The sequence below is a fragment of the Rhizobium sp. BK289 genome, from assembly GCF_014193575.1.
In the GTDB taxonomy this organism is placed as follows: domain Bacteria; phylum Pseudomonadota; class Alphaproteobacteria; order Rhizobiales; family Rhizobiaceae; genus Rhizobium; species Rhizobium tropici_C.
Window position 1 is genome coordinate 1 of record NZ_JACHZO010000007.1, and the last position, 56,383, is coordinate 56,383.

59 protein-coding genes and 1 tRNA gene (1 of these 60 cut by a window edge) are annotated in these 56,383 nt (G+C 59.6%); 25 read left to right on the top strand and 35 right to left on the bottom strand.

The features are described from left to right. Nucleotides 1–167: 167 nt before the first annotated feature. The 4 genes from hupB to clpP form a co-directional block, all read right to left on the bottom strand. Complete coding sequence (hupB, locus tag FHT84_RS14660; RefSeq protein ID WP_015339480.1) at nt 168–443, bottom strand: DNA-binding protein HupB; 276 nt, start codon at nt 441–443, stop codon at nt 168–170. A 202-nt stretch (nt 444–645) separates the two neighbouring features. Next, nucleotides 646–3,066, bottom strand: coding sequence for an endopeptidase La (gene lon, locus FHT84_RS14665; protein ID WP_112344191.1), 2,421 nt, complete (start codon nt 3,064–3,066; stop codon nt 646–648). A 420-nt stretch (nt 3,067–3,486) separates the two neighbouring features. Next, nucleotides 3,487–4,764 (bottom strand): ATP-dependent Clp protease ATP-binding subunit ClpX, encoded by a 1,278-nt coding sequence (gene clpX / locus FHT84_RS14670; protein ID WP_047627083.1) that lies wholly within the window; start codon nt 4,762–4,764, stop codon nt 3,487–3,489. Between the two features lie 295 nt (nt 4,765–5,059). Beyond that, a complete protein-coding gene (clpP, locus tag FHT84_RS14675) occupies nt 5,060–5,692 on the bottom strand; it encodes an ATP-dependent Clp endopeptidase proteolytic subunit ClpP (RefSeq protein WP_004122396.1) in 633 nt (210 codons plus the stop codon). Between the two features lie 412 nt (nt 5,693–6,104). On the opposite strand from clpP, the gene FHT84_RS14680 reads away from it, so the two are divergent. Further along, nucleotides 6,105–7,352 carry a GGDEF domain-containing protein gene (locus FHT84_RS14680; protein ID WP_210278870.1) on the top strand — a complete coding sequence of 416 codons (1,248 nt, stop codon included), beginning with the start codon at nt 6,105–6,107 and terminating at the stop codon, nt 7,350–7,352. Nucleotides 7,353–7,491: 139 nt separating this feature from the next. Here the strand turns inward: FHT84_RS14680 and pstB are convergent, their stop codons facing one another. The 7 genes from pstB to FHT84_RS14715 all read right to left on the bottom strand — a co-directional run bounded on the left by pstB (nt 7,492) and on the right by FHT84_RS14715 (nt 13,913). After that, the gene (gene pstB / locus FHT84_RS14685; RefSeq protein ID WP_113250623.1) at nt 7,492–8,328 is read right to left on the bottom strand and encodes a phosphate ABC transporter ATP-binding protein PstB; all 837 of its coding nucleotides are present in this window, start codon (nt 8,326–8,328) and stop codon (nt 7,492–7,494) included. A gap of 29 nt (nt 8,329–8,357) precedes the next feature. Continuing rightward, nucleotides 8,358–9,209, bottom strand: coding sequence for a phosphate ABC transporter permease PstA (gene pstA, locus FHT84_RS14690; RefSeq protein ID WP_095434489.1), 852 nt, complete (start codon nt 9,207–9,209; stop codon nt 8,358–8,360). A gap of 10 nt (nt 9,210–9,219) precedes the next feature. Then, a complete protein-coding gene (gene pstC, locus FHT84_RS14695) occupies nt 9,220–10,191 on the bottom strand; it encodes a phosphate ABC transporter permease subunit PstC (RefSeq protein WP_095434488.1) in 972 nt (323 codons plus the stop codon). 76 nt (nt 10,192–10,267) lie between these two features. Beyond that, complete coding sequence (gene pstS, locus FHT84_RS14700; protein WP_246698549.1) at nt 10,268–11,239, bottom strand: phosphate ABC transporter substrate-binding protein PstS; 972 nt, start codon at nt 11,237–11,239, stop codon at nt 10,268–10,270. Nucleotides 11,240–11,554: 315 nt separating this feature from the next. Continuing rightward, entirely contained in the window at nt 11,555–11,899 is a 345-nt protein-coding gene (locus FHT84_RS14705) for a cupin domain-containing protein (protein WP_113250625.1), read from the bottom strand. Between the two features lie 138 nt (nt 11,900–12,037). After that, complete coding sequence (locus FHT84_RS14710) at nt 12,038–13,321, bottom strand: O-acetylhomoserine aminocarboxypropyltransferase (RefSeq protein WP_113250626.1); 1,284 nt, start codon at nt 13,319–13,321, stop codon at nt 12,038–12,040. 163 nt (nt 13,322–13,484) lie between these two features. After that, nucleotides 13,485–13,913: a CoA-binding protein gene (locus tag FHT84_RS14715; RefSeq protein WP_112344184.1), complete on the bottom strand. Its 429-nt coding sequence runs from the start codon at nt 13,911–13,913 to the stop codon at nt 13,485–13,487. Nucleotides 13,914–14,024: 111 nt separating this feature from the next. Between FHT84_RS14715 and FHT84_RS14720 the strand changes: the two genes are divergently transcribed. From FHT84_RS14720 to FHT84_RS14760, 9 genes are all read left to right on the top strand, one after another. Next, complete coding sequence (locus FHT84_RS14720; protein WP_113250627.1) at nt 14,025–14,351, top strand: hypothetical protein; 327 nt, start codon at nt 14,025–14,027, stop codon at nt 14,349–14,351. 848 nt (nt 14,352–15,199) lie between these two features. Then, nucleotides 15,200–16,036 (top strand): EamA family transporter, encoded by an 837-nt coding sequence (locus tag FHT84_RS14725; protein WP_113250628.1) that lies wholly within the window; start codon nt 15,200–15,202, stop codon nt 16,034–16,036. Between the two features lie 237 nt (nt 16,037–16,273). Beyond that, nucleotides 16,274–16,738 (top strand): 50S ribosomal protein L13, encoded by a 465-nt coding sequence (rplM, locus tag FHT84_RS14730; protein ID WP_004122374.1) that lies wholly within the window; start codon nt 16,274–16,276, stop codon nt 16,736–16,738. Nucleotides 16,739–16,740: 2 nt separating this feature from the next. Further along, a complete protein-coding gene (rpsI, locus tag FHT84_RS14735; RefSeq protein ID WP_112344181.1) occupies nt 16,741–17,208 on the top strand; it encodes a 30S ribosomal protein S9 in 468 nt (155 codons plus the stop codon). A 67-nt stretch (nt 17,209–17,275) separates the two neighbouring features. Beyond that, nucleotides 17,276–17,611: a hypothetical protein gene (locus tag FHT84_RS14740; RefSeq protein ID WP_162737024.1), complete on the top strand. Its 336-nt coding sequence runs from the start codon at nt 17,276–17,278 to the stop codon at nt 17,609–17,611. Nucleotides 17,612–17,653: 42 nt separating this feature from the next. Further along, complete coding sequence (locus FHT84_RS14745) at nt 17,654–18,031, top strand: antibiotic biosynthesis monooxygenase (protein ID WP_113250630.1); 378 nt, start codon at nt 17,654–17,656, stop codon at nt 18,029–18,031. Then, the gene (gene speB, locus FHT84_RS14750; protein ID WP_113250631.1) at nt 18,012–18,965 is read left to right on the top strand and encodes an agmatinase; all 954 of its coding nucleotides are present in this window, start codon (nt 18,012–18,014) and stop codon (nt 18,963–18,965) included. Before FHT84_RS14745 ends, speB begins: the two co-directional genes overlap by 20 nt. Nucleotides 18,966–19,101: 136 nt before the next feature. Next, entirely contained in the window at nt 19,102–20,034 is a 933-nt protein-coding gene (gene argC, locus FHT84_RS14755) for an N-acetyl-gamma-glutamyl-phosphate reductase (RefSeq protein ID WP_183763200.1), read from the top strand. Nucleotides 20,035–20,463: 429 nt separating this feature from the next. Further along, complete coding sequence (locus FHT84_RS14760; RefSeq protein ID WP_183763196.1) at nt 20,464–21,771, top strand: DUF2778 domain-containing protein; 1,308 nt, start codon at nt 20,464–20,466, stop codon at nt 21,769–21,771. A 22-nt stretch (nt 21,772–21,793) separates the two neighbouring features. On the opposite strand, the gene FHT84_RS14765 is transcribed toward FHT84_RS14760, so the two are convergent. After that, nucleotides 21,794–22,897, bottom strand: coding sequence for a COX15/CtaA family protein (locus FHT84_RS14765; protein WP_183763193.1), 1,104 nt, complete (start codon nt 22,895–22,897; stop codon nt 21,794–21,796). Nucleotides 22,898–23,009: 112 nt separating this feature from the next. Between FHT84_RS14765 and FHT84_RS14770 the strand changes: the two genes are divergently transcribed. Both FHT84_RS14770 and FHT84_RS14775 read left to right on the top strand, forming a co-directional pair. Next, complete coding sequence (locus tag FHT84_RS14770) at nt 23,010–23,219, top strand: DUF2842 domain-containing protein (protein ID WP_047627098.1); 210 nt, start codon at nt 23,010–23,012, stop codon at nt 23,217–23,219. Between the two features lie 135 nt (nt 23,220–23,354). Beyond that, entirely contained in the window at nt 23,355–24,611 is a 1,257-nt protein-coding gene (locus tag FHT84_RS14775; protein WP_183763190.1) for a GNAT family N-acetyltransferase, read from the top strand. Here FHT84_RS14775 and FHT84_RS14780 read toward each other — a convergent pair whose 3' ends face one another. Next, nucleotides 24,612–26,855, bottom strand: coding sequence for a Wzz/FepE/Etk N-terminal domain-containing protein (locus tag FHT84_RS14780; protein WP_113250635.1), 2,244 nt, complete (start codon nt 26,853–26,855; stop codon nt 24,612–24,614). It lies immediately after the preceding gene. 191 nt (nt 26,856–27,046) lie between these two features. Here FHT84_RS14780 and FHT84_RS14785 point away from each other — a divergent pair, with 191 nt between their 5' ends. From FHT84_RS14785 to FHT84_RS14810, 6 genes are all read left to right on the top strand, one after another. Further along, nucleotides 27,047–27,622 (top strand): polysaccharide biosynthesis/export family protein, encoded by a 576-nt coding sequence (locus tag FHT84_RS14785; protein WP_112344270.1) that lies wholly within the window; start codon nt 27,047–27,049, stop codon nt 27,620–27,622. An 11-nt stretch (nt 27,623–27,633) separates the two neighbouring features. After that, nucleotides 27,634–28,779 (top strand): glycosyltransferase family 4 protein, encoded by a 1,146-nt coding sequence (locus FHT84_RS14790; RefSeq protein ID WP_113250636.1) that lies wholly within the window; start codon nt 27,634–27,636, stop codon nt 28,777–28,779. A gap of 76 nt (nt 28,780–28,855) precedes the next feature. After that, nucleotides 28,856–30,415, top strand: coding sequence for an undecaprenyl-phosphate glucose phosphotransferase (locus tag FHT84_RS14795; protein WP_183763187.1), 1,560 nt, complete (start codon nt 28,856–28,858; stop codon nt 30,413–30,415). Further along, complete coding sequence (locus FHT84_RS14800; protein ID WP_113250638.1) at nt 30,412–31,674, top strand: O-antigen ligase family protein; 1,263 nt, start codon at nt 30,412–30,414, stop codon at nt 31,672–31,674. Before FHT84_RS14795 ends, FHT84_RS14800 begins: the two co-directional genes overlap by 4 nt. Further along, the gene (locus tag FHT84_RS14805; RefSeq protein WP_113250639.1) at nt 31,671–32,906 is read left to right on the top strand and encodes a glycosyltransferase family 4 protein; all 1,236 of its coding nucleotides are present in this window, start codon (nt 31,671–31,673) and stop codon (nt 32,904–32,906) included. The genes FHT84_RS14800 and FHT84_RS14805 overlap by 4 nt, the downstream gene beginning before the upstream one ends. 64 nt (nt 32,907–32,970) lie before the next feature. Beyond that, nucleotides 32,971–33,261, top strand: coding sequence for a helix-turn-helix domain-containing protein (locus tag FHT84_RS14810; protein WP_113250640.1), 291 nt, complete (start codon nt 32,971–32,973; stop codon nt 33,259–33,261). Nucleotides 33,262–33,336: 75 nt separating this feature from the next. Here the strand turns inward: FHT84_RS14810 and FHT84_RS14815 are convergent, their stop codons facing one another. Beyond that, a complete protein-coding gene (locus FHT84_RS14815; protein WP_246698542.1) occupies nt 33,337–34,359 on the bottom strand; it encodes a PHB depolymerase family esterase in 1,023 nt (340 codons plus the stop codon). Nucleotides 34,360–34,580: 221 nt separating this feature from the next. Beyond that, on the bottom strand, nt 34,581–34,793 hold the full coding sequence (locus FHT84_RS14820; protein ID WP_112344167.1) for a hypothetical protein: 213 nt from the start codon (nt 34,791–34,793) through the stop codon (nt 34,581–34,583). A gap of 242 nt (nt 34,794–35,035) precedes the next feature. Here FHT84_RS14820 and FHT84_RS14825 point away from each other — a divergent pair, with 242 nt between their 5' ends. Further along, nucleotides 35,036–35,428, top strand: a complete 393-nt coding sequence (locus FHT84_RS14825) for a hypothetical protein (RefSeq protein ID WP_113250641.1) — start codon at nt 35,036–35,038, stop codon at nt 35,426–35,428. A gap of 91 nt (nt 35,429–35,519) precedes the next feature. Continuing rightward, nucleotides 35,520–36,218: a thermonuclease family protein gene (locus FHT84_RS14830; protein ID WP_113250642.1), complete on the top strand. Its 699-nt coding sequence runs from the start codon at nt 35,520–35,522 to the stop codon at nt 36,216–36,218. Between the two features lie 38 nt (nt 36,219–36,256). Here FHT84_RS14830 and FHT84_RS14835 read toward each other — a convergent pair. Continuing rightward, nucleotides 36,257–36,333 (bottom strand) — tRNA-Pro (locus FHT84_RS14835). Nucleotides 36,334–36,420: 87 nt separating this feature from the next. Continuing rightward, nucleotides 36,421–36,825: a BA14K family protein gene (locus FHT84_RS14840; protein WP_113250643.1), complete on the bottom strand. Its 405-nt coding sequence runs from the start codon at nt 36,823–36,825 to the stop codon at nt 36,421–36,423. Nucleotides 36,826–37,000: 175 nt separating this feature from the next. Between FHT84_RS14840 and FHT84_RS14845 the strand changes: the two genes are divergently transcribed. Continuing rightward, nucleotides 37,001–37,258 (top strand): hypothetical protein, encoded by a 258-nt coding sequence (locus tag FHT84_RS14845; protein WP_183763172.1) that lies wholly within the window; start codon nt 37,001–37,003, stop codon nt 37,256–37,258. Between the two features lie 146 nt (nt 37,259–37,404). On the opposite strand, the gene FHT84_RS14850 is transcribed toward FHT84_RS14845, so the two are convergent. The 8 genes from FHT84_RS14850 to FHT84_RS14885 form a co-directional block, all read right to left on the bottom strand. Beyond that, the gene (locus FHT84_RS14850) at nt 37,405–37,731 is read right to left on the bottom strand and encodes a hypothetical protein (RefSeq protein ID WP_112344163.1); all 327 of its coding nucleotides are present in this window, start codon (nt 37,729–37,731) and stop codon (nt 37,405–37,407) included. A 251-nt stretch (nt 37,732–37,982) separates the two neighbouring features. Beyond that, complete coding sequence (locus tag FHT84_RS14855) at nt 37,983–39,089, bottom strand: porin (protein ID WP_113250644.1); 1,107 nt, start codon at nt 39,087–39,089, stop codon at nt 37,983–37,985. 347 nt (nt 39,090–39,436) lie between these two features. After that, on the bottom strand, nt 39,437–39,976 hold the full coding sequence (locus tag FHT84_RS14860) for a MerR family transcriptional regulator (protein ID WP_112344161.1): 540 nt from the start codon (nt 39,974–39,976) through the stop codon (nt 39,437–39,439). Nucleotides 39,977–40,211: 235 nt separating this feature from the next. Continuing rightward, nucleotides 40,212–40,550 (bottom strand): integration host factor subunit alpha, encoded by a 339-nt coding sequence (locus FHT84_RS14865; RefSeq protein ID WP_112344160.1) that lies wholly within the window; start codon nt 40,548–40,550, stop codon nt 40,212–40,214. A 107-nt stretch (nt 40,551–40,657) separates the two neighbouring features. Next, a complete protein-coding gene (locus FHT84_RS14870; protein ID WP_113250645.1) occupies nt 40,658–41,629 on the bottom strand; it encodes a beta-ketoacyl-ACP synthase III in 972 nt (323 codons plus the stop codon). 19 nt (nt 41,630–41,648) lie between these two features. Next, entirely contained in the window at nt 41,649–42,695 is a 1,047-nt protein-coding gene (plsX, locus tag FHT84_RS14875; RefSeq protein WP_112344158.1) for a phosphate acyltransferase PlsX, read from the bottom strand. 101 nt (nt 42,696–42,796) lie between these two features. Then, nucleotides 42,797–43,354 (bottom strand): DUF177 domain-containing protein, encoded by a 558-nt coding sequence (locus FHT84_RS14880; RefSeq protein WP_112344157.1) that lies wholly within the window; start codon nt 43,352–43,354, stop codon nt 42,797–42,799. 10 nt (nt 43,355–43,364) lie between these two features. Then, nucleotides 43,365–43,979 carry a ubiquinol-cytochrome C chaperone family protein gene (locus tag FHT84_RS14885; protein WP_181592412.1) on the bottom strand — a complete coding sequence of 205 codons (615 nt, stop codon included), beginning with the start codon at nt 43,977–43,979 and terminating at the stop codon, nt 43,365–43,367. Between the two features lie 222 nt (nt 43,980–44,201). Here FHT84_RS14885 and FHT84_RS14890 point away from each other — a divergent pair, with 222 nt between their 5' ends. Then, complete coding sequence (locus tag FHT84_RS14890; RefSeq protein WP_112344155.1) at nt 44,202–44,711, top strand: outer membrane protein assembly factor BamE; 510 nt, start codon at nt 44,202–44,204, stop codon at nt 44,709–44,711. Between the two features lie 93 nt (nt 44,712–44,804). Here FHT84_RS14890 and FHT84_RS14895 read toward each other — a convergent pair whose 3' ends face one another. The 3 genes from FHT84_RS14895 to ribH form a co-directional block, all read right to left on the bottom strand. Further along, entirely contained in the window at nt 44,805–46,943 is a 2,139-nt protein-coding gene (locus FHT84_RS14895) for a sodium-translocating pyrophosphatase (protein WP_112344154.1), read from the bottom strand. Nucleotides 46,944–47,190: 247 nt separating this feature from the next. After that, the gene (gene nusB / locus FHT84_RS14900) at nt 47,191–47,673 is read right to left on the bottom strand and encodes a transcription antitermination factor NusB (protein ID WP_112344153.1); all 483 of its coding nucleotides are present in this window, start codon (nt 47,671–47,673) and stop codon (nt 47,191–47,193) included. Between the two features lie 3 nt (nt 47,674–47,676). Then, a complete protein-coding gene (gene ribH, locus FHT84_RS14905) occupies nt 47,677–48,132 on the bottom strand; it encodes a 6,7-dimethyl-8-ribityllumazine synthase (protein WP_112344152.1) in 456 nt (151 codons plus the stop codon). 196 nt (nt 48,133–48,328) lie between these two features. Between ribH and FHT84_RS14910 the strand changes: the two genes are divergently transcribed. The 3 genes from FHT84_RS14910 to FHT84_RS14920 are packed head-to-tail and all read left to right on the top strand — an operon-like array spanning nt 48,329 to nt 49,902. Then, entirely contained in the window at nt 48,329–48,838 is a 510-nt protein-coding gene (locus FHT84_RS14910; RefSeq protein ID WP_183763169.1) for a cupin domain-containing protein, read from the top strand. 41 nt (nt 48,839–48,879) lie between these two features. After that, entirely contained in the window at nt 48,880–49,398 is a 519-nt protein-coding gene (locus FHT84_RS14915; RefSeq protein ID WP_112344150.1) for a GNAT family N-acetyltransferase, read from the top strand. Between the two features lie 21 nt (nt 49,399–49,419). Next, nucleotides 49,420–49,902, top strand: coding sequence for a GNAT family N-acetyltransferase (locus FHT84_RS14920; protein ID WP_113250647.1), 483 nt, complete (start codon nt 49,420–49,422; stop codon nt 49,900–49,902). A 47-nt stretch (nt 49,903–49,949) separates the two neighbouring features. Here FHT84_RS14920 and FHT84_RS14925 read toward each other — a convergent pair whose 3' ends face one another. The 7 genes from FHT84_RS14925 to FHT84_RS14955 form a co-directional block, all read right to left on the bottom strand. Beyond that, nucleotides 49,950–50,570: a riboflavin synthase gene (locus tag FHT84_RS14925; protein WP_113250648.1), complete on the bottom strand. Its 621-nt coding sequence runs from the start codon at nt 50,568–50,570 to the stop codon at nt 49,950–49,952. Further along, a complete protein-coding gene (gene ribD / locus FHT84_RS14930) occupies nt 50,570–51,679 on the bottom strand; it encodes a bifunctional diaminohydroxyphosphoribosylaminopyrimidine deaminase/5-amino-6-(5-phosphoribosylamino)uracil reductase RibD (RefSeq protein ID WP_113250649.1) in 1,110 nt (369 codons plus the stop codon). Before ribD ends, FHT84_RS14925 begins: the two co-directional genes overlap by 1 nt. 2 nt (nt 51,680–51,681) lie before the next feature. Next, nucleotides 51,682–52,158 carry a transcriptional regulator NrdR gene (gene nrdR, locus FHT84_RS14935; protein ID WP_112344147.1) on the bottom strand — a complete coding sequence of 159 codons (477 nt, stop codon included), beginning with the start codon at nt 52,156–52,158 and terminating at the stop codon, nt 51,682–51,684. Between the two features lie 9 nt (nt 52,159–52,167). Further along, nucleotides 52,168–53,466 (bottom strand): serine hydroxymethyltransferase, encoded by a 1,299-nt coding sequence (gene glyA, locus FHT84_RS14940; RefSeq protein ID WP_069616242.1) that lies wholly within the window; start codon nt 53,464–53,466, stop codon nt 52,168–52,170. Nucleotides 53,467–53,643: 177 nt separating this feature from the next. After that, nucleotides 53,644–54,957, bottom strand: coding sequence for a L,D-transpeptidase family protein (locus FHT84_RS14945; RefSeq protein WP_183763166.1), 1,314 nt, complete (start codon nt 54,955–54,957; stop codon nt 53,644–53,646). Nucleotides 54,958–55,500: 543 nt separating this feature from the next. After that, nucleotides 55,501–56,016, bottom strand: a complete 516-nt coding sequence (locus FHT84_RS14950) for a MarR family winged helix-turn-helix transcriptional regulator (protein WP_112344267.1) — start codon at nt 56,014–56,016, stop codon at nt 55,501–55,503. 133 nt (nt 56,017–56,149) lie between these two features. Continuing rightward, nucleotides 56,150–56,383 carry the 3' portion of a DUF6163 family protein gene (locus FHT84_RS14955; protein ID WP_113250650.1) on the bottom strand. Its footprint extends 207 nt past the window's final position, so 234 of the gene's 441 nt are visible here — the last part of the coding sequence; its start codon lies off the right edge, out of view; it ends in the stop codon at nt 56,150–56,152.

The window sequence follows — 56,383 nt, forward strand, 5'->3', positions numbered from 1 at the left end:
GGGCCACCCCAGCGGTTCAAGCAGGAGGTCTCTCAACTACCGTGTAGAACTCGTCCAGTCCTCCACCGTAGGTGGAGGTTTATTTATCGATATAAAAAAGGGCCCGCAAACGCGGGCCCCGATGTTGTCCACCCGCAAGGCAAAGCCTCGCGGCGGGTGAAAACGAATTAGCTGTTGACCGAGTCCTTCAGGCCCTTGCCGGGCGTGAACTTCGGTACGTTGCGAGCAGGAATATCGACCTCAGCGCCGGTGGACGGGTTACGGCCCTTCGTGGCTGCACGGTGGGAAACGGTGAAGCTGCCGAAACCAGCGAGGCGAATGTCGCCGCCCTTCTTCAGTTCAGCCTGGACAGTATCGAAAACAGCGTCAACAGCGGAAGCAGCGTCAGCCTTCGTGATACCGGCCTTCTCGGCCACTGCGGACACGAGCTCATTCTTGTTCATGTTTCCACCCCTTTCTTTGGTATGAAACGACTTATCAGTAAGCGGGGCGCAAAATAGGAATGCTCTTACCCGCCGCAACCCCAAAAGCCCTGCAAATCAAGGAAAAGCAAGCACCGCCGTGCGCTTTTCACAAAAAAAGACCGGCAAAATTGCCGGTCTTTTCGCCTTTTGGATCAATTCGACAGAATTGAGGCGAAGAGCCTCAATGAGCGATGGTCGAACCGACTTCGTCAACGCCTTCAACGGTAGCAATTACAGGCGTTTCCACGGTGCCGTCCCATTCGATCGGCTCGGGCCGGCGAACAAGCGCGTGCTTGATCACCTCACCCATACGCGACACGGGGATGATTTCCATGCTGTTCTTCACGTTGTCCGGAATCTCCGCCAGATCCTTGGCGTTTTCTTCCGGGATCAGCACCTTCTTGATGCCGCCGCGCAGTGCCGCCAGCAGCTTTTCCTTCAGGCCGCCGATCGGCAGCACGCGGCCGCGCAGCGTGATTTCACCCGTCATGGCCACATCCTTGGAAACCGGGATGCCGGTCATGATCGAGACGATCGCGGTTGCCATGGCAACACCGGCCGACGGACCATCCTTCGGCGTCGCACCTTCCGGCAGATGCACGTGGATGTCGCTCTTGTCGAAGCGCGGCGGTTCGATGCCGAAATCGACGGCGCGCGAACGGACGTAAGACGCGGCCGCCGAAATCGATTCCTTCATGACTTCCTTCAGGTTGCCGGTGACCGTCATGCGGCCCTTCCCCGGCATCATCACGCCTTCGATCGTCAGCAGCTCGCCACCGACCTCCGTCCAGGCGAGACCGGTCACGACACCGACCTGATCCTCGCGCTCGGCTTCGCCATGGCGGAAGCGCGGAACGCCCAGATATTCGTCGATATTCGCAGCGGTGATCGCAACGGACTTGGTCTTGCCCTTGATGATCTCGGTGACCGCCTTGCGGGCGAGCTTCATCAATTCGCGCTCGAAGTTACGCACACCGGCTTCGCGGGTGTACTGCTGGCTGATCGCCATCAGGGCATCGTCGCTGACCGAGAATTCATTCGGCTGCAGCGCATGTTCCTTGATGGCCTTCGGCAGCAGGTGCCGCTTGGCGATTTCGCGCTTCTCGTCTTCGGTATAGCCGGCGATACGGATGATCTCCATGCGGTCCATCAGGGGTGCAGGGATATTCAAGGTATTCGCCGTCGTGATGAACATCACGTCCGACAGGTCATATTCGACTTCCAGGTAGTGATCCATGAAGGTCGAGTTCTGCGCCGGGTCCAGCACCTCCAGCAGGGCCGAAGACGGATCGCCGCGATAGTCCTGGCCGAGCTTGTCGATTTCGTCCAGCAGGAAGAGCGGGTTGGACTTCTTGGCCTTCTTCATCGACTGGATGACCTTGCCGGGCATCGAGCCGATATAAGTGCGGCGGTGACCGCGGATCTCGGCTTCGTCGCGAACGCCGCCAAGCGCCATGCGGACATACTCACGGCCGGTCGCCTTGGCGATCGACTGGGCAAGCGAGGTCTTGCCGACGCCCGGAGGGCCGACGAGGCACAGGATCGGTCCCTTGATCTTGGTCGCGCGCGCCTGGACGGCCAGATATTCGACGATGCGTTCCTTGACCTTTTCCAGGCCGAAATGATCCGCTTCGAGAATCTTCTCGGCATTGTTCAGATCGGCCTTGATCTTCGACTTCTTGTGCCAGGGGATACCCAGCAGCCAGTCGAGATAATTGCGCACCACGGTGGCTTCCGCCGACATCGGGCTCATCTGACGCAGCTTCTTCAGCTCCGCATCGGCCTTTTCCTTGGCTTCCTTGGAAAGCTTGGTCTTGGAGATGCGCTCTTCCAGTTCGGCCATCTCGTCGCGGCCTTCCTCGCCGTCGCCGAGCTCCTTCTGGATCGCCTTCATCTGCTCGTTCAGGTAATATTCGCGCTGCGTCTTCTCCATCTGGCGCTTGACGCGCGAGCGGATGCGCTTCTCGACCTGCAGAACCGAAATCTCGCCTTCCATGAAGCCGAGCGCCTTTTCAAGGCGAGCCTTAACGCTGGTGGTTTCCAGCATTTCCTGCTTCTCGGTGATCTTGATCGACAGATGCGAGGCGACAGTATCGGCCAGCTTCGAATAATCGTCGATCTGGCTGGCAGCGCCAACCACTTCCGGCGAGATCTTCTTGTTGAGCTTCACGTAGCTTTCGAATTCCGAAACGACGGAGCGGCTCAGCGCTTCCAGCTCGACCTGGTCTTCCTCCGGCTCGTGCAGAACGTGGCCGAGGGCTTCATAGAAATCCTCGCGGCCGGTATATTCGTCTATCTCTGCGCGCGCACGGCCTTCGACCAGCACCTTCACGGTGCCGTCGGGCAGTTTCAGCAGCTGCAGAACATTGGCAACGGTACCGACCTTGTGGATGGCGTCCGGCGCGGGATCATCATCGCTGGCATTGATCTGGGTGACCAGCATGATCTGCTTGTCCGAACCCATGACCTCTTCCAGCGCCCGAATGGATTTCTCCCGTCCGACGAACAAAGGCACGATCATGTGGGGGAAAACCACGATGTCGCGCAACGGCAAAACCGGATAGGCAATGCTCTCGTGTGCCGCAGACGTTTTCTTACTCATCTTATTTCCTTTCCGTCGTCCCGTTCCCGGGCTCTCTGCCGGCTGGGAGGGATTAGCCGGCTCTCTCACTTGGTAAACAAGTGGAGCTTCACACTACCTATTTCAAGTCATGCGAGACATGCCGCCGTCACACGGCAGCCCCGCTCGTTTACGAGGAGGAACGCAACAACAAACACGAAGCCCGGCCACTCAAAACAATCACCGGCGAAGCGGAATCCGAGGAAGAACACCGGGCTCATGCCCAACTCGCCAGATGCTCCAGAATCATTCCATGATGGCTGCAGCAGAGGCTCTTCACAACCGGTTTCGACCGCGTTCCTATAAGCTTATCCAAGACTTTATCAGCAAACTGCACGATTTTTCAAACAGAAAGGGGCCCGTCGACGACGAGCCCCCGATTCGTGATCGCAGATGCGGGCGTCAGGCCGTTGCGTTGGCCTTTTCTTCCTGCCGATCGGCATAGATGTAGAGCGGGCGGGCAGAGCCGCGGACCACTTCCTCGGAAATGACCACTTCGCGCACGCCTTCCAGTGCCGGCAGCTCGAACATGGTGTCGAGCAGGATCTTCTCCATGATGGAACGCAGACCGCGGGCGCCCGTCTTGCGGACGATCGCCTTGCGGGCGATTTCGCGCAGCGCATCCTCGTGGAAGGTCAGCTCGACATCTTCCATCTCGAACAGACGCTGATACTGCTTGACGAGCGCGTTCTTCGGCTCGGACAGGATCTGGATCAGCGCATCCTCGTCGAGGTCCTCCAGCGTCGCCAGAACCGGCAGACGGCCGATGAATTCCGGGATGAGGCCGAACTTCACCAGATCTTCCGGCTCCAGCTCGCGCAGCACTTCGCCGACGCGGCGGTCATCCGGTGCCTTGACGGTCGCCCCGAAGCCGATCGAAGTCTTCTCGCCACGGGCGGAGATGATCTTGTCGAGGCCGGCGAAAGCGCCGCCGCAGATGAAGAGGATGTTGGTCGTATCCACCTGCAGGAATTCCTGCTGCGGATGCTTGCGGCCGCCCTGCGGGGGAACCGAAGCCACCGTGCCTTCCATGATCTTCAGGAGCGCCTGCTGCACGCCCTCGCCCGAGACGTCACGCGTGATGGACGGATTGTCCGACTTGCGGGAAATCTTGTCGACTTCGTCGATGTAGACGATACCACGCTGTGCGCGCTCGACATTGTAATCGGCGGCCTGCAGCAGCTTGAGGATGATGTTTTCGACGTCTTCGCCGACATAGCCCGCTTCGGTCAGCGTCGTCGCATCGGCCATGGTGAAAGGCACGTCGATGATGCGCGCGAGCGTCTGAGCCAGATAGGTCTTGCCGCAACCGGTCGGACCGACGAGCATGATGTTCGACTTCGCCAGCTCGACGTCACCATTCTTCGATGCGTGTGCGAGACGCTTGTAATGGTTATGAACGGCAACGGAGAGGATCTTCTTCGCCTGCCGCTGGCCGATGACGTATTCGTCGAGAACCTTGATGATGTCCTGCGGGGTCGGAACGCCGTCACGGGACTTCACCATCGAGGATTTGTTTTCCTCGCGGATGATGTCCATGCATAGCTCGACGCACTCGTCGCAGATGAAGACGGTCGGTCCGGCAATCAGCTTCCGGACTTCATGCTGGCTCTTACCGCAGAACGAACAATAAAGCGTGTTCTTCGAGTCGCCGCCGTTGCTGCCGCTGACTTTGCTCATATCACTTTCCTTCCAGCACGCCGCCAATTTCCAGATCGAAATCGCGGTCCACTCAATGCGCCCGCCGGACCTGCCCCTCGTTTGCAGATCGCGGCGCCCTTCAGGGTACTGAACGCAGATCGGTCAAAGACCAGAACTGCGTGGCAACGATCCCCCTTCGAATGCCGAATGCCATGTCACAAAAACGCTACATAGCATGAATCTTACTATTACCGCGTTCCGTTCCACATTAAACCCCTATTCGATCACAAATGGGATAGAACTGTGGCGTAGAAGTCACCGCCTCGTGGATAAATCACGAGGCGCTTTCACCTTCTATTTCGGTACGCGACGTCAGCACCTTGTCGATAAGACCCCATTCCTTGGCCTCGTCGGAGGACATGAAATGGTCACGATCGAGCGTCTGTTCAACTTCCTCGTAGGTCCGACCGCAATGCTTGACATAAACTTCGTTCAGGCGGCGCTTCATCTTGATGATGTCGCGCGCATGGCGCTCGATATCAGAAGCCTGGCCCTGGAAACCGCCCGAGGGCTGGTGAACCATGATGCGCGAATTCGGCGTGGCGAAACGCATGTCCTTGTCGCCTGCGGCAAGCAGCAGCGAGCCCATGGACGCAGCCTGGCCGATGCAGAGCGTCGAAACGGCCGGCTTGATGAATTGCATCGTGTCGTAGATCGCCATGCCGGCGGTCACGACACCACCCGGCGAATTGATGTAAAGCGCAATTTCCTTCTTCGGGTTTTCGGCCTCGAGGAAGAGAAGCTGGGCGCACACCAACGTCGCCATATGGTCCTCAACCGGCCCGGTCAGGAAAATGATGCGTTCCTTCAGCAGTCGGGAATAGATGTCGTAAGACCGTTCCCCACGATTGGTCTGCTCAACAACCATCGGCACCAGAGCCATAGCTGTATCGACTGGATTTCTCATGTGCGTCCTTTATCAAACTTGCCCCGGCGACGGAAACGCCGGGAATCGGAGTAAAAATCCTTTACTCCTACATAGAGTGTCCCTGCCCTTCACTTCAAGACGCGCAAAAGCATATCGTCAAAAAGCAGTAATGCCTGCGGGGGCGTCGGCAAAGCATTTCTAAACACCGCGCCTCGAATGCCAAGATGCCATGGCGCCGCGCCACCGGCTGCCCACTGCATTTCCCGGCCGCAAGGTGAAGGAAGCATGAAAGTTACCCCGATCCGACGAGAATTCGAAGACACAAGTAAAATTTACCAACTCATTTAATGAACTTACCATCTTATTCGGCAAGGATGGGCCAATCGCGAGAATCGTTGCGCGTTTGTGCCAACGATCCGAAGGGAGTGGAGAAACACCCATCGTGCTGAATATGACCACGGGTCTGACCATCTGGTGCTCGGAAGCCATCACCCTGGCGACCGTACTGCTCTTCGCCTGGAGGCACGATCGCAAATCCCCCACCTATCTGATCTGGGCCATCGGATTTACGGTCAGCGCGGTTGGATTCGCGCTGGTGGCGGCTCGCGGCGTCGTTCCCGACATCTGGTCGATCCAGATCGGCAATGCGGTGGCGCTGCTCGGCGAAAGCGCATGGATTGCCGGGTTCCGCTTGATGGACAAGCGCAAGCTGGAATGGTCGGCACTCCTGCCGCCTGTCATCTGGGTGGTCGGCGTCAGTCTGCCTTGGGTCAGCGGCAATTTCGCCAATCGCGTCATTGTCTACGATCTTGCCGGTGCCGTCGGCGCGACCTTGCTCGCCTTTGCCGTCCACCCGGCCGATGGCCGCCGCGAGCCGGCGCGCGGGCAGCTCGGCATCGTCTTCATGGGCCTCGCCTGCTTCTGTTTCGGCTCGGCTCTCTGGATGGTGCTTGTAGCCCCCTCGCTGGAAGAGGCCATGATCTATCGCGGTTATATGGCGCTCGGCTACGGGCTGCTCATCATCGTTGCCATCGTTCTGAACGGCAAGCTGCTGATGGAGCGCGCCGAGCGTCGCTGGCGGGCGATCTCCATCACCGATGCGCTGACGGGGGTTCTGAACCGGCGCGGGCTTCAGGAAAGCTATGAGATTCTCGCCGGAGAAGGACAGCAACAGCGGCCACAGAAGCTCGCCGCGCTGCTGTTCGACCTCGATCACTTCAAGAAGATCAACGATCGCCACGGCCATCAGACGGGCGATGCCGTTCTGACAGAATTTGCCCGTATTGCCCGGCAGTTCGTGCCGCGCAGCGGTGCGTTCGGCCGAATGGGTGGAGAAGAATTCGTCGCCTTCGTTCCCATAGAAGATCAGTCCCAGGCCGAAGCCTTGGCCGAAACCATCCGCGCCGATTTCTGCCGTGTGCCGCTGCTTGCTGGGCGCACGCTGGTGCCGGCAACCGTCAGCATCGGCGTTTCGATCATGCCGCGCGACACCGTCAGCTGGGACCGCCTGGTCTCATTCGCGGATCGCGCGCTTTATGCCGCCAAGCGCGCCGGCCGCAACTGCACCATCGTCTTCAATGAAATGGAAACTGCGAAGGAGGCGGAGGCAGCGCCGGGCGCCGACGACGGCGAGCTTGTGCCGACCCTTGACGATCAGATTCATGCTCTGAGGCGCATGGGCACGCTCGCCAGGATGTGACCGGCTCGTTCGGCACATCCATCGCATGGGCTTTGGTTTGATCAAATCGCACGACTGCCCCGCAAAGGGGCCATCCTGAACACAAAAGGCGCGCTTCGGCAGCGCGCCTTCACAGATTACGCGGCAATCTCCGTCCGTATCAACCGTAACGACCGGTGATGTAGTCTTCCGTGCGCTTGACCTTCGGCGCCTGGAATATCTGCTCGGTCGCGCCATATTCGATGAGTTCGCCCAGATACATGAAGGCGGTGCTGTCGGAGATGCGGCTTGCCTGCTGCATGTTGTGCGTGACGATGACGATCGTGAAATCACCCTTCAGCTGCGATACCAATTCCTCGACCTTGGCGGTCGAGATCGGGTCGAGAGCCGAGGTCGGCTCGTCGAGCAGCAGGACTTCGGGGCGAATAGCGATGGCGCGAGCAATGCAGAGGCGCTGCTGCTGGCCGCCGGAAAGGCCAAGTCCGCTCTGGTGCAACTTGTCCTTGACCTCGCTCCACAGCGCGGTCTCCGTCAGCGCCGCCTCGACGCGGACGTCCATTTCCGCCTTGGAGATCTTCTCATAGAGGCGGATACCGAAAGCGACGTTTTCGTAGATGGACATCGGGAACGGCGTCGGCTTCTGGAACACCATGCCGACCTTGGCGCGCAGATCGTTCAGATCGACGTCCTTGGTCAGGATATTGCGGCCATCAAGCAGGATCTCGCCGGCAACCGTCTGGCCCGGATAAAGATCATACATGCGGTTGAAGGTGCGCAGCAGCGTGGACTTGCCGCAACCCGAAGGGCCGATGAAAGCGGTGACCGCATTCTTGCGGATATTCATGTTCACGCTCTTCAGAACGCGATGGCCGTTCTGATAGGTGAAATCGAGGTTCTTCACCTCGAGCTTCGCGAGCGCACCGAGATCCGACTGGGAAGCAGCGTCCTTCCCCTGTTGTGCGTTGACGCTCTGGAATTTGCTGTCGCTCATGTTCATGGTCTCATTCCTATCGTTCGACGGCTGCGTCATTGGCGGCGCCCACTCAGGACACGGGCAAGGATGTTCAGCGCAAGGATGGCAACGGTGATGATCAGCGCGCCGGCCCAGGCCAGTTGTTTGAGATCCTCGCCGGCATCGGCGGCAAGCGTGTTGATGGCAACCGGCAGCGTGGCGATCGGACCGGTCAGGCCCGTATTCATGAATTTGCTGTAGCCGGCAGTGAAGAGAAGCGGTGCGGTTTCGCCGCTGATGCGGGCGATGGCCAGCAGAATGCCGGTGAGAATGCCGGTCCAGGCGGAACGGTAGATCACCATCATCATGGACTTCCAACGCGGCGCACCGAGCGCGGCGGTCGCTTCACGAAGCGCATTCGGCACCAGCAACAGCATGTCCTGCGTCGTACGGTTGACGACCGGGAGCGCGATCAGCGCCAATGCGAGGATACCCGCGATGGCGGAGTTGCCGTGCATGGGCACGACCACGGCGCCGTAGACGAACACGCCGACGATGATCGAGGGTGCGGACAGCAGAATGTCGTTGATGAACTTGGCAGCCTCGGCAAGTTTGGTGCCGTTGGCATATTCCACCAGGTAGGTGCCGGCGAGAATGCCGATCGGCGCGGCGATCAGGATGGCGCAGCCGGTGACCAGCACCGTGCCGTAGATTGCGTTTATCAGACCGCCGCGCGAGCCCTGAGCCGGGATCGACATGGTGAACACGTCGAGGCTAAGCGCCGACACACCGCGATAAACCAGGCTGACAAGGATCACGCTGAGAAAGAATATACCGAGAATGGCCGCGAGGAAGGACAGGGCCATCATCACTTTGTTCTTCGTATAACGCCTCGACACGAGATTCTGACGAACTGCATTTTCCATGGTTTTTCCCTCAGAGCGAGTCGCCGCGGCCGATCATCCACCTCGCTGCGGCAAGCACGCAGAAGGAAAGGACGAACAGAAGCAGGCCGAGCGCAATCAGGCTCGACAATTGCAGACCGTCGGCATCGCCGAAGTTGTTCGCGATCTGGGCGGAAATGGTGGTGGACGGCGAAATGATCGACGATTGCAGACGGCTTACCGAGCCGACGACGAAGGTAACGGCCATGGTTTCGCCAAGAGCGCGGCCGAGGCCGAGCATGATGCCGCCGACGAGGCCGCGGCGTGTGTAGGGGATCAGGATGTGGCGGGCCACTTCCCATGTGGTCATGCCCATGCCGTAGGCGGATTCGCGCAGCATCGGCGGCACGGTGCTGAATACGTCGCGGGAGATTGCGGTGATGAAGGGCAGGATCATGACGGCGAGCACGAGGCTTGCCGTCAGCAGGCCGACGCCCGGGGCCGGCGGCTGGAACAGCAGGCCAATCACCGGCACCTGGCCGACCGTCGCGATCAGGAAGGGCAGGATATAGTTCTGCATCAGCGGCACCAGAATGAACAGGCCGACGATGCCGTAGATAATGGAGGGAACGCCCGCCAGAAGCTCGATGGCGGTGCTGATCGGACGGCGCAGGCTGCCGGGGCAAAGTTCCGTCAGGAATATGGCGATGCCGATGCCGAGGGGAACAGCAATCAGCATGGCGATGAACGAACTTACAAGCGTACCGACGACGGCAGGCACGGCGCCATAAATATCGGCCGGCGCGCTCCACTTGGTGCCCCAAAGGAACGACAAGCCAAAGGTCTGAAATGTGGGCAAGGCATCGATGACAAGAACCACGAGGATTGCCAGCAGCAGAAGCACGACAAGAACAGCCGAGCCAAGCGTCATCAAATAGAAAATCCGATCCTGGATTCGGAATTTTCTGGTCGCGGCGGAGGTATTCACAGCCTGAAAGCCCGCCATCTGAGTCGCGTCAGCCATCGATTTCCCCTTGTCCTGTCACGAAAGGCGGACAGGGAAAAACCCTGCCCGCCGCAATTTTCTCGCCTAGCACAAATTACTTCGTGCCGAAGTCCGTCTTCCAAGACTTCTCGACGATCTCGACAACATTGTCCGGGACCGCGAGATAAGACAGGGCGGCCGCGTCCTTCTGGCCATGCTCATAGGACCACTTGAAGAACTTCAGCGCTTCTTCGTTCTTAGCAGCGTCGGCCGGCTTCTTGTAGAGCAGAACCCAGGTCGAGGCGGCAATCGGCCAGCTCTTTTCGCCCGGCTGATTGGTGATGATCAGGTTGAAGTTCTTGGCCTTGGCCCAATCGGCGTTGGAAGCGGCAGCCTTGAACGTTTCCAGGCTTGGCTCGATAACCTTGCCGGCAGCGTTCTTCATCTTCGCAAAACCGATGTGGTTGGCGACGACGTAGGAATATTCAACGTAGGAGATCGAACCAGCCGTCTGGTTGACGGTGGTGGAAACGCCTTCCGAGCCCTTGGCTCCGAATCCAACAGGCCATTCAACGGCGGTGTTCGAGCCAACCTTTTCCTTCCATTCCGGCGAAACCTTCGACAGGTAGTCGGTGAAGTTGAAGGTCGTGCCCGAGCTGTCGGCGCGGTAAACGACGGAGATCGGCGTGGAAGGCAGCTTCACGTCCGGGTTGAGAGCCTTGATGGCCGCATCGTCCCACTTGGTGATCTTGCCGAGGAAGATGTCGGCCAGCGTCTTGCCGTCGAGAACGAGTTCGCCCGGCTTTACGCCTTCGACGTTATAGGAGACGACGATGCCGCCGGAGATCATCGGGAACTGGGCAATGCCGTTCTTCTCGAGGTCAGCGTCGCTCATCGGCTTGTCCGAAGCGCCGAATACGATGGTCTTGTCGAGAAGCTGCTTGATGCCGGCGCCCGAACCGACCGACTGATAGTTGACGACATTGTTCGTCGCTGCCTTGTAGCCTTCGGCCCACTTGGACAGAACCGGAGCGATGAAGCTCGAGCCGGCGCCCGTGATGTCGGCAGCCGAGGCCGAAACGGACATAGCCGCGATGAAGCCTGCAGTCAGGCAAAGCGAACGAAATTTCTGATTCAACATGATTGAACTCACTTCCCAGAGTGATGAAAGGGATGGCGGGCAGAAGCTGAGCACGAAGTATCCCATCGGTTAGGAACCCCACCTCGACCTCCTGGCGACAGTGATGGCTCTAATGCCGCATTGTTTCAGTTTGATGACAGTTTAATGAAGCGGCGGTGACACAACCTGTGGCAATCATCACGGTCATCACGGATCCGCACGGAACGGACCGCCGCGGGCAGCAGGCGAACGCGAACTTCATGTTTTGATTCAACGACGTCGTCAGAGACGGATCACATAATCCTTGCGAGTCGTTTCAATGACTTCCCAGATCCCCTTGAAGCCCGGCTTCAAGATGAGGCGGTCGCCTGCACGCAGATGAAAGGCTTCGCCGTCGTCAGCTGTCACAATGGAATAGCCGGAGAGAATGTGGAAGTACTCCCACTCGTCATAGACGATCCTCCATTTGCCCGGCGTTGCTTCCCAGACACCGGCATAAAGGCCGCCATCGGCCTCGTCGAGGTTCCAGGTTCGAAAAATCGGAGCTCCTGAAATGAGACGATCCGCTGCGGGCGCACCTGTCTCGGGCACCACGCCATCGACATCCAGTTGCAGATAGGTTGCCACTCAAGTCCCCTGTCGATCACGTTTCGCCAAGATCAAAAGCCCGCAATCACCATTCGGCGATCGCGGACCGAGACAACATGAAATACGCTGCGGTCAAAGGCGCTGTCGAGCTTTTTCGGCCTTCTTTCGGTTCAGGCTTCAGACTTTTGCGAGCGCCTGCTCCAAGTCGGCTATGATGTCCTTGACGTCCTCGATGCCGATGGAGAGGCGCACAACGTCCGGACCGGCGCCGGCAGCGACCTTCTGTTCGTCGGTCAACTGCTTATGCGTCGTCGAGGCCGGATGGATGACGAGCGAGCGCGTGTCGCCGATGTTGGCGAGATGCGAGAAGAGCTCCAGCCCTTCCACCAGTCCCTTGCCCGCTTCATATCCACCCTTCAGGCCGAAGGTAAAGACAGAGCCGGCCCCTTTCGGCGAGTAGCGCTGCTGCAAGGCATGGTTCGGATCATCCTCCAGACCGGCATAATTGACCCAGGCTATCTTCTCCCGGCCCTTCAGCCAACGCGCGACGGCAAGGGCATTGTCGGAGTGGCGCTGCATGCGCAGCGGCAGCGTCTCGATCCCCGTGAGAATCAGAAAGGCGTTGAATGGCGAAATTGCCGGTCCCAGATCGCGCAGGCCGAGAACGCGGCAGGCAATGGCGAAGGCAAAATTGCCGAAGGTCGCGTGCAGCACGATGCCATTATATTCCGGCCGCGGCGAGGACAGCATCGGATAATTGCCCGAGGCCGACCAATCGAACGTACCGCCGTCGACAATGATACCGCCCATGGAATTGCCGTGGCCACCGAGGAATTTCGTCAGCGAATGCACGACGATATCGGCGCCATGCTCCAGCGGCCGGATGAGATAGGGGCTAGCCATGGTGTTGTCGACGATGAGCGGCAAGCCGTGCTTATGTGCGATAGCTGCGATCGCGGCGATGTCGACGAAGGTGCCGCCCGGATTGGCAAGGCTTTCGATGAAGATGGCGCGGGTGCGCCCGTCGATCTGCGCCTCGAAGGTGGCGGGATCCGCTGGATCGGCCCAGCGCACCCGCCAGTCGAAGTTCTTGAAGGATTGACCGAACTGATTGACCGAGCCGCCGTAAAGCCGACTGGCGGCGACGAAATTGTCGCCCGGCTGCATGATGGCGTGGAAGACCAGCAACTGAGCCGCGTGACCCGAGGCAACCGCAAGCGCTGCCGTTCCGCCTTCGAGAGCCGCCACCCGCTCTTCGAGCACGGCCTGCGTCGGGTTCATGATGCGGGTATAGATATTGCCGAACTGCTGCAATCCGAACAGCGCGGCGGCATGATCCGCATCCTGAAAAACAAAGGATGTCGTCTGATAGATCGGCGTCGCGCGGGCGCCGGTCGCTGGATCAGGCTGCGCGCCCGCATGGATTGCCAGCGTGTCGAAGCCAGGATTGTTCGTCGGCATGATCTTCCCTCCCACCAAACTTATTGTGCTGGGAAGATCATAGCGGCCGGGACATGAAAGTTAACCGCGAACTTTGCCATGCTCTTCGGCTCACGGAAAAAACTTGCCATATTTCAGTGGGTTCGCGCGATAATCGGCCGGGGTCTGCCACGCTTCGTCCCGATCAGGCGACCAGACGCGGATATTCGATGGCCGGGCAACGGTCCATTACGACCCTGAGACCCGCCGCCTCGGCTCTTGCCGCCGCCGCATCATCACGCACGCCGAGCTGTCCCCAGATGACCGGTGGCCGCGGGTCGATCATGATGGCTTCCTCGACGACGGACCGAAGATATTCGGGCGCCCGGAACACGTCGACCATATCGACAGGCTCGGGAATGTCGGCCAGATGCGCATAGACCCATTGTCCGAGGATTTCCTTGCCGGCCTGCCCGGGATTGACGGGGATGACGCGATAGCCTCTGTTCAAAAGATAGGCCATCACTCCGTTACTTGGGCGAGCAGGATTGGGCGAAGCGCCCACAAGTGCAATGGTCCTTACCGATAGAAGGATATCGGCAATATAGGAATCGTCATAATTGTCGTGGTTCATCACGAAGCCTCCCACTTCGATCACACTTGCGTTTTCTCGCAAATATGGAAACCGCAGCGACCGCATCCACGTATATACTGTATTATAACAACTTCAGGGAGGATTGCTCCGATGAAAAAAATCGTGCTGTTGGGCCTGGCAATTGCTTCCGCCGCCACCCCGGCTCTCGCCATATCTCGGTATAATTCAATGTCCATGACCTGCGCCGAAGCGAGGGCCGTGATCAACCGCGAGCGCGCGGTCATCATGCGCTATCCGGCCAGAAGGACACCCAACATGACGCTTTACGACCGGTATGTCGCAAACGCCGACTCATGCGATGTCGGTTACTATGCCTATCAGGATTACCTTCCCACCAAGGACCGAGCCTCCTGCCCCGTCTATACGTGCCGGCCGGCCACCGATTTCGACGACGACGAATTGATTTTCCGACGCTGATTGCCATGCGCCAAGGCTGGCCATCGAAGATGCTCCAGCCCCTAGACACAACCAATGATTGTCATTGAGGTGGCATGCTATCGACATAGAGGCCTTGCGCATCATGTCCCACGCTTGCATTCAAAGCAGTTTTTGAAGCGTTTGCATAGATTCCCGCAGGCCGCGAAGTTACGTTCGCAGGAAATGCAATCTTTGTTCTCTATTCATTCGCATATAAATTAGAAATAACTCATGTAGTCGCGTTTGAAATGAGAACCGATTGCGAACATGGAAAACATGATGTCCCATAAATTATCCACAGAATAATTTTCGTGATCGTGCGGAGATATACCCTGAATCTCGGCGACTTTGCAGTTTCTATACTTGAGACAAGGTTTGTTTTTCAACGTGGCGTCCGCCAGCCATAGTGATATCAAATGGAAATATTTTTCATTATTTGCAGAATTAGCCGCTAAGTTCGATAGCTCAGCTGACGTTATGTCGCCTTTTGCCCACGATTTTCACCCACGCGGCTTTGCCATGACCCACTCCAGGCCTTTCGCCGACGGAGCGCACTGTCGTTTTTAAGTAAGTGGTGTCTAATGCTACTCACGCGTTCACAGGACATGCGATATTTGTTCGCGCTTCATACCCCAATAAATTAGCCACTTATAATGTGCGGAAGAGGGATTTGGAACATAGAAGGAACCCCCTTCAAATGCCGGCCGCTCGAATTTGGCCGAGATGAGGCAAGTCTTTATATCAGAGTATATTTCGTTGCTTTTTGATGTATTGCGGATCATATGAAAGCCTGACTCCCACAAAATGCCAAGCATCTGCGCCTGATCCGTTAATCTCCGAGGTTTTTCGTGTCTTTCGACGTTATCGCGCTCGTTCTTTTCGGCGCCCTGCTGCATGCGACGTGGAATGCGATCATCAAGGCCGGAACCGATAAATCGCTCGATGCGGCACTTGTGTCGGCCGGTGGCGCGGTTGCAGCGCTCCCCTTGGTGCCGTTCCTCCCCTTGCCGGCCGCTCCCGCCTGGCCGTTCATCGGCGCTTCGGCCATCCTGCAATTTGCCTATTTCCAGCTTGTCGCCGCCGCCTATCGCGCCGGAGACATCGGGCTCGTCTATCCGCTGATGCGCGGCGTGGCGCCGCTTATCATTGTCTCGACCAGCAGCTTCATCCTCAAGGAGACGCTCTCGGGCGGCGCGCTGATCGGCACGATGACGATCTGCGCCGGCATATTGACGCTGGCCTTCGAGGCACGGAAGGGTGGACGCCGGGCCATCATGCTTGCGCTTGCCAATGCCGTCGTCATCGCGACTTATACCTATGTCGACGGCGTCGGCGCCCGGATATCGGGCAATTCGGTTTCCTATACCCTATGGATGGCGCTACTGCCTCCCATTCTCCTTTTCGCCTGGGCGATCTCGCAACGCGGTGTCGGTGCGGTCGCCGCCCACATCCGGTATAACTGGTGGCGCGGGTTTATCGGCGGCGGCGGTTCGATCGCCTCGTACGGACTGGCATTGTGGGCGATGACGAAGGCGCCGGTGGCGATGGTTGCCGCCTTGCGCGAGTCATCGATCCTTTTTGCTTTGATCATCTCCGTCGTCGTCTTGAAGGAGCGCTCCAGCATCTGGCGCTATATTGCCGGCGCCATTATCGCCGCCGGAGTGCTGATTTTACGGCTTGGCTGACGGCAAAATGTGTGGTTTTACTATACCACAAATACAAGCCATTGATTTTTATGCATATTTTTTATAGTCATCCGATCTGGCGATATTGACCCAGGAGCCTAATCGCTCTATAAGCCGCCGCAGATTGCAGCCTTTCCGGGCTGCTTTCTTTTTGGCACGCATCCTTGCGCGTCAAACCAAGCAACAAGAAACGCCCAGACGCCTCCGGGCCAAGGGTCCTAAAAGAGAGTATGCAACATGGCAACCTTCTCCCAGAAGCCTGCAGAGGTGGAGAAGAAGTGGGTTCTCATCGACGCCGAAGGGCTTGTCGTTGGCCGTCTCGCTTCTATCATCGCAATGCGTCTGCGCGGCAAGCATAAGGCTACCTTCACGCCGCACGTCGACGACGGCGACAACGTCATCGTCATCAATGCCGACAAGGTCGTCTTCACCGGCAAGAAGTACGAAGACAAGGTTTACTACTGGCACACCGGTTATGCCGGCGGCATCAAGGAGCGTACGGCTCGCCAGATCATCGAAGGCCGCTTCCCGGAGCGCGTCGTTGAGAAGGCCGTCGAGCGCATGGTTCCCCGCGGTCCGCTCGGCCGTCGCCAGATGAAGAACCTGCGCGTCTACGCCGGCTCGAACCATCCCCACGAAGCCCAGCAGCCCGTCGTTCTCGACGTCGCCAAGCTGAACAAGAAGAACGTAAGGAGCGCCTGACAATGGCTGACCTCTCCTCCCTGAAGGATCTCGGCACGGCATCGGAAGCTGCTGCTCCGGTTCACGTCCGCAAGGTCGACTCGTTCGGCCGCTCCTACGCGACCGGCAAGCGCAAGGACGCCGTCGCCCGCGTATGGGTCAAGGCCGGCTCCGGCAAGATCATCGTCAACGGCAAGGACTACACGGCTTATTTCGCCCGTCCGGTCCTGCAGATGATCCTGCGTCAGCCGATCGTCGCTGCTGCCCGTGACGGCCAGTTCGACATCATCGCAACCGTTGCCGGCGGCGGTCTTTCCGGCCAGGCCGGTGCCGTTCGCCACGGCCTGTCCAAGGCGCTGACCTACTTCGAACCGGGCCTGCGCTCGGTCCTGAAGAAGGGCGGCTTCCTGACCCGCGACAGCCGCGTCGTCGAACGCAAGAAGTACGGCCGTGCAAAGGCACGTCGTTCGTTCCAGTTCTCCAAGCGTTAATCGCTTATCCGAGATCAGACATTGGAAAGGCCGGGGTTTCCTGGCCTTTTTCTTTGCGGCATTGAAAATGATGCAGATTCGCCAAGGCAAGGGGACCGGTTTTGTGGCAAGGTCCGACCACAAGCTAAGGGAGAGTTCAATGCATAGATTCGTCTTTCCGCTGCTGCTCCTGATCGTCAGCGTCTCGCCCGCCCCATGCGACGATGCCAAACCGGTCGAGCCTGCCGAAAGCGCCGCGGATATGCAGAGCATGAAGGATTTTCTTCAGGCGAACCCGGATTGCCGCGAGTTCAACGACAGCTGCTCCTATTGTGTCGTGACAGATGGGCGGGCCGACTGCTCGACGCCGCAGATCGCCTGCGTGAAAAAGGCGTATCAATGCACCGCCAGATCGGGCAAATAAGCGTCACGCATATTCGTCTGCGATTAACCCGTGAGGCACGCCATGAGCACGCACAGAACATCCCGTTTTGCGGCGACCCCCGAGCCGCCCTACTACATCGTTTCCTTCGCTTCGGTCCGAACGGAAGGAGACAATGGTTACGGCGCCATGGGCGAGCGCATGGAGACGTTGGCGCTGGCGCAAGACGGCTGTCTCGGGCTCGAAAGCGCGAGAGGCGCCGATGGCTTCGGCATCACCAACTCCTTCTGGCGGGACGAGGAAAGCATTCTTGCCTGGAAGAATGTGGTGTCGCATCTGGCCGCGCAAAAACTCGGGCGCGAGCGCTGGTACGAACAATACAAGGTTCGCATAGGACGAATAGAACGGGCCTATGATTTCCAGCTGAACAAAGGAGATACTCTTGCCGAGCACGTCGATTGACCATGCCTTCACGGCGACCAGCCTGACCTCTGCGGCCAGCGACCCGACCTTCGCAGGCGCGCTCTCCTTCATGCGCCGCCGCTTTTCCAAGTTGCTTGATGGCGTCGATGCAGTGGTGTGGGGCATTCCCTTCGATGCCGCGACCTCCAACCGGCCGGGAACGCGCTTCGGTCCGCAGGCAATCCGTCGTGCTTCGGCGATCTTCGACAATGATCCGCAATATCCCTTCAACCGCGATCTCTTCGCCGAGATGGCCGTCATCGACTATGGCGACTGCCTGCTCGACTATGGCAATCATCAGGATACGCCGGCAGCGATCGAGCGGCAGGCAAGGACGATCCTCGACAGTGGCGCCTTCTTGCTGACCCTCGGCGGCGATCACTTCATCACCTGGCCGCTGTTGAAGGCGCATGTCGCCAGGCACGGGCCGCTGGCGCTGGTGCAGTTCGACGCCCATCAGGATACGTGGTTCGATGACGGCGGACGCATCGATCACGGATCCTTCGTCGCCCGCGCCGTGCGTGAGGGGCTGATCGATCCGGACCGCTCCCTCCAGATCGGCATCCGCACGCATGCGCCTGACGATTTCGGCATCCAGATTCTTTACGGCCACCAGGTCGAGGAGATGAGCGCCGCCGATATCGCCTCTACGATCATCTCCCATACCAAGGGTGCGCCGACCTACCTGACCTTCGACATCGACTGCCTCGACCCCGCCTATGCGCCGGGCACGGGAACGCCGGTCGCCGGAGGTCCCTCCAGCGCCAAGATCCTGTCGGTGCTGCAGAGACTGCATCAGCTCGACATCAGGGGTGCCGATGTCGTCGAGGTCTCGCCCGCCTATGATCACGCCGACATCACCGCCATTGCGGGCGCGACCGTGGCGATGTATATGCTCGGTCTCCACGCCGAACGACGTGCGAGCGGTCGCTGACGCACGATTTCGGAACAGCGCGGCGGTTTTTGAAGACCGTCGTGCTGCCTCCGAAGCGGCCGTTATGAAATTGAATCAACTGCATGGCAAACTGAGTCCGGAAACACTCTCAACCTATTGAAAGAGCGGGAATACGATGGCACCGAAGATTTTCATCGATGGCGAACACGGCACCACGGGCTTGCAGATCCGCACGCGCATGGCCGACCGCCGCGATGTCGAGCTTTTGTCCATTCCGGAAGCCGAGCGGCGCAATGCCGCCATGCGCGAGGACATGCTGAACAGCGCCGATATCGCCATTCTCTGCCTGCCCGACGATGCGTCGAAGGAAGCGGTAAAGATGGTGGCTGCCAACAATAATGTTCGCGTCATCGACACCTCGACGGCCTTTCGTATCCACCCCGATTGGGCCTATGGCTTCGCGGAAATGGACAAGGATCAGGGCGATCGGATCAAGTCTTCGCGTTTCGTCGCCAATCCCGGCTGCTATCCGACGGGTGCGATCGGCCTCATCCGGCCGCTGCGCGCCGCCGGCATTATTCCGGCGGACTATCCCGTGACGGTCAACGCCGTTTCCGGCTACACCGGCGGCGGCAAGCAGCTGATCGCGCAGATGGAAAATCCGGATCATCCGGATGCGATCGCCGCGCCGCACTTCCTCTACGGGCTGCCGCTGACCCACAAGCACGTGCCCGAGATGACGACGCATGGCCTGCTCGACCGGGCACCGATCTTTTCGCCATCCGTGGGGCGTTTCCCCCAGGGTATGATCGTGCAGGTGCCGCTGCATCTCGGCGATCTGGCGGAGGGTGCAACGCTCGAAAGCATCCATGCTGCGCTCGTCGAGCATTATGCCGGCCAGGATATCGTCCAGGTCGTCTCGCTCGATGAGAGCCGCGCCCTTCCCCGCGTCAATGCCGTCGAACTTGCCGGCCAAGACACGATGAAGCTCTTCGTCTTCGGCACGCCGGGCGGCGCGCAGGTCAATCTGGTGGCGCTGCTCGATAATCTCGGCAAGGGCGCATCGGGTGCAGCCGTGCAGAACATGGATCTGATGCTCGGCGCTTAAATCGCCCGACACAGGTGACGCTTCACCAACCCGGCCCGTCCTCCGCAAAGGATCGACAAGGCCGGGTTTTCTTATATCGGCAGCAGCCCATTCGCGATTTCAAGCGCACAAATCCGCTCAGCCTTATTTCCGCCTTCTCACTAAATTAGCTGGCACTGCACGGAAATGTGATCGGCCATGAGGCTCCGCGACCAATTGGCGGGCGGATTTGCTCTTTAACGGCTTCACTGACTGAACGAACAGGGCGTTCAAAGCTATCCCTTTTTTCAATGAATATCCGAGAATGAACCATCGTAAAGGAATTGGTTACCATAATTCGGCATGCTTCCAGACAGTCGGCAAGTCGGCGGCCGGACGCGGCTTTCGCGTTAGGGCGCGTGTGCGTTTTTGAGCCGGCGTGGTGTCTGTGTAGTTTGGATAACGAGTATCATGGCGTTTGCGACCGAGACCTTCGGTAACTTCAATTCGCGTTCCGGCTACGCCCCGCGATCGAAAAAATCCTTCCGAATCCGTCCCGGTACCTTGGCAACCGGCGCTGCCGTAGCGGCTTTCGCCTGGATTGCCGCGACGCTCATGACAACGCAATCGATGGTGCTGTCGCTTCCCGGCGCGGCTTCGTCCGACAATTTCCTTGCGCCGCGCGCCTCGGCCTTCATTGTCCCGCAAAACCATGTGATGCGTCCCGCCCATCTCGCCGCGCAGACGACATCGCTGCATGGACAGAGCCGTTTCGGCGGCATGGCTGACGCAGAAGTTCAAGCGAAAGCCGCCGGCGCGGACGCGGTTCGCTTGCAACTGGCGAATGCCCTGGCGCAGCAGGCCTCCGAGATCAAGCAGGCACAAAACGCGGCGGCAAGCATCAAAAGCGGCCGTATCGAAGTAGCCGCTGCTCCGCCGGAGACGATCGACCGTCTGCGTAAAGTAATCGCCGTAAACTTCGCTATCGCCGTGCAGCAGCTGAACCAGGTGAAATATGCCGCGGCCCTGAGACCGGCTGCAAGCCCCGTAAACACGACCGCGCAGCCGGCTGCCATTGCCGCGGCAGCACCCGCGGTGAGCCTGCCTGCCGTTGCCGAAGCGAAGCCATTGCCCGCCAAGGATGCCGACATTGCCGTGGCCGAGGCCGTGCTCAACGTCATCCCCGTGGCCCGCCCTGCCCGCGAAACACCGGTAGAGCGCGCCGGCGCCACCGCCGCTATCGCCAAGGCAACGGGCAACGACACTGCGGCTCAGCCGTCATCGCGCTTGATGGCCTATGCGGATCCGGACGACAGTTCCGTGCGCAAGACGAAGCCCTTCATCAATCCCTTCGCTGCCATCAGCCCCGGCGCAGGCACTGCGATCTACGATATCGAGGCGAAGACCGTCTATCTGCCGAGCGGCGAGCGCCTCGAGGCCCATTCCGGCCTCGGTCTGATGCGTGACAATCCCCGCTATGTCGACCGCAAGAATACCGGCCCGACGCCGCCCGAAACTTATAATCTGACCTATAGGGAAAGCCTGTTTCACGGTGTGCAGGCGCTGCGCCTGACACCTGCAAACGGCGCCCGCATCTACGGCCGCGACGGCTTGCTGGCTCACACCTACATGCTCAGAGGAGGTCGTGCCGAATCGAATGGCTGCGTGGTCTTCAAGGATTACAACCGCTTTCTGGCCGCCTTCAAGCGTGGCGAAATCAAGCGTCTGAAAGTGGTCCCGCGCGTGTCGTCGGCTGCAAGCGTCGCCTCGGCGCGCTAAAGGGATCGAGGCGCGGCACGCCTCAATTTCCCACGACAATCGACGTCTGATGCGGCAGTTCGCCGTAGAAACCACGCCAGTTGGCAATGGCGAAGCCGAAGACGATCAAGGCGCCTGCCTGATGCGCAAGGGCCAGATCGAGCGGCACATGCAGCAGCAGGGTCGAAATGCCGAGGATCGCCTGGATCAGCACCAGCACGAACACGACGACGGAGCGGCGCGCATGCGTGGTTTGCGGCGCTGCCCGCACCGAGATGATCATGTTGAAGGCGACGACGATGAACAGCGCATAGGCGCCGAGACGGTGGACGAACTGGACCGTCTTCGGGTTCTCGAAGAAATTGATCCAGCCCGGCGACTGTATGAAGAGGTCTCCAGGTACGATAGCGCCGTCCATCAGCGGCCAGGTATTATAGGAGAGGCCGGCATCGAGGCCGGCGACCAGTGCGCCGAGATAGATCTGGAACAGCGCCATGAAGGCGATGAGACCGGCAAGCATCGCCGAATAACGCGTCGGCGGCGGTTCGTTCGAATGCGGCGACAAGGCGCGCATGAACCACATGCAGGCGGCGAAGATCAGACAGGCGGTGACGAGATGGGTGGCCAGGCGATATTGGCTGACATCGGTGCGCGCTTCCAGGCCTGAAGAGACCATCCACCAGCCGATCGCCCCCTGAAGACCGCCAAGCACGAAAATGCCGGCCAGCGGCAGCCAGAGCTTCCGTTCGACACGGCCGGTCAGAACGAAGAACAGCAACGGCACGCCAAAGATGATGCCGATGGTGCGCGCCAGCAGACGATGCGCCCACTCCCACCAGAAAATGGTCTTGAACTCGTCGACCGTCATGTCCTTGTTCAGGATCTGGAATTGCGGGATGCGTTTGTAGAGGGTGAACTCCTCTTCCCATTCCTGCGCATTCAGCGGCGGGATGACGCCGTGGATCGGCTGCCATTGCGTGATCGACAGGCCTGAATTGGTAAGGCGCGTCGCCCCACCCACCAGCACGAGGCCGAACAGAACCAGAAGCACGCAGGCAAGCCAGATGCGGATGGCGCGGCGATTGCGGTCCTGACGGGCCACTTCCTTCAAAATCGCCTGTTCGGTCGTAAAATTAGTGGCGGCCATGGCTTCTCCCTTCGATCAGGCTGTTGATTTGCCCGATAGGGGCGTGCAAAACAAGTCCCGGGAGTTTGCGGCATGCCGTCGCGGCATGTCGTCGTCAAGAGGAGAAAATCCCGTGCCGCTTCGCCTGCGCAAATTCATAGGCATGATCCTGCTCGTGCTGTTGGTTGCAATCTATGCGATCGTTGCCATGATCGTTGCAGTGCGAACGCTTGCGGATCAACCCGGCTGGGTTCATTTCCTGTATTTCTTTTTCAGCGGCATCATCTGGGTATTGCCGGCAATGGGCATCATCAAGTGGATGGCCGGCCCACGTCCGCAATGAGGCTCGCCTGGCCGTGATTTACACAAGGCTAACCCTGATCCGCGCCTTCCAGCGCGTGACTGTCTCATCTTAAGCCAAAAATAAGCCGTTGCCTGCCAGACTGCCTTTGAATGCCGCCGGAGCGGAGAAGATCGGATGCAGACCCAAATGCGAGATATCGCCGGCACGCCGCCCGCCGAGACAGCGGACGGGCGCACTGCATCCAATCGGATGGAGCCGGTCAGAGCTGATCGTCTTCGGATCAACATCGTCGACAGCATGGCACCGCTGGAAGCGGAATGGCGCATGCTAGAGCAGGACGATCTCGCCTCGCTGCACCAGAGCTATGATTGGTGTGCGGCCTGGGCCGAAAGCTTTCGGCATCCTCTCGCCATCGTTCGAGGTTCCATCGGAGGTCGCCTCGCTTTCATTCTGCCGCTGGAAATCATTCGCAGCCGTGGAATAAGGCGCGCAGAATTCATCGGGAGCCGACACAGCAACATCAACACCGGCCTGTTTTCGGCCGAGTTTCTCGCGGATGGCAAATTGACCTCGGCCCAAGCGGCAGCCATCGTGGCCGCTTTGCACGGCAGGGCGGATCTTGCCATCCTACGCAACGTACCTTTCGAATGGCGTGGCCGCGCCAGCCCGCTGGCCTCCCTCCCCGCCGTCGAAAACCAGAACCATGCCTTCCAGATGCCTTTTCTTGGCAGTTTCGAAGCAAGCCTGAAGCAGGTGAACGCCAAGCGGCGGCGCAAGAAGTTCAAGCATCAAAGCAGAATTCTCGACGCCAAGGGCGGCTACGAATATGTGATTGGCGGCCCCGATGAGCAGGATGCTCTCCTGGGCCTGTTCTTCCGCCAGAAGGCGATCCGTTTCCGTGATGCCGGTCTGCCCGACGTCTTCGACGATGCTCCGACCAAAAACGCGCTGCACGCGCTGCTGCACCGGCGCGGAAACAACACGTCCGACGCGACGTTGCAGATGCACGCGCTACGCCTGAAGGGCGAGCATGACGGGCACATCCCGGCGGTCGCAGCCCTTTCCCGAAAGGGAGATCACGTCATCTGCCAGTTCGCCTCCATCGACGAGACGCTGGTTGCCGAGGCGAGCCCCGGCGAATTGCTGTTCTGGCTGATGATCGAGCGGCTGCATCGCGAAGGCGCCGCCCTCTTCGATTTCGGCATCGGCGACCAGATCTACAAGCGCTCCTGGTGCCCGATGGAAACAGTGCAGCATGATCTGTTCCTGCCGATCTCGGCCATCGGCCATCTCGCCGCGGCGGCACACCGGAGCATGACGCGCACGAAAGCGGCGATCAAATCCAATCGAAAGCTCTATGCCTCCATCCAGCGAATACGGGCACGCCGCAGTGCCGACGCGCCGCCGGCGGGCGATGCCGACGGGGACTGATCAGGCGGCGTCGCGGCGCGTATCGGGATCATGTTCCTCGCGCCATCCGGACATCAGGATGATGTGTTCGTAGCCCGCTTTCTGGAACTCCGCCATCGCGGCAATGAACTGGCCCTCTTCGGGCTCCGGCATGGAAAGTATGATTTCCGTGTCCTTGCTGCGCGTCAGCCGCGCGACGCCGGAAACTTCGGCCGCGCCGCATTCCACCAGAACGATATCATAGGCCGAACCGAGCGCATCCAAGATCAGCGAAAGGCGGTCGGCGCCGCGCATGGCGCGGGCGAGATCACTCATGCCTTGCGGGACGAGATGGGCGTCCGACAGCCGATCCGGGTGGATCGTGTCGCCAAAGGCGGCTTCGCCACAAAGCAGATCCGTCACGCCGGCAAGCTCTCCATGTTCGGCCATCAGCCTGGAGGGGCATCCCGAACCGGTCATGTCGACCAGCACGACGCGGCTTCCCGCATCGGCGATGGTCCGCGCCAGCATCACCGTCGCGGTGGATCCGTCGTCACCGGTCGGTGATATCGCGATTGCCAATCGCGATCCGTTGTCGATCAAATAATCGGCGACGGATTGGATGGAGAAATCCTCTTCCTCCTCCACCGCATGACCTTCGTTCTGCGGTTCATCTGTCCCACCGATGGCGGGATCCGCGGCCTGGATAGGTGTTTCCTCCATCGGAACCGAAAGCAGGCTCGCGTGCATCGCGCCGCGGCTTGCCCTGACAGCGGCGAGAGCCGGCATCATGTCGGTATTGATTGTGGCATCGGCTGGGTTGCCGGCCTGGGTCTGCCCAGGCGCTTCGGCCGAGGCGGCCGCTTCCCTGCGCGCAGGACCGATGGGCCGCAATGCCCGGCCGCTGAACAACTCAGCGAGCATGATGACGATGGCAGTCAGGATAAAAGTCGCCAAGGTCGCGACGATGACGATGGGACCGACCTTCGGAAAAGACGGATCGGCCGGCTCGACAGCGGTGGAGACTACGCGGGCATCGGCAGGGCTCGAATTCTTGTCGGCGCGCGAGGTGGCCTCGCGATAGCGTGCGAGATAGGTTTCGAGCAATTGCCGCTCGGCCGTCGCCTCGCGTTCCAGCGCATTGAGGCCGACCTCGTCCTCCCCTGCCCGTGCGCTGGCGGCCTTCAGCGTGTTCGATTGCGCCAATAGCTGCTGTTCGCGCAGCTGCGCCACCTTTGCCTCGTTCTCAATGCTGGCCAGAATTTTCTGGGTCTCGCGATTGATCTGCTGCCGGATATCGGCAAGCTGCGCGCGCAGGCTCTTCAGACGAGGATGACCATCCATCAGTGTCGTGGACAAATCCGAGATTTGCGATTCCAGGCCGGATTCCGTCGCCTTCAGCCGCTGGATGCTCAGCGACCCGGAGACATCGGCGAGCGTGTCGGTGGAACGGCCGCTGGACAATGCACTGCGCACGGCTTGCGCCCGCGCCTCGGCATTGGCGCGGTCGCCGCGCACCTGAGCGAGCTGAGTGGAAATATCCGCAAGCTGCTGCGTGGCGAAATTGCTGTTCTGGCTGGTCTGAAGAAGGCCATTGGCGGAGCGATAATCCGCGACCTTCTTTTCGGCCTCGCTAACCTTCTCGCGCAGCTTGGCGATCTCAGGCTCCAACCAGCGTGTCGCCTCGCTGTTGGAATCGAGTTTGGCACCGCTCTGCATCGACAGATAGACCTGCGCCATCGCATTGGGAACGCTGGCCGCAAGATCCGGATCGCGGGAGGTGAAGCTTATGCCGATGACGCGCGAACTGTTGATCTGGTAAACCTGCAGGCGGCTGTTGAAGGCATCCAGCATCCGCTCTTCCGGTGCCTTGTCGGCAGCAGCGCGCTTCAGGTGCAATTTAACCAGGATATCGGAGAGCGCGGAGCCATTGTTGCCGGCGGCGAATTCGGTGCGATCGTAGAGCTTGAGATTGGTAATGACCTGCTTGACCAGATCCGCCGACTGCAGGATCTGCACCTGGCTGGCAATGTTGAGCTCGTCCAGCAAGGGCGCCGAACTGGAGTCGTTGTTGGCCGTCGTCGTCGCAAATGCCGGCGCGCGCTGCTCTATCAGAATACGCGCCTCGCTGCGATATTCCGGTGACACGAACTTCGCGAAGACAAAGGCCAGACAGGCCCCTGCCAGCGTGATGGCAATGACGCGCAACCGCCGCTGCCATACGGCGCGGAAGAGCTGCGCGAGATCGATGTCCACATCCTGCTGGGTGTTGTTGACACCGGACATATACAAGAACTCCGTAATAGAAAGCCGGAATTAATCGTAAACGACTATGGTAACCCAAGGGTTAATAGTATTTCTCGAGCGTTATTTTGAGATTCACTAATTTCTGCCGGAATTTCCTTCGCTCTTTACCGACCGTTAACCCTAACGGATTGATAACGACGACAGTGTTTTCCCTTTCCTATGAGCGCGAAATGCCCTTCGCAAAGCCAAAGATATTCCTGGCACTTGGCGTGGCAGCCGTGAGCGCCGCGCTTACCGGCTGCAATACCTATCAGCCTGCGCCGAAAGCCTTCAATGAGGCTACTATCCAGCCCTATGCGCTCGACAGCGGCGACCGGCTGCGCGTGACGGTGTTCGACCAGCCGGGATTGACCAATACCTATACGATCGACCAGGCCGGCTACATCGCCTTCCCGCTGATCGGCCAGGTGCCTGCCCGCGGCAGGACATTGCAGCAACTTTCCGGCCAGATCGCGCAGAAGCTCCGCCAGGGCTATATACGCGACCCCGACGTGACCATCGATATCGACCGCTATCGCTCAGTCTATATTATGGGTGAGGTCGGTCAGCCCGGCCAATATTCCTACGTGCCCGGCATGACGATCCAAAACGCCATTGCGGTTGCCGGCGGCTTCACGAGCAGGGCCAACCAATCCAATGCCGATGTCACCCGCAAGATCAACGGTCATGTCATGACGGGACGGGTCGGCATTTCGGATCCGGTGCTGGCAGGCGACACGATCTATGTCAGAGAGCGGTTGTTCTAACCGCACCGCTCATGGCCAGACCACTTCGAATACTCCATTGCTTCAGATCGCCGGTCGGCGGGATTTTCCGCCATGTCCGCGACTTAGTGGAAGAGCAGAGCAAGGCGGGACATCAGGTCGGCATCCTTTGCGACAGCCTCACGGGGGGAGAGCATGAGGATCGCCTATTCAGCGATATCGCGCCCTTTCTGGCGCTTGGCGTGATCCGGCTGCCGATCCGACGGCAGATCAGCCTGTCGGATACAGCGACGCTTTGGAGCAGTTACAAGGAAATCAGAAGTTTGCGGCCGGACGTGCTGCATGGGCACGGCGCCAAGGGCGGCCTGCTTGCGCGCGTTCTCGGCTCGATCCTGCGGGTCAACAGGTATCGCGTAGCCCGCCTCTATACCGCGCATGGCGGCAGCCTCCACTTTTCCCGCGCCTCGCTGCAGGGCATGCTGGTGCACAGCATGGAGCGCATGCTGGAGTTCCTGACCGACGGGCTGATCTTCATCTGCGATTTCGAACGGCGCACTTACGAGAGGAAGATCGGCAAACCACGGACCCGCTCCGTCATGATCTACAACGGCATCAGTGACCGGGATTTCCGCGTTGTGCCGACACGATCGGACTCGGTGCATTTCGTCTACATCGGCATGCTGCGGGACCTCAAAGGTCCTGATCTGTTCGTGGACGCCTTTGCGAGGACCGAGCGGCGGATCGGCAGGCCGCTTTCGGCATTGATGATCGGCGACGGGCCGGACAGGGACAAGTACCAGAAGATGATGACCGAGCGCGGCCTCGGCCACCGCATAGGCATGCTTCCGGCCATGCGTGTCCAGGAGGCCTTTACGGTGTCGCAGAACGTCATCGTTCCCTCCCGCGCCGAAGCCATGCCCTATATCGTCCTGGAAGCGCTTGCCGCCGGAAAGACCGTCATTGCCTCGCGCGTCGGCGGCATTCCGGAAGCGCTCGGCGAAAACAGCCCGGCGCTCGCCAAGCCGGAGGACGCAGACGACTTGTCGCGCGTGATGGCTGAGGCGATAAGCGAGCCGGAGTTCGGCCACCGCAACATGCCTCATATCGAAACAATCCGCTTAAACTTTTCTGCCTCGGCCATGGCTCGAGATACTCTGCGTCTGTATCAAAATATACTTGGCATGGACGCCGACGTTTAGAATACAAGCAAGTGTTGTAAGTGTTTCTTAGCTGATATCTGATAGCCATTTTCCGGTAACGACCGGATAAATTGCCATGAACACCAGTGAGAAGTCCGAGCAATTTAACTTGGACAATATTCGCAAGCAGGTTTCGGAAATCCGCACCCGCGATGCCGAAGAGCCGCGCAGCGACCAACCGGGCAGCTTGAATGCCTATGCCCGGCAAATCGCCGAACAGTTTCGCGAAACCAATCAGTCTCCGGCGATCGTCGTGGGGCAGTACCGGCTGTTCGAGTTCCTGTCATTGCTTGCGCTCGGGCTTGCAACCCTATTTTTCGGAACGGCGCCGGACGATCATCCGTTCGTGTCGAAGGCTGCGGTAACCATCGCGCTCAGTGGTCTTGCCATCGTGTTTCTGCAGATCGCCGATGCCTATCAGATACCGATATTGCGCGCGCCGCATCACTTCCTGCACCGGATTCTCGGAGCGTGGGCTGCCGCATTTGCGGTCATGGCCATCGCGCTTATTCCGTTCGACATCAACAATATCTATTCGCTCCATCTTCTCGGCGTGTGGCTCGCGGTGGGTGCTGGGTTCCTGCTCGTCGCCCGGCTGCTTTTCGCCTATGGCATTCGCAATTGGGCCCGCAACGGCATCATGGAAAGGCGCGCCGTGATCATCGGCGGCGGCGAACCGGCCAAGGAACTCATCCGCGCCCTGGAACACCAACCCGACAACGACATCCGCATCTGCGGCATCTTCGATGATCGCGGCGAAAAGCGCTCACCCGTCATGGTCGCCGGCTATCCCAAGCTGGGGACGGTGATGGAGCTCGTCGAATTCGCCCGGCTCGTGCGCGTCGACATGCTGATCATCGCGCTTCCGATCAGCGCCGAAGAGCGCATCCTGCAGCTGCTCAAGATGCTGTGGGTGCTTCCCGTCGACATTCGCCTGGCGGCACATGCCAACAAGCTGCGGTTCCGTCCACGCGCCTATTCGCATGTCGGCGCCGTGCCGATGCTCGATATCTTCAACAAGCCGATCCGGGATTGGGATGGCGTTGCCAAACGCATCTTCGACATTTTCTTCAGCCTCGTGGCACTCGCCCTACTCTGGCCAGTGATGCTGGGGGCAGCGATCGCCGTGAAAGTGACCTCGAAAGGGCCGGTCTTCTTCATGCAGAAGCGCCATGGCTTCAACAACGAGATCATCAAGGTCTTCAAGTTCCGCTCCATGTATACGCATATGAGCGATCCTACGGCGCGCAACGCCGTGACTAAGAACGATCCACGCGTCACTCCCGTCGGACGCTTCATCCGCAAGACATCGATCGACGAACTGCCGCAGCTTTTCAACGTGCTGCTCGGCAATCTCTCTCTGGTCGGTCCACGGCCGCATGCCGTGCTTGCCGCCAGCCATAACCGCACCTACGCGGATGTCGTCGAAGGCTATTTTGCACGCCATCGCGTCAAGCCCGGCGTGACCGGCTGGGCGCAGATCAACGGCTGGCGCGGCGAGATCGACAGCGACGACAAGATCAAGTTCCGCACGGCCTACGATCTCTACTATATCGAGAACTGGTCGCTGCTGTTCGACCTGAAGATCCTGTTCCTGACGCCGTTCCGTCTGCTCAATACGGAAAACGCCTATTGAGCGCGATCGACCTCCCATCGTCCGGCGTCGCCCAGCCGCAGCTTGCCGCAATGCGGCTGGTCGGCACTGCGAGCGTCGCCGTCGGCGTGTTTCTTTCCGGCTTCGTGATCGCGGAGCCGGCGCCCTATGAGCTGTGGCTCGCCTTTCTCATCGGCATATGGTTCATCCTCGGGCTGAAGATATCGCGGAGCATCGCGCCGCTTCTGGCCCTGTTCCTGGCATTCAATGTCGGCGGCATGCTCTCGATCACGCAGATGCATGATCTTACCGCCGGCAACCATCTGGACGGTCCGATCTATATCGCCGTATCCGCCTTTCTGGCGCTGAGCTCCGTCTTCTATGCGGCCATTACCGAAGACAGCGAAAGACGGCTGAAGCTGATCTTCAATACCTGGGTGGTGGCGGCGCTGATCACCGCGAGCCTCGGCATTCTCGGCTATTTCCATGCCGTGCCGGGTTTCGACATCTTCACCCGCTACGACCGCGCCATGGGCGCCTTTCAGGACCCGAACGTCTTCGGTCCCTATCTGGTGACACCGAGCATCTACCTCATGCACGGCCTCCTGATCGGCGACCTGAAGAAGGCTCCGATCAAGGGCGTCTGCCTCTTCGTCCTGGCCTTCGGCATCTTCCTCTCCTTCTCCCGCGCGGCCTGGGCGCTGTTCGCATTCGCCTCGATGATGCTGATCTTCTGCATGCTGCTGAAACATCGCAGCAATAGGTTCCGCTTACGCATCCTGGTCATGTCGCTGACGGCGATCATCCTGATGGTCGTCCTGCTTGTCATCGCGCTGCAGTTTCCGCAGGTCAGCGACCTGTTTTCCACGCGCACGCAGCTCGTACAGAGCTATGACGGCGGACATCTCGGCCGCTTCGAACGCCACAGCATCGGCTTCATGATGTCGATGGAACGGCCGCTCGGCATAGGGCCACTGGTCTTCGGCCAGATCTTTCGCGAAGACGAGCACAATACCTGGCTCAAGACACTGACCACCTACGGCTGGCTCGGCTTTATTTGCTGGGTCAGCATGATTTGCTGGACCATCTACATCGGCTTCCGCAATCTCCTGAAGGAACGCCCCTGGCAGCCCTTCGTGATGATCGCCTGGGTCGTCATTCTCGGCCATGTCGGCATCGGCAATGTCATCGATACCGACCATTGGCGTCATCTTTACATGTTGATCGGCATCGTCTGGGGCTGCGGCGCTCTCGAGCAAAAGTATCAGCGTGGCTTGGGCAGAAGGGAAGCAGCGCCTTGAACATCCGTACCAACGTCAAGCGTCTGTCACTGTTGCAGGTTCTCGAACCAAGCGGCGGCGGCTCGGGGCGGCATTTTCTCGATCTGTGCCGGGCGATGCAGCATCGCGGCCATTCGGTGACCGCCATCTATTCGCCGGTGCGCGCCGAAACCGCCTTTGTGACGGAGTTGGAGAACATCGGCCTGGACCAGGTCATTCCGCTCGACATGCGGCGCGCACCAGGTCCTTGGGATCTCTCGGCCTGGTGGCAGCTTCGCAAGATTGCGGCAGCATATGGGCCTTTCGATCTGATCCACGGCCATAGCTCGAAAGCCGGCGCGCTGACGCGTCTGCGGCTGCCGGGACGGCATGCGCCGGTCCTTTACACGCCGCATGCCTTCCGCACCATGGACCCGACGCTCGGCGCCAAGGGACGGTTGATCTATGGCGGCATCGAACGCTTTCTCGGCACCTGGCTGACGGATCGCCTGGTCTGCGTTTCGCAGGACGAATATAATCATGCCGTCTCGCTCGGCATTCCCGAAGCGCGCCTAAGCGTCGTCGTCAACGGCGTCAACGCGCCGCCTCTCAGCCAGCGCGCGGCCATCCGCAAGAAGTACGGCATCCCGCAGGGCGCCCTTCTCTTCGGCTTCGTCGGCCGGATGACCCGCCAGAAGGCACCGGAGCGCCTTGTGGATGCCTTTGCGCGAATAGCCGCGGACATGCCGCAAGCCTATCTGCTGATGATCGGGATCGGCGAACTGGCCGAGAGCGTCAAGGAGAAGATCAAGGCCGCAGGCCTCGAAGACCGCGCGCGGCTCGACGGCAGCGTGCCGGGCGTGACCGCCATCGACGCTTTCGATGCCGTGGTCATGCCCAGCCGCTACGAGGCGATGTCCTACGTGATGCTGGAGGCTGCAGCCGCCGGCAAGCCGCTGCTGCTCGCCGATGTCGGTGGCGCGCGCACGGTGCTGGAACACGGCAAGAATGGCTATATCGTCCCGAACAGCGATGACCCGGAAGCATTGGCAGCCGCGATGGCGCGCCTTGCCGATCCGATGCTGCTTGCAAGCCTGACAGCGGAGGCTCGGCGGCGCAAGGATGGCTATACGCTGACCGGCATGGCCGACGCGACCGAAAAAATCTATCATGATTTGCTTGGTCGTCCCCTCCCCGCACCATTGGAACTGGAGGGAAATGCCAGGTTGCTGGATACGGTGGAGGGCCGAAGGAAGAGCGCGGCCGCCCTTTAGGCTTCCGCGTGATTTTTATTCGAAACCAGTTCCGCTTTCGGAGCCGATGCGATAGACTTAACCCATGATTACTTCAGCGCAATTACGCGGCGCACGCGCCATGCTCGGACTGACGGTGGAAGCGCTTGCCAACGAAAGCAAGCTTCCGGTTTCGACGATCGAGGCACTGGAAACGGACGGCGCCTCGAACGATTTCAAGGCACTTTCCGCAGTCCGTTCCATCCTGGAAAATCACGGCGTCGTCTTCCTCGCCGGCGGCAGCGATGGCACTGGCGGTCCTGGCATACGCTTCAAGCATTGGTCTGAGAATGACGGCATCCGGCCTGAAAATCTGAACTCCACCAATGACGACTAGAGTGCGGCGCGCACTCCAATATCCGCTCCGGCGCTTTAGACGCTGATCTTTCGCAAGCCGTTCATACGGTGTGCTTCAAGCCGACAACTTCCAGCTTTTGACGAGTTCTTCGGGCGCCGACAGTACTGCGGGCAGGATGAAGCGTTCGGTATCGTTGGCCGGCTCCCAGCCCTCGACAGCAGACCCGACGGGCAGGCCATGCCCGAAATCGTGCAGCGTTACGAGCTCCAGGATCATGTTGCCGTAGTCGTCGCGCCATTCGCGCCGCTCGCCGCCTTCGAAGAGACGCAGCCGGCCTTTGGTGCGCGGACGCTCATGCGCAGCCAGCCATTGCGCCACGGACGCCTCCGCATTGGCGAAGGACACGACCTCATCCTCATCGCCATGCCATATGGAGACCGCCGGATAGCGCGCAGCTTCGGGCGAGACTTCGCGAACGAGCTCGCCCCATTTTTCACCCGTCTTGGTCGAGCCCCGCCTCATGACGTCAAGCGCCGACATGGCATCGCGGGCGGCACCGAAAGGCAGGCCGCCGATGATGGCGCCCGCTGCAAACAGCTCCGGATAGGTTGCCAGCAACGCAGCCGACAGGGCGCCGCCTGCCGAGAGGCCCATGACGAAAATCCTGCCGTCATCGATATCGTGGACCCGGCGGCTGAAATCGATCATTTCGCGGATGGAGCCGAGTTCGCCGCGGTCGCGCGTGACCATGCTTGGACGAAACCAGTTGAAACAGAGATTGGGATTGTTCGACATCTTCTGCTCGGCATAGAGCACGGCAAAGCCGTGCGCGCGAGCGAGCGCAGTCCAGCCGCTGGCTCGATCGAAATCCTCGGCATTCTGGTGACAGCCGTGCAGGACAACGACGAGCGGCATCGGGCCTTTGACGCCCGGCGGCACATATTCGAACATGCGCAGATCGCCGGGGTTGCGGCCGAACCACAAAACCTCCGTCAGACGCTGCGGCGCAAGCCGCGCGGAAACACGACGGCGCGATGGCTGCGACAGCGGCCGCGTCATCGGAAATTTGAGCTGCGGCAGCTCTACGGAATCAACGAGCAAGCGGCGAAGCCGGCTCGGAACTTTAAAATTCATCATTGACCTTTCCATCCACGCCAACGGCGATCGTTTTTCATCGGCTGCGTCTGGCGCGCACTGTTTCTCTCCAGAATCAGTGACATCAAGAAATCGAATCTCTTTGTGCAACGCAGCAAATATAGGGAGGCAGGGCGGCTTCGAACAGGCACAAAGCATCATTGCTGCTATGTGAAATCAGCCTAAATCGATTAGATCGCTGGCCATAAAAAAACGCAGTTGCGTCAGAAATAAGCCCTGGCAAGCGCGAGAAGTTTTGCGTCGTCCTTCACGCCCTGGCGGTAAAGCTGGATGATCAACGCCCCAAGACGCTCAGCTTCCGGACTGCGGGAGTTCATGCCACGATCCTTGCAAACGGTGTCCAACACCTTCTCCAAGCGATCCAGATCGTCTGAAAACAGGGGCAAATCCCGCGGATGAATAGGAGTTTCCAACATTCGTGCATCTCGTCATCTTTCGGGTAGAAGCACGCTGAACCTCGCCGTCACCCGCATCATATCCGACGATGGAACCAGACTATGCGCTTTGCACGCAGGCTTGGCAAGGAAGCATTTTCGGCACTCACGCCCGTCTGATTCGCAGGTACAGCGGCGATTCCCATCAGGACTACAATTTTAAGTGACCAGATCACCAAGCCTTTATCCGCATTTGCGATAAGCGGGAAAACAGAGGCAAGACGATGAACAGATTTTTGATCCCGACTTTCGTGGGCATGGTGCTTTTCACCACGACGCAGCCGACCCTCGCACAGAATTTCCAGAACCTTCCCTTGCGCAATCCCCGCCAGCCTCCGGAGGGATATATTTCCGTACAATCCGGAATATCGATCTCCTATCCGGTGACGGACGGCGATAACGAGGAACAGCAGGAGAAGGCCTTGAAATCCTTCTACAAGATCGCGGCGAGCAGCTGCACGACCCTGCTCGAAACCATCGCCGATGCCTGCGAGATCAGCGCCATGTCGAGCAATAGTTCGGTCAACAATCCCGACAACCGCGGCACTAGACTTTCCGTCAGCGGACAGGTGACAATGTCGGTGAAACTCAAGCCAGCGGCGGCAGTCGCGAAGTAGCCTCTCCGATCCGAGTGTGCAAATCCGGTCCAAGCCAACGGATCGGTAAGAAATGGTGGCGATAATCCCCTCGCAATCGAGGGATGATACCATGGCGAAAGCGAAACGACGCACGCGGCGCAAACCGCAGTCCAAGGCGGGCAATTCGATGTGGCTATGGGGCATGGTCGGCCTGGCAACCGTCGCCGGCATCTATGCCTATCAGCATCGCAAGGAAATGCCGACGATGCTTGCCCATGCCGGTGCAGTCGCCGGCATACCGCATATGGCCCGGGAAGCGCCGGTGCCGGAAGCCAAACCACAAATAAGGACGGCCGCGATCGTTCCCGAGCCGCGCGCCGCGGCATCGGCCCTGCCCGTACCACCCGCCGCCATTCCCGTGGCATTGCCGGTCAGCAGGACACCGATCGAACGGCCCGTCCCTAGCCTGCGCCCCCAGGCCGGTGGCCGTTTCGTGATTTGCGGCCCCGGTTCCGGAACGAATTGCGTAGTCGACGGCAATACCTTCTGGCAGAATGGCGTCAGGATTCAGCTGGCCGATATCGACGTACCGGATGCGGATGCCGCGCGCTGCCCTGGCGAGAGGCAGAAGGCAATGACCGCGAAACTGCGCCTCCAGGCCATTCTCAATGACGGGACCTTCGTGCTTTCCGGCAGCAGCCGCCCCGATGACCGCAATGGCGGCAAGCTGCGTATCGCGATGCGCGCCGGCCGCTCGATCGGCGACCAGATGGTCTCCGAAGGCCTTGCGCGCCGCTGGACCGGCCAAGCACCGTCCTGGTGCGGCTGATTTTTCTGAAAATTCGATTGGGAGTTCAAGGAGATAAATGGTCGGGGCGACTGGACTCGAACCAGCGACCCCTTGACCCCCAGTCAAGTGCGCTACCGGGCTGCGCTACGCCCCGACCTGCCGAAACGGCTTGTTTCGTTTAGAGTTTCGAGTTTCCCGACGCAAGCGAAAAGTAGCGGCCTGCTCAGAAAAAGTTGCGCGCTCAGCGGCACTCCCGCCTTGGCCCATAGCTCGGCTGATAGGTATTGTCCGAGGCGCGGTAGGAGCGATAGCGGCTGGCGCAGGCGCGGGCATGATCGTCATCATAGTAACCTTGAGCGCGCTGCCCGCTGAAGAGCGTGCCGGTCACGAAGGACTTGAAGAGCACGCCGCTGTCCGAATTATCGTCATAATAACTGTCGTTACCATGCAGCCTATGGCCGCTGCCCCACCGGTTGTGGTGATGCCTATGGCCGTGGCCATGATCATGCACCTGGACAATGTCCGACTGGACAGGTGCTGGCACGGATAGGGCTGGCATGGTGATGGCACCCGCCGGCATGGCAACACAGGCTGCCAGCAAAAGGCCAAAGCCCGCGGCAGCTATCGACCTGGGGATCGTAAACATATGCAACTCCTTCGAAATCCGGCGACAGCATCATGCACTTCTGCGTGAAAACCTTGCTGCCGGGCATGCCGTGATTATTTGTATATAGTGACTTGGAGCCACACTCATAGATGCCCCTCCGTCTTTATTGCGTGACGGTTTTCCGGGGATACGAAGCGAGCGGAAAGTTAAGGCCATGAAACCCGTTATAATGCTTATGCTGTGCGCATCGTTGCTTGCAGCCTGCACGACAGCCGAACCGCTGCAGCCCATTCCCGGCAGCATCACCTATGGCGGCCAACCGCATATGAAGTTGACGAAATCGCCTCCCGGCTCGCAATTTCAGCATCGCTTCACCAACCAGTGGGGCGAGGATGTCATTGAAACCTATATCATCCAACCCGACCGGAGCCTGAAGCTCGTCAACCGTCAAGTGACGAGCCCGCCATTCTGACAGCCAGAACAGTTCTTTGCTTTACGCAAACCCGGACGGAAAACAGCTGTGCGCTTTTTCTGGAATTGCTGTGGTTGCTCATCAACGAAAACTCCGCCGGTGTGAGCCGACGGAGGAAGCATGCGGATGGCTGGCGACGGTGACGCTTACCAGCAGCGATAGCAGCGGCGGTAATAAGGCCGGCCGTAGTAGCCGCGATGGTGATGATCGCTGACGGCAGCGCCGACGAGAACGCCGCCGATGATCCCGGCAGCGGCAAGTCCGGCAGCCTGATTTTCAGCCTGCTGCGCCTGGACGCGGTTTGCCTGATAGGTCGCGCCAACGCAGCGATTGTAACGCTGCGTGCCGGGGCGGAGCCCCTGCGATTGACAGGTCATTTCGGCATTCATCGCAGATTCCTGCGGCGTCTGACAGCTCGACAGAATGGTGGTAATGGCGACGAGACTCGCGGCCACGGTGGCACGTATGCGCATATTCCCTCCGGCAATTTAAGATATAGTCCCGAGGAAGCGGGATACAGCCAACGGTAAGCTTTAGCAAGCAAGAGTCGGGCAAATAGCCACAGATAACAGTCGAAAATGCCTGAAACTACGCGTAAGAATAGTATTTTGCTTAACAACTCAATAGGATAAAGCTGAGAAAGAAGAAGGCCCCGTTAGAGAACAGGGCCTTCCGCATTCAACCCGCCCATATACGCCGGCGGTCGAGATCACTTAATCTCGGATTAGAAATTCCGCTCGAAGCGGAGAATGCCGGCAACCGTGTCGTCCTTGATGAAGTCGTAGTGCATGTAGGTCACTTCAGGCTCGACCAGGAAATTCTTGACCGGATAGATCTTGAGGTTGGTGGTCGCTTCGAATATCTTGGATTCGGTGTAGGCAAGCTGCAAGTTCCACTTCAGCTTGTCATTGATCGGCACGGCGACACCGCCCCAGAGAGCCCAGTCCCCCCAGCCGCACTTGGCGGTGTTGACAGCGCCGCTCGAGGTCGTGCACGCGGAAATGTCCTGGTTGGTGCCAGCATATTTGTTGAGCTTGTCGCCATCGGTGTTCCAGCCACCCATCAGGAAGGCTTCCACACCGCCGAACTTGGCGTCGATGCGAGCCTTGATCGCCCCCTCTTCGACGATCGAGTCATAGCCGCCGACAATCTTGAAGCCCCAGTTGCCGGCCTTGTAGCCAGCGCCGGCAACGACGTCGGGAGCATAATGATTGGACTTGTCGTCCGTCCACCATCCTGCGCCATAAGATGCCTCGCCATCGGAGGTGGAGTAGCTGTCCTCCAGCGAGATCACAGCCGTGAAGCCATTGCCTGCGTCGTAATTGTAGGTCAGCTGGTTGAGTTCGTATGGACCGTCATAGATCGCATCGTCGTTGATGACATCGCCGGCATAACCGGCATAGAGGTTGAACTGCGAGTCGAGCTTGCCAACCGTGAAGCCGGCAAGGCTGATATTGGCAAACAGGAGCTTGGAGGAGGTTGCACCGCCATCGTTCCACTCCCAGCGGAAGATGGTGTTGGTCTTCAGCGGACCGTATTCGGTGTCGGTTGCGGTATCGACATTGAGTTCCACGCGCTCGTGCCAGAGCGTTCCGACCTTGCTGCGCGGATTGTAAGCATCATACCACTCGCCTTCCGTACGAACCTTTCCGCCAATCTTCAGGCAGGTTTCGGTGCCGGGAATATAGAAATAGCCTGTTCCGTACGCATCGCAGATACGGACATATTCAAGCGGTTCGGGTTCGGCGGCGACAATAGCGTCAGCGGCATGGGCGGCGCTCGCTGCGGCGATAGCAGCGGCGGAGCCAAGAAGAAGGCTCTTGATGTTCATGGTGTCTCCATTCGACTATCCATCAGGGATGGAGTCTCCCGGCAGACAACAACGTGCCCCTCCATGGCCTGACTGGCTGTTCCCCTCACACAGGGCGAAGCAAGGAAGCTTCCCCGTCAAACTGGACCTGCGGCACTACCACGGCAAGTTAATAAGGCTTACGAACTAATTTCCGTGACGCAGAAGGGTGGCGCGCGTGACAAAATTATCACGCTCATTTGTGCGGCTAATGAAGTTACCATCGTTGTATGACCAGAGACGGTAAGGTCATGACGACACTTGGCTGCCGTTGCGCCTCACTGGAACAAAAAGCATTTTACATGATCAGCAATCCCGGCCGGTTGCTGTCATCGCACCTGATCGAGCAGACGTTTGCATTCCAAAAGATCGTAGAGCGTTTCCTGCAGCAAAGCGCGATCTTCCTTGCCGACGCTGGATTTGCCGATGGAAACATCCGGTACGCCATCGTCGCCGCTCACGAAATTGAAGAAACGGCGGCTAATCGGCGCTTTGGCGCGGCCGACGATCTGATCTTCCTCGGCATTGCCGGAGCTGACGCGGGGCTCGACGGTGGCAGGTTCCTGTGCGGCGGCAAGCGCTTCGACGCTGGCAAGATCGCCATGGCCGACCGCAATGACAAACTTGTTGCCGTTGGTCTTCAGAAGCTTCTGAACACCCTTGATCGTATAGCCGTGATCATAGAGCAGATGGCGGATGCCATTCAGCAGGTCGACGTCCTCGGGGCGATAATAGCGCCTGCCGCCACCGCGCTTCATCGGCTTGATCTGCGGAAACCGGGTTTCCCAGAACCGTAGGACATGCTGCGGCAGATCAAGGTCTTCCGCGACTTCGCTGATCGTGCGAAATGCATCCGGGCTCTTGTCCATCATCTTACTCCTACAGGGCGCGAGCGGCGCCATCGGGCCGGATCACGCAAGAGGAGGTATGGGATCCCTACCCTCCTGCGATGCGACTCACCATATTTCAACGGTTTGGCGGCGGAAATTCAAGTCATCTCTTCAGCCGCTGCACAGGCAAACGCCGAACGGCAGGCAACAGCGCATCAAAAAGGCCGCAGAACAAGGCATGCGGCCGATATCGATATGGAATCTCCGGGACGGATCAGGAGGCAGGATTTGCCGGCTTGGTCTTCGCCTTGCGGCTTGCATGCGCTTTCAGGATGCGCGTCTTGAGGACATTCGATGCCTTGAAGGTCATGACCCGCCGCGGCGAGATCGGCACTTCCTCACCGGTCTTCGGATTGCGTCCGATACGCTCATTCTTGTCGCGCACCTGAAACGTCGCGAACGAGGAGAGTTTCACGGTTTCACCACGCACGATGGCGTTGCAAATTTCATCGATCACAGTCTCGACGAGCTCAGCCGACTCCGTTCGGGAGAGACCGACTTTCCGGAATACCGACTCCGCCAAGTCTGCGCGCGTCACTGTCTTGCCCGTCATAGCTCCCCGCCCATATCAATGCGTAATCTTCTTCAAGCCTTGCGAGACTATTGCCCTTGTGCCGCACGGTCAAGCTCTTGTTCGGAACGGCTTTTAGAGATACGGCGCTACCAACGCAGCAGCACCGCTCCCCAGGTGAAGCCGCCGCCCATGGCCTCCAGCATCACCAGATCGCCTTTCTTGATTCGACCGTCACCGGCCGCAACGGCAAGCGCAAGAGGGATCGATGCCGCCGACGTATTGCCATGAAGATCGACGGTGACCACAACTTTCTCGGGAGCAATTCCCAGCTTCTTGGCCGAGCCATCGATGATGCGGCGATTGGCCTGATGCGGCACCAACCAATCCAGATCATCAGGGGTGGTGCCCGTCGCATCGAAGGCAGCCTGAATGACATCGGTGATCATGCCGACGGCGTGCTTGAACACTTCACGGCCCGCCATGTGCAGTACACCGACCGTGCCTGTCGTGGAAGGACCGCCATCGACATAGAGCTTGTCCTTGTGCGCGCCATCGGAGCGCAGGCTTGCCGTGAGCACGCCGCGATCTGTCGTGGCGCCGCTTCCCTCGCCTGCTTCCAGGATCAGCGCGCCGGCGCCGTCTCCGAAGAGAACGCAGGTCGTGCGGTCCGTCCAGTTGAGGATGCGGGAAAAGGTCTCGGCCCCGATGACGAGGACGCGCTTGGCAAGGCCGCCACGAATATAGGCGTCAGCCGTCGTCACCGCATAAACGAAGCCGGTGCAAACGGCCTGTACGTCGAAAGCGAAGCCATGATGCATGCCGAGCCGGTTCTGGATATTCACCGCCGTTGCCGGAAAGGTATTGTCCGGCGTCGAGGTCGCGACGATGATCAGATCGAGATCATCCGGCGTCAAACCGGCATTGGCGAGGGCGGCGCGAGCCGCCTGCTCGCCCAGGGATGCCGTCGTTTCGCCTTCACCGGCAACATGGCGCTGGCGGATGCCCGAGCGCTGGACAATCCAGTCGTCGCTCGTGTCGACGATCTGCTCCATCTCGGCATTGGTCATGACGCGTTGGGGGAGCGCCGCCCCGAAACCGCGGACTATTGAACGGATCATTCTGCGTGTACCCCGTCGCTCATGCCGCTTCCGGCCCGATCGGGGGCAGCCGTTTGGCATGATATTTCTTCAAGTCGTTTTCGATTTTCTGCGTGAGACCGTTCTTGGCCATGTCGTAGCCGACATCGATGGCGGCCGCGAAGGCTTCGGCATTCGCGCCGCCGTGGCTTTTGATGACGATGCCGTTGAGACCCAGGAACACACCGCCATTGACCTTGCTCGGATCGAGCTTTTCCCTCAGCAGGTCGAAAGCGCCCTTGGCAAAGACATAGCCGATACGCGCCAACAGCGTGCGCGACATGGCCGCGCGCAAATAGGCGGCGATCTGCTTTGCCGTGCCTTCCGCCGCCTTCAGCGCGATATTGCCGGAAAAACCTTCCGTGACGACGACGTCGACGGTGCCCTTGCCGATATCGTCACCCTCGACGAAGCCCGAATATTCGAGTGATTCGAGATTGGCTTCGCGGATCAGGCGGCCGGCATCCTTGACGTCTTCCTGGCCCTTGATTTCCTCGACGCCGACATTCAGCAGGCCGACGGTGGGGCGCTCGATCTCAAAGAGCGCGCGCGCCATGGCGCCACCCATCAGGGCGAAATCAAGCAGCTGCTGTGCATCGGCGCCAATGGTGGCGCCCACATCGAGCACGATGCTTTCGCCGCGCAGCGTCGGCCAGATCGCGGCGATCGCCGGACGCTCGATATTGGCCATGGTGCGCAAACAGAACTTTGCCATCGCCATCAGCGCACCGGTGTTGCCGGCGGATACGACGACATCGGCCTCGCCCACCTTCACGGCTTCGATCGAACGCCACATGCTGGAAACGTAACGGCCTCGACGCAAGGCCTGGCTCGGCTTCTCATCCATGCTGATGGCGACATCGCACTCGTGAAGGACGGATTTTTCCCGAAGCTTCGGATATTTGGCGAGGACCGCTTCGCAGCGATCCTTCTGTCCGTACATGATAAAAGTGATATCGGGATGCCTATCCAGCGCCTTGGCCGCGCCGGGAACAACAACCTCTGGGCCAAAGTCGCCACCCATTAGGTCAAGAGAAATTCTGATCACGCGTCCCTAGTCCTTTTTCTCCGCCAGCCTGGCGAATTTGGCGTCAAAATACCGTTTTCTCCCCCGGTTACAACTGAATTGTGCTCAATTGCCAAGGAGGTCTATTCCTTTTTCCAGTCTTTCAGAACGGCGAATGGCGAAGGTTTCTTGTCATCTTCGTCCGTGTCTTCAATGTGCGCATCGAACTCGACTCCAGGCTTGCGTGGATAGGGATCGATGGCAAGAGCCGCGAATTCCGCAACCACCGCGCCGGCGTCGATCGTATCACCCGTAAAGGTCTCCGGAAGGTCCGGACCGTCGGGATCAAGCACCATTTCGCCCGCATCCATGGAGGGTGCACGTGCCAGCTTTGAGTCCTCGGGCACAAAAATATGCTCGAAATCCTCGTCGATCTCGGATTCGACCGGCTCCAGCGTCACCACGCAGGCCTGAACGATTTTCGCCCTGACATTACCCTTGATGCGAACGCCATCGCGCTTCCAGCGCGAGATCTTGAGATCGGCGTCGAGCTTGCCCACCGAAAGCACATCCCAAAGGGCGGCAAGCCCGGCCAGTTCGCGATCATCCGCTTCGATATGCACGTCCACCGGGTTGGCGGAAATGTGGCCGACCTTCACCGGATAGGAAAATGGCGTTTCGTCGGAATCATGTCTTTTCATTTTTCTTCTCCTAACCGGGCTGTCGGTCGAGTTTGGGCGGTTGCGGCAGCGTCGCGGATCCCGTGGCGATCTGATCTTCGGTTACCGCCGCCAGATGCGCTTCCGCCGTCAGCATCCAGCCAGCCAACGCGGTCATGGAAGCCGCCGCCTGCTCCCCTTTGGGATAGATGTTGCGCTGTAGCGCCGTGGCAAGCGCCGCGCGATCATTGCCATCCATGGCAGCCGCATAGCTTTCAAGCCGCCCATAGAACATGCCGGCCAGCTTCTTCATGCGTTTCGGCACGCTGTTGTCGCCAATCCCAAGTTCGCGGATCGAATAATCGATATCTTCGAAAAACGCATCCACAATTTCCTGTGCGAGTTCCTGGCCGCTGGTTGTCGACGACCGCGTGCGGCGGAAAAACAGGATCATCATCACGGACAGCAATTCGAAGCGCCCCATCACCGTATCCGGCACGTCATAGTCGGTATAGAAAACCGGCTGCCGCGCCATGGTTGTCAGGACCTCATACTGCCTGACGACGATGATCTGATTGTGATTTCTTTTGCGGAAGAGCCCAAAAATCATGAGAATCCCGGAATTGGCTCCTTCAGAGCGCGCCGTTTTTGCTTGGCCGTGTTGCATCCACGCAAAAGCTGGTTTACCGAAGCAGGCGCGAATTGCAATGCCGTTTGTGCCCGCTTCGAGGCTCCTGCCCTTACCGTCGTCACGTTGTGCATGATCGGTGATGAAGAGTGCCGAACAACGTCTTTGTGCCTTTTCCAATCGCGGAAAGGCCACAATGATGTGCACAGCAAGGTCATACCGGCCGTCCGGCCATCGGATTGATTCATTAGGGGAGATGAGATGTCGTTGACCAGACGGTATTTCAAGTCTGACATTACTTTCAGCAGCGGTGCCGCCATCGCCCTGGTGATTGCGACCTTGGGACTTTCAGGTTGCAAGACCAGTGAGGTCATGAACAACGGTTACATCTTCGATCCGCAGTCGCTCGCGCTTGCGCCGGTCGGCTCCAGCCGCGAGCAGGTTCTGCTCTCGCTCGGCACGCCGTCGACCACCGCGACCTTCGACGGCGAGGTCTTCTATTATATCTCGCAGAAGCGCACCCGCGCCGTTGCCTTCATGAAGCCGAAGCTGGTCGACCAGAATATTCTGGCGATCTATTTCGACAAGGACGGCGTCGTAAAGCAGGAAGCCAACTATACGCTGAAGGACGGCAAGGTCTTCGACATGATCAGCCGTACGACGCCGACCGGCGGCCGCGACATCACCTTCCTGCAGCAGATCCTGCAAGGCAGCGGCAACGGCGTCAACGGGGCGAGAAACTTCCTCAACAACCTCAACCCGGGCCAATAAGCCGGGAAGCGTTCCAAAGAAAACCCGCGAGACAGGCCTGTCTCGCGGGTTTTCGTTATACGTTCGGTTTGCTTTCTTTGATCTTCTCCGGGCTTAACCCGCAAGAATGGCGAGCAGAAGCAGAGCCACGATATTGGTGATCTTGATCGCCGGATTGACGGCCGGGCCCGCCGTGTCCTTGTAGGGATCGCCGACGGTGTCGCCCGTGACCGACGCCTTGTGGGCTTCCGAGCCCTTCATATGGCGCGTGCCGTCCTTGTCGACGAAGCCGTCCTCGAAGCTCTTCTTGGCGTTGTCCCATGCACCGCCGCCAGACGTCATCGAAATGGCGACGAAGAGGCCATTGATGATCACGCCGAGCAACGATGCGCCAAGGGCTGCGAAAGCCGAAGCTTTGGAGCCGGAGAGCAGCAGGACGCCGAAATAGACGACGACCGGCGCCAACACCGGCAGCAGTGACGGGATGATCATTTCCCGAATGGCGGCCTTGGTCAGCAGATCGACGGCGCGGCCGTAATCCGGGCGTTCCGTGCCCTGCATGATGCCCGGCTTCTCGCGGAACTGCCGGCGCACCTCCTCCACGATCGAGCCGGCGGCGCGGCCAACGGCCGTCATGGCGATGCCGCCGAAGAGATAGGGAATGAGGCCACCGAACAGCAGGCCGGCGACGACGTAAGGGTTCGAGAGCTCGAACGAGATCGTGCCCACATTGGCGAAATACGGGAACTTGTCGCCGTGCGCCGCAAAATATTGCAGGTCGTTCGAGTAGGCCGCGAACAGCACCAAGGCGCCGAGACCGGCCGAACCGATGGCATAGCCCTTGGTGACGGCCTTGGTGGTATTGCCGACCGCATCCAGAGCATCGGTGGATTTGCGCACCTCCGGCGGAAGATGCGACATTTCCGCAATGCCGCCGGCATTGTCGGTGACGGGGCCGAAGGCATCGAGTGCGACGATCATGCCGGCGAGGCCGAGCATGGCGGTTACCGCGATCCCGGTGCCGAACAGGCCGCCAAGCTGATAAGTGGCGATGATGCCGCCGACGATGACGATTGCCGGCAGTGCCGTCGATTCCAGTGAGACGGCAAGCCCCTGGATGACGTTGGTGCCGTGACCGGTGACCGAAGCCTGGGCGATGGAATTGACCGGCCGCTTGTTCGTGCCGGTATAATATTCAGTGATGACGACGATCAGCGCCGTGACGATCAGGCCGACGATGCCGCAGGTGAAGAGCTTCGCGCCGGTGACTTCGAAGCCACCGACTGTGCCGACCGAGCCCCAGCCGACGGTCAGCGAGGTAGCGATCGCCAGGCCGATGATCGACAGGACGCCGGTGGCGATGAGGCCCTTGTAGAGGGCGCCCATGATGGAACCATTGGCACCGAGCTTCACGAAGAAGGTGCCGATGATCGAGGTGATGATGCAGGTGCCGCAGATCGCCAGCGGATATATCATCGCGGAACCGAGGAGCGGCGACCCGGCGAAGAAGATCGCAGCGAGAACCATGGTGGCGACGACCGAGACTGCATAGGTCTCGAACAGGTCGGCCGCCATGCCGGCGCAATCGCCGACATTGTCGCCGACATTGTCGGCAATGGTGGCGGGGTTGCGCGGATCATCCTCCGGAATACCGGCTTCGACCTTGCCGACGAGGTCGCCGCCGACGTCGGCGCCCTTGGTGAAGATGCCGCCGCCGAGACGGGCGAAAATCGAAATCAGCGACGCGCCGAAGCCGAGCGCCACCAGCGCGTCGATGACATCGCGCGAGCCGGCTTCATGGCCGAGAATGCCGGTCAGGACGTAGAAGTAGATGGAGACGCCAAGCAAGGCGAGGCCCGCGACCAGCATGCCGGTAATGGCGCCCGACTTAAAGGCAATATCAAGGCCAGCCGACAGGCTCTGCGATGAGGCCTGCGCGGTGCGGACATTGGCGCGTACGGAGACATGCATGCCGATGAAGCCTGCGGCGCCTGAGAGGATTGCGCCGATCAGGAAGCCGAAAGCGGCTTCGGACGACAAAAGGAGCCATGCCGCGATGAAAACGATGATCCCGACGATGGCGATGGTTCTATATTGGCGCGCCAGATAGGCTTGCGCTCCTTCACGAATATACCCGGCAATCTCCTGCATGCGGGCGTTGCCCTGATCGGCTGACAGCACCGATCGGGTTGCCCATACGGCGTAGATCACCGAGAGCAGTCCGCATGCGATCACTCCTAAAAGAATCGACATTTCGCTTTTTCCCTCCAAAAAAGCCGGCGGTTCACTCCGCCCCCGGCCGCCTGCAACAACGCTCAGCCCCCTCCTCCAGGGGAAGAGCAATGTGCAGTTGCGAGATTGCTGTCGGGATAACGTCGCGTCAAGACCGCCCGCGGGTAAAATACCCGCAGGAGGTTCAAAAGAATATTCGAAGGTGAAATCAGGCGCGAACGAAGGAAACGAAAGTGGCCTGCGTTACGATTTGCGCGCTCGGCGAACCTTATTTCTTGGCTTCGCCGCGAACCTGCTTGGCGATTCGGTCGAGCACCGCATTGACGAGCTTGGGCTCGTCCTCTTCAAAAAAGGCGTGAGCGATCTCGACATATTCGGTGACGATGACCGGAACAGGCACGTCCTTACGGTCGAGGAGCTCGAATGTGCCGGCGCGCAGGATGGCGCGTACGGTGCTGTCGAGACGTGACAACGCCCAGTCGTCCTGAAGGGCCGACCCGATCAGGGGATCGAGCTTGGTTTGATCGCGCACGACACCCGACACGATGGAACGGAACCAGGAGGCATCAGCCTTCAGATAGGTCTCTCCGTCCAGTTCCTGCCCGAGACGATGGGCCTCGTATTCAGCCACCACCTCCAGAACGCCGGTTCCGCCGATATCCATCTGATAGAGCGCCTGCACCGCCGCAAGGCGCGCAGCGCCTCGCTGGTTGGCGGGCTTTGCCGGTCGCTCGTTATCCTGATTGCTCATGAATTATGCACCCAACTTCTCTTTCAGCGCGATCATGGTCAGCGCCGCACGGGCAGCGAAACCGCCCTTGTCCTTGTCCGAACGGCGCGCACGCGCCCATGCCTGCTCATCGTTCTCGACGGTGAGGATACCATTGCCGATCGCGAGGGATTCGCTGACGGCCAGATCCATCAGCGCTCGCGAGGATTCATTGGCGACGATATCGAAATGATAGGTTTCGCCGCGGATGACCATGCCCAGGGCGACATAGCCGTCATAGACGACGCCGCCATTGTCGCCGCCGTCGAGCGCCATGGCGATCGCAGCCGGGATCTCCAGCGCACCGGGAACGGTGACGATATCATAGGTCGCGCCAGCCTCGTCGAGAGCAGCCTTGGCACCGTCGAGCAGTGCATCGGCCATATCGTCATAGAAGCGGGCTTCGACGATAAGGATATGGGCATTGGAAGAGCTGGTCATACATCACCTGCGGATTGAGAGGGCGCGGCACCTTGTCAGGCCGGGTCAAACCACGGCGGGCCTCGCTTGGCAAGTGTTTTTAATGGCTGGCGCCAATTCCGGCCCTATTTGGAAATCACCGGCGCAACGCGAAAATTGTGGCTTTCGCCAACGCAACCGCTTCGATAATAATTCAAAGCCTGCAAAGGGGAGGTTCATGACAAAGAAATCCGCACCCGCCGTCAATGTCGGCGCGCTCGAGCTGGAGCGTTGGCAACAGGGCAGCTTCTTTGCCGGCAGCGATATCTCCTTCGGAGCGTTGCTCGGCCTGAAGAATCTCGGGATCAGCTATAGCGAAGTCCCGCCCGGCAAATCCGGCTGTCCGTTTCACAACCATCATGTCGAGGAGGAACTCTTCGTCATCCTCGACGGCGAAGGCGAATATCGCTTCGGCGAGCAGCGTATCGCAATCAGCAAGGGCGACGTATTGGGCGCCCCCGCCGGCGGCTCGGAAACGGCGCATCAGCTGATCAATACCGGCCCCGGCGTGCTCATCTATCTCGCCATTTCCACCAAGGCACGAACCGAAATCGTCGAATATCCCGATTCCGGCAAGTTCCTGGCGAAGACCAATAATGACGGCAAGGCGACGTTCCGTACGATCGGCCGCGCCGCCGCCGGCAACCTCGACTACTGGGACGGCGAGCCCGGCGCCTCGAACGACTAAGCATCACCAAGGGACAGAGTTCAGCAAAGCTCCATATCTCCATGACCCATATTCCGACACTGACGACCGATCGCCTGCTGCTACGCGGACACAGAGTCGATGATTTCGAAGAATTCCTCGACCTCTGGAAACACGAGGAGATCGTTCGCTTTATCGGCGGCGAAATGCCGACACGTGAACAGGTCTGGGCCCGCCTCCTGCGCTATGCCGGCCTATGGCATCATCTCGGCTTCGGCTTCTTTGCCGTCGAAGAACGCCAAAGCGGCAAGCTGATAGGCGAAGTCGGTTTTCTCGATCTGCACCGTGACATGACGCCGATGACGGAAGGCACGCTGGAGGCCGGCTGGGGCATTACGCCGCCAATGCAGGGCAAGGGCTATGCGACAGAAGCCATGAACGCAGCGATAGCCTGGGCGGACAGCCAGTTCGCAGACCGGCGCATGACCTGCATCGTGGACCTGGAGAACGTACCGTCGCTGCGGGTTGCCGAAAAGATCGGTTTCCGGCGCATCGGCGAAGTAACGTTCAAGGACAGATGCAATGCCATATTCGAGCGCTAGGCGGCGTTGCGGGTGAGTGTCATGCCGGTTTCGGGGGATAGGTTTTCGGTCAGACCTTACGGACCGGGTGATGCCCAAGCCACGATCGACATTTTCCTGAGGGCCATTCGCAAGGTCGCGTCGAAGGACTACAGCCCGGCTGAGATCGCCGCCTGGGCGAAGGTCGACGATGCCGAGATCTGGGCGCAATATCGCGCCAGCCGGCCGACCTGGCTTGCGTTGGATGGCTCCACGCCCATCGGCTTTACCGATCTGAAATCGGATGGTTGCCTCGACATGATGTTCGTTTCGCCCGATTATCAGGGAAAGGGCGTGGCCAGCCTACTGCTTGCAGCGGTCGAAAGAGCTGCGCGCAAACAGGGCCTTCAACAGATTTTCACCGAAGCGAGCTTGACCGCCCGCCCCTTCTTCGAACGCAAGGGTTTCGGCGTCGTGGCCGCGCAGCGGGTCGAAAAGCGCGGCCAGACATTGTCGAACTTCCTGATGGAAAAAGCGCTCGCATAAGCTGGCGAGGCGCCGATCGACGCTTCCCCACAGCAAGCCTATGAAATCTAAGCTTCGCTGACGACCGGGAATTCCGCCAGCCGGGCGGCGTAGCGGGCCATGGTGTCGACTTCGAAATTGACGAAGTCACCGGCCTTGCGCTCGCCCCAGGTCGTGACCTCAAGCGAATGGCGGATCAGGAGCACATCGAAATCAGTCCCATCGACGGCATTGACGGTCAGCGAGGTGCCATCGAGCGCGACCGAACCTTTGGGCGCCACGAATCTTGCGAGATGTTCCGGCGCGCGCAGGCGGAAGCGGGTCGCATCACCTTCGGCCGTGACCGAGAGGATTTCCGCCTTGCCGTCGATATGGCCTGATACGATGTGGCCGCCGAGTTCATCTCCGATCTTGAGGGAGCGTTCGAGGTTGACCCTGGAACCGGTCTCCCACGTGCCGATCGTCGTCAGGCGCAGGGCTTCTTCCCATGCCTCGACCTCGAACCAGCGTCCGTTGCTGCCCTCTTCCGGCAGGCCGGTGACCGTCAGGCAGACGCCGGCATGCGAGATAGACGCGCCCATATCGATCGTCGCCGGATCGTAATTGGTGGCAACGCGCAGCTTGATGCCCTCCTTCAAGGGAGAAATGGATTCGACCGTGCCGACATCGGTGACAATTCCGGTAAACATCAAAAACCTCTTTCAAATTCGTCGCAGCGGTCATCGCCGAAGCGGCTTTCGCCGATATGCATGAAACTTGCCGGGATATTGGATTTGACGACGGGCGATTCAATACCACCCTCGCCGATATCGGAAGGCCCCTGGAAGAGTAGGATGCGGTCGACCAGGTCAGCGGCGAGGAAACGCCGCGCCGTCTTGGCGCCGCCTTCCACCAGCAAGGAAGAGATGCCACGCGTGCCCAAGGCTTCCAGCAACTCTCCCGGTTCGCTCAAATTTGACTGCAACACTTCGACGCCGGCGGCATCGAGGGCTGCGCGGCGAGCCAAAAAGGCACTGTCGGTATTGTCGTCGAAGGACGGCGGATTGGCGGCAACGGCGATAACCGGATATTGCCGTGCCGTCCTTACCAGCTTGCTGCCAAGCGGCAGCTGAAGATCATCGTCGATGACGATGCGCAAAGGTGAACGGTATTCCAGGCCGGGAAGCCGGCAGGTCAATTCCGGATCGTCTGAGATCGCGGTGCCGATACCGACGAGAATGGCGTCGCTTTCGGCCCGCAGCATCTGCACCTGCGCCCGCGAAATGTCGCCGGTGATGCGCACCTGCCCTTTGCCCGTCTTGCCAATCATGCCATCGGCGGAAATGGCAAGCTTGAGAGTCACATAGGGGCGGTTTCTCGTCTGGCGCATGAGATAGCCGGCAAGAGACCGCCTGCCCTCCGTTTCCAGAATGCCGGCATCGACTTCGATGCCGGCTTCGCGCAGCATGTTGATGCCGCGCCCGGAAACGCGCTGATCGGGATCGGTGACGCTGATGACGACACGCGCCACCCCATAGGCAATCAGCGCCTCGGCGCAGGGCGGCGTCTTGCCATAGTGGGAACAGGGCTCGAGCGACACATAGGCGGTGGCGCCTCGCGCCGCCTCGCCCGCCTCGGCCAGGGCCTGAGGCTCGGCATGCGGGCGACCGCCCAGCGCTGTTACGGCGCTGCCCAAAACGACGCCATCCTTGACGATGACGCAGCCGACGGACGGATTGGTCGAGGTCAGCCCAAGATGCCTGCGCGACAGGCGGATGGCCGCGGCCATGAAACGCTCGTCCTCGGGCCGCGGCGCCATGGTCAGGGATCCAGCGGATCGCGGGCGATCTTCGCGTTGATCTCTTCGATCACGTGCTCGAAATCTTCCGCATGCGAAAAATCGCGATAGACGGAGGCATAGCGCACGAAGGCGACGTCATCGAGGCTCTTCAGCGCCTCCAGCACCTGCAAACCGATCTGCTCGGAGCTGATTTCGGTCTCGCCGGAGCTTTCAAGGCGACGGACGATGCCGGACACCGCGCGCTCGATCCTGTCCCTATCGACCGGACGCTTGCGCAGTGCGATCTCGAAGGAGCGCACCAGCTTGTCGCGATCGAACGGCACCTTGCGGCCCGTCTTCTTGATGACCATCAATTCGCGCAGCTGAACGCGCTCGAAGGTGGTGAAGCGGCCGCCACAATCCGGACAAATGCGCCGACGGCGGATGGACGTATTGTCCTCCGCCGGGCGCGAGTCCTTGACCTGGGTGTCTTCTGAGCCGCAGTAAGGGCAGCGCATGCGCTCTCCTTAGCCCATGTAGCCGTACATCGGGAAGCGGTCAGTGAGCTTGACCACTTTCTCGCGCACGGCAGCCTCGACGGCGGCATTGCCTTCGTCGGAATTGGCGACCTTCAGGCCATCGAGCACTTCGATGATCAGATTGCCGATTTCCCGGAACTCGGCTTCCTTGAAGCCGCGCGTCGTACCGGCCGGCGTGCCGAGGCGCACACCGGAGGTGACAAAAGGCTTTTCGGGGTCGAACGGAATGCCGTTCTTGTTGCAGGTGACATAGGCGCGGCCAAGTGCGGCTTCCGCACGCTTGCCGGTGGCATTCTTCTTGCGCAGGTCGACCAGCATCAGGTGGTTGTCAGTGCCGCCGGAGACGACGTCGACGCCGCCGGAGATCAGCGTTTCGGCAAGCGCCTTGGCGTTCTTGACGATCTGAGCCGCATAGTCCTTGAAATCAGGCTGCAGCGCTTCGCCGAGGGCAACGGCCTTGGCGGCGATGACGTGCATCAGCGGACCACCTTGAAGGCCGGGGAAGACGGCCGAGTTGAACTTCTTGGCCAGATCCTCGTCGTTGGTAAGGATCATGCCGCCGCGCGGGCCGCGAAGCGACTTATGCGTGGTCGTGGTGGCGACATGGCAATGCGGGAACGGCGACGGATGCTGGCCGCCGGCAACGAGACCGGCGATGTGGGCCATGTCGACCATCAGATAGGCACCGACGCTGTCGGCGATCTCGCGGAAGCGCTTCCAGTCCCAGATTCGGGAATAGGCGGTGCCGCCGGCGATGATGAGCTTCGGCTTGTGCTCTTCGGCCTTGCGCTGCACTTCGTCCATATCGAGCAGGTTGTCGCCTTCGCGAACGCCGTAGGACACGACGTTGAACCACTTGCCGGACATGTTGACCGGCGAACCATGCGTCAGGTGGCCGCCCGAATTGAGGTCCAGGCCCATGAAGGTGTCGCCCGGCTGCAGGAGCGCAAGGAAGACGGCCTGGTTCATCTGCGAACCGGAATTCGGCTGGACGTTGGCAAAGTTGACGCCGAACAGCTTCTTGGCACGCTCGATGGCAAGCTCTTCGGCGATATCGACGAACTGGCAGCCGCCATAATAGCGCTTGCCAGGATAACCTTCGGCGTACTTGTTGGTCATGATCGAACCCTGCGCTTCCAGAACGGCGCGCGAGACGATGTTTTCCGAGGCGATCAGTTCGATTTCGTGACGCTGACGACCAAGCTCCTTGCCGATCGCACCAAAGATTTCCGGATCGGTATCGGCAAGCGAGCGATTGAAGAAGGGTTCGGTGGACGCATTGGTCATCGTGAAAGCTCCTGAACGGGCCGGAACGGCAATGCAGACGGTATTAGCGTCAGGGTCGCCGGAGAGCAATACGATCAGCGACATTTGCTGGGCAAACTACGATGAGCGACGCCGGCGAACGAAAAAGCCGCACCCTGCGATGCGGCTTCCATGTCGATGGGGTTCGAACAACGCCGATTATTGAACCGGCTGCTCCATGCCCTCAGTCGTATTGAGCGCCAACTGGGAGTTGCCGTCGAGATTATAGATATCGTCGCGGAACTGGACGATGCCGTCGCGGGCGCTCCAGGCGGAGATGTAGACGAAATAGACCGGTACTTCCGACGCCAAGGTGATCGGCGTGTTGACGCGGCTGGAGATGACCTGCTCGATGTGCTGACGCGGCCAGCCCGGGGTTACGGCGAGCAGCCAGGTCGCGAGGTCGCGCACGTTCTGAACGCGCACGCAGCCCGAGCTGTCGAAACGCATCAGCTTGTTGAACAGGCCCTGCTCAGGCGTGTCGTGCATGTATTCGTTGTTGGGATTATGGAAGTTGATCTTCGTGGACGCCATGGCATTCGTCTTGCCCGGATCCTGACGGAACATCAGGTCCGGCGCCTTGTCCGAATTCCAGTCGATCGTCTCGGGTGCTACTTCCTGGCCCTTGCCGTCGATAAGGCGAATGTTGTTCTTCGTCAGGTAGGTCGGGTCCTTGCGCATCAAGGGCACGATGTCCTTGATGACGATGGAACGCGGCGCCGTCCAGTACGGGTTGAGGATGACCTCGTAGATCTTTGAATTGATGATATGCGTCGGCCGCGATTCCCGACCGACGATCGCCTGGTGGCGCAGCGCGACCTGACCATCCTCGACGGCTTCGACACGTGTCGCCGGAATGTTGACCATGACGTGACGACGGCCGAGATCGGACGGGAACGTCTGGAGACGAACAAGATTGGTGTTCAACTGCTGCAGGCGGACATTGGCGGGGATGTTCATCGCCTTCAGCGTGAAATCACCCAGGACGCCATCCGCCGGCAGGCCGTGACGGGCCTGGAAACGCTTGACCGCGCCGTCGACATAGGAGTCGAAGGCAGAGGACATACCAGCCTCACGCGGCAGGTCGCCTGTGATCATCAAATGCTGGCGCAGCGACTGTACGGCCGGATCGGTCACACCGAGCTGCAGCGGCTGCTGGCTTGTCGGATTGATCTGCGGCCATCCGCCGTTGGCGGCAATGCTCTGATATTGCGCGATCGCCTGCTGAATATTCGATACGGAATCTGGCCCAAGGATTGGCGCATTCGACTGGACGGCGGCGGCGGTGCGCGCCGCAGCCTTCGCGTCGAATTGGTCGTCCCAATTGCCACGCGAGCGGTCGTTGATCAACGCCTCAAGCGGAGTTGCGTTTTGTGCAAGGGCCGGAGCGGCCAATGCGGCAGCGCCAAGAGTTGCAGCCGACCGCAGGAAAGAGCGGCGCGAAAAGGGTTCCATTCCGTTTTTCTTCGACATGTCCTAACCGTTCAACGCTGCGATCCAAATCATGCGCAGCCAAGAGAGGAAGCAGTAAATAGCGCAAGCTCGCGCCAAGTAACGCCGCTCAGTATCAATCAGCGCCCTTAAAGCACCACCAAAAACTTCGCCACGAACTATCACAATATTGCGAAGCGAAGACCTTTGGGCCATAAGATCGATTTCGAAAGCGCTGCTTGCCGTCCGTTTCCGCTGTCATAGCAATATGGCCAATTCGTGTCGTTCGGCATGGAACTTGCCTTGCCGCGCGACGCGGAAATAAAAGCCATGTTGCAATTGCTAAAATACCACAGCTGCGCGTGGTTCATAGCGTGTCTTGAACCGGCGTCAATGGCGCATGCGTCCTGCGGATTGGATATGACACAAGGCAAGGAGCGGACGTGGCAAAAACCGCACAATTATAGCGCCACAACGCATTCAAGCCGGACACGGGCAGCCGGACACGCAGGGCAAGCCGGACACGCAGGGAACGTGTCCAGCTTGTATTTACTGGAAGGTCTTATGATCGATCGGTACCGCTACTTACATGCGGTAAGCGATGCTATCGTTCCAGAAGCGGTCGAGGCGCTGCAGGAGCTTGTTCATCTGGGTGAATTCGTCGGTGCCGATGCCGCCGACCTTGTCGATAGAGCCGATGTGGCGCTCATAGAGCTTGGCAACGGTTTCGGCGATCTCCTGGCCGGTTTCCGTCAGGCTGATGCGGACCGAGCGACGGTCGATGCGCGAGCGCTGATGGTTGATGAAGCCGAGGTCGACCAGCTTCTTGACGTTGTAGGAGACGTTGGAGCCGAGGTAGAAACCGCGCGAGCGCAGTTCACCGGCCGTCAGCTCGGAATTGCCGATATTGAAAAGGAGCAGCGCCTGGACGGCGTTGACGTCGTCGCGACCCTGACGGTCGAACTCGTCCTTGATAACATCAAGCAGGCGGCGGTGCAGACGCTCGACTAGGTGAAGGGATTCCATGTAAAGAGCCCGGATGTCGTCAACCTGCTGATCCCGAGCGTTTGCAACTGCCTGCGGCTTGATTTTCGTGTTCATCATGACTTGGCCTCACTCTGTTTTGTTTGGCGGTGTCGTTTTCTTCCCGCCTTGAGTGAGACCCTATCGAATACACATAAAATTCTACTTAAACTGCAGGCTTAACAGCATCTTACCAGGAAGTGTTGCTGTCTCAGGGTAAATCAACCATTACCTGCTGGCGACGACGCCGGCGTTTCTCCTGCCACAACAGGACGCGGAAAGCGCAATAAATCACCGCGACACAGGCATGCAAGATCATGATCAGCGGATTGGATCCGAATATCTCCGGCCAGACGCCGTACATCAGCCCCTGCCCGCCTGCGGCCAGCACCCACATGACCGGCCCCCAGGAGACGGTGAGCCACAATCCGAGCGCGGCAACGGG

Bases quoted from the DNA above. Each gene is read 5' to 3' on its own strand.
- hupB (WP_015339480.1), bottom strand. From the start codon at position 443: ATGAACAAGAATGAGCTCGTGTCCGCAGTGGCCGAGAAGGCCGGTATC.
- lon (WP_112344191.1), bottom strand. From the start codon at position 3,066: ATGAGTAAGAAAACGTCTGCGGCACACGAGAGCATTGCCTATCCGGTT.
- clpX (WP_047627083.1), bottom strand. From the start codon at position 4,764: ATGAGCAAAGTCAGCGGCAGCAACGGCGGCGACTCGAAGAACACGCTT.
- clpP (WP_004122396.1), bottom strand. From the start codon at position 5,692: ATGAGAAATCCAGTCGATACAGCTATGGCTCTGGTGCCGATGGTTGTT.
- FHT84_RS14680 (WP_210278870.1), top strand. From the start codon at position 6,105: ATGACCACGGGTCTGACCATCTGGTGCTCGGAAGCCATCACCCTGGCG.
- pstB (WP_113250623.1), bottom strand. From the start codon at position 8,328: ATGAACATGAGCGACAGCAAATTCCAGAGCGTCAACGCACAACAGGGG.
- pstA (WP_095434489.1), bottom strand. From the start codon at position 9,209: ATGGAAAATGCAGTTCGTCAGAATCTCGTGTCGAGGCGTTATACGAAG.
- pstC (WP_095434488.1), bottom strand. From the start codon at position 10,191: ATGGCTGACGCGACTCAGATGGCGGGCTTTCAGGCTGTGAATACCTCC.
- pstS (WP_246698549.1), bottom strand. From the start codon at position 11,239: ATGTCCGTTTCGGCCTCGGCTGCCGACATCACGGGCGCCGGCTCGAGC.
- FHT84_RS14710 (WP_113250626.1), bottom strand. From the start codon at position 13,321: ATGCCGACGAACAATCCTGGCTTCGACACGCTGGCAATCCATGCGGGC.
- FHT84_RS14715 (WP_112344184.1), bottom strand. From the start codon at position 13,913: ATGAACCACGACAATTATGACGATTCCTATATTGCCGATATCCTTCTA.
- FHT84_RS14720 (WP_113250627.1), top strand. From the start codon at position 14,025: ATGAAAAAAATCGTGCTGTTGGGCCTGGCAATTGCTTCCGCCGCCACC.
- rplM (WP_004122374.1), top strand. From the start codon at position 16,274: ATGGCAACCTTCTCCCAGAAGCCTGCAGAGGTGGAGAAGAAGTGGGTT.
- rpsI (WP_112344181.1), top strand. From the start codon at position 16,741: ATGGCTGACCTCTCCTCCCTGAAGGATCTCGGCACGGCATCGGAAGCT.
- FHT84_RS14740 (WP_162737024.1), top strand. From the start codon at position 17,276: ATGATGCAGATTCGCCAAGGCAAGGGGACCGGTTTTGTGGCAAGGTCC.
- FHT84_RS14745 (WP_113250630.1), top strand. From the start codon at position 17,654: ATGAGCACGCACAGAACATCCCGTTTTGCGGCGACCCCCGAGCCGCCC.
- argC (WP_183763200.1), top strand. From the start codon at position 19,102: ATGGCACCGAAGATTTTCATCGATGGCGAACACGGCACCACGGGCTTG.
- FHT84_RS14760 (WP_183763196.1), top strand. From the start codon at position 20,464: ATGGCGTTTGCGACCGAGACCTTCGGTAACTTCAATTCGCGTTCCGGC.
- FHT84_RS14765 (WP_183763193.1), bottom strand. From the start codon at position 22,897: ATGGCCGCCACTAATTTTACGACCGAACAGGCGATTTTGAAGGAAGTG.
- FHT84_RS14775 (WP_183763190.1), top strand. From the start codon at position 23,355: ATGCAGACCCAAATGCGAGATATCGCCGGCACGCCGCCCGCCGAGACA.
- FHT84_RS14780 (WP_113250635.1), bottom strand. From the start codon at position 26,855: ATGTCCGGTGTCAACAACACCCAGCAGGATGTGGACATCGATCTCGCG.
- FHT84_RS14785 (WP_112344270.1), top strand. From the start codon at position 27,047: ATGCCCTTCGCAAAGCCAAAGATATTCCTGGCACTTGGCGTGGCAGCC.
- FHT84_RS14790 (WP_113250636.1), top strand. From the start codon at position 27,634: ATGGCCAGACCACTTCGAATACTCCATTGCTTCAGATCGCCGGTCGGC.
- FHT84_RS14795 (WP_183763187.1), top strand. From the start codon at position 28,856: ATGAACACCAGTGAGAAGTCCGAGCAATTTAACTTGGACAATATTCGC.
- FHT84_RS14810 (WP_113250640.1), top strand. From the start codon at position 32,971: ATGATTACTTCAGCGCAATTACGCGGCGCACGCGCCATGCTCGGACTG.
- FHT84_RS14815 (WP_246698542.1), bottom strand. From the start codon at position 34,359: ATGATGAATTTTAAAGTTCCGAGCCGGCTTCGCCGCTTGCTCGTTGAT.
- FHT84_RS14820 (WP_112344167.1), bottom strand. From the start codon at position 34,793: ATGTTGGAAACTCCTATTCATCCGCGGGATTTGCCCCTGTTTTCAGAC.
- FHT84_RS14825 (WP_113250641.1), top strand. From the start codon at position 35,036: ATGAACAGATTTTTGATCCCGACTTTCGTGGGCATGGTGCTTTTCACC.
- FHT84_RS14830 (WP_113250642.1), top strand. From the start codon at position 35,520: ATGGCGAAAGCGAAACGACGCACGCGGCGCAAACCGCAGTCCAAGGCG.
- FHT84_RS14840 (WP_113250643.1), bottom strand. From the start codon at position 36,825: ATGTTTACGATCCCCAGGTCGATAGCTGCCGCGGGCTTTGGCCTTTTG.
- FHT84_RS14845 (WP_183763172.1), top strand. From the start codon at position 37,001: ATGAAACCCGTTATAATGCTTATGCTGTGCGCATCGTTGCTTGCAGCC.
- FHT84_RS14850 (WP_112344163.1), bottom strand. From the start codon at position 37,731: ATGCGCATACGTGCCACCGTGGCCGCGAGTCTCGTCGCCATTACCACC.
- FHT84_RS14855 (WP_113250644.1), bottom strand. From the start codon at position 39,089: ATGAACATCAAGAGCCTTCTTCTTGGCTCCGCCGCTGCTATCGCCGCA.
- FHT84_RS14860 (WP_112344161.1), bottom strand. From the start codon at position 39,976: ATGGACAAGAGCCCGGATGCATTTCGCACGATCAGCGAAGTCGCGGAA.
- FHT84_RS14865 (WP_112344160.1), bottom strand. From the start codon at position 40,550: ATGACGGGCAAGACAGTGACGCGCGCAGACTTGGCGGAGTCGGTATTC.
- FHT84_RS14870 (WP_113250645.1), bottom strand. From the start codon at position 41,629: ATGATCCGTTCAATAGTCCGCGGTTTCGGGGCGGCGCTCCCCCAACGC.
- FHT84_RS14880 (WP_112344157.1), bottom strand. From the start codon at position 43,354: ATGAAAAGACATGATTCCGACGAAACGCCATTTTCCTATCCGGTGAAG.
- FHT84_RS14885 (WP_181592412.1), bottom strand. From the start codon at position 43,979: ATGCAACACGGCCAAGCAAAAACGGCGCGCTCTGAAGGAGCCAATTCC.
- FHT84_RS14890 (WP_112344155.1), top strand. From the start codon at position 44,202: ATGTCGTTGACCAGACGGTATTTCAAGTCTGACATTACTTTCAGCAGC.
- FHT84_RS14895 (WP_112344154.1), bottom strand. From the start codon at position 46,943: ATGTCGATTCTTTTAGGAGTGATCGCATGCGGACTGCTCTCGGTGATC.
- nusB (WP_112344153.1), bottom strand. From the start codon at position 47,673: ATGAGCAATCAGGATAACGAGCGACCGGCAAAGCCCGCCAACCAGCGA.
- ribH (WP_112344152.1), bottom strand. From the start codon at position 48,132: ATGACCAGCTCTTCCAATGCCCATATCCTTATCGTCGAAGCCCGCTTC.
- FHT84_RS14910 (WP_183763169.1), top strand. From the start codon at position 48,329: ATGACAAAGAAATCCGCACCCGCCGTCAATGTCGGCGCGCTCGAGCTG.
- FHT84_RS14915 (WP_112344150.1), top strand. From the start codon at position 48,880: ATGACCCATATTCCGACACTGACGACCGATCGCCTGCTGCTACGCGGA.
- FHT84_RS14920 (WP_113250647.1), top strand. From the start codon at position 49,420: ATGCCGGTTTCGGGGGATAGGTTTTCGGTCAGACCTTACGGACCGGGT.
- FHT84_RS14925 (WP_113250648.1), bottom strand. From the start codon at position 50,570: ATGTTTACCGGAATTGTCACCGATGTCGGCACGGTCGAATCCATTTCT.
- ribD (WP_113250649.1), bottom strand. From the start codon at position 51,679: ATGGCGCCGCGGCCCGAGGACGAGCGTTTCATGGCCGCGGCCATCCGC.
- nrdR (WP_112344147.1), bottom strand. From the start codon at position 52,158: ATGCGCTGCCCTTACTGCGGCTCAGAAGACACCCAGGTCAAGGACTCG.
- glyA (WP_069616242.1), bottom strand. From the start codon at position 53,466: ATGACCAATGCGTCCACCGAACCCTTCTTCAATCGCTCGCTTGCCGAT.
- FHT84_RS14945 (WP_183763166.1), bottom strand. From the start codon at position 54,957: ATGTCGAAGAAAAACGGAATGGAACCCTTTTCGCGCCGCTCTTTCCTG.
- FHT84_RS14950 (WP_112344267.1), bottom strand. From the start codon at position 56,016: ATGAACACGAAAATCAAGCCGCAGGCAGTTGCAAACGCTCGGGATCAG.